The sequence below is a fragment of the Pseudomonas sp. B20(2017) genome (assembly GCF_002113125.1).
Taxonomy (GTDB): domain Bacteria; phylum Pseudomonadota; class Gammaproteobacteria; order Pseudomonadales; family Pseudomonadaceae; genus Aquipseudomonas.
In genome coordinates this window covers 57,504-112,882 of the sequence record NZ_NEJP01000017.1, presented here as the reverse complement: position 1 = coordinate 112,882, position 55,379 = coordinate 57,504, and the positions used below count along the sequence as shown (strand labels likewise).

General features: G+C 59.5%; 55 protein-coding genes and 1 tRNA gene (2 of these 56 cut by a window edge). 40 read left to right on the top strand and 16 right to left on the bottom strand.

Annotated features, from left to right (window positions below; genetic code table 11):
• On the top strand, positions 1-894 hold the 3' portion of the coding sequence (locus tag CAF63_RS23050) for a siderophore-interacting protein (RefSeq protein WP_085689239.1). 9 nt of this gene lie to the left of the window's left edge; the window shows 894 of its 903 coding nt (coding positions 10-903); the start codon falls outside the window, past its left edge; its stop codon occupies positions 892-894.
• 54 nt (positions 895-948) lie between these two features.
• Here the strand turns inward: CAF63_RS23050 and CAF63_RS23045 are convergent, their stop codons facing one another.
• From CAF63_RS23045 to CAF63_RS23035, 3 genes are all read right to left on the bottom strand, one after another.
• Positions 949-1,638: an endonuclease gene (locus tag CAF63_RS23045; RefSeq protein WP_085689236.1), complete on the bottom strand. Its 690-nt coding sequence runs from the start codon at positions 1,636-1,638 to the stop codon at positions 949-951.
• Positions 1,639-1,642: 4 nt separating this feature from the next.
• Positions 1,643-1,912 (bottom strand): DUF1654 domain-containing protein, encoded by a 270-nt coding sequence (locus CAF63_RS23040; RefSeq protein ID WP_371807423.1) that lies wholly within the window; start codon positions 1,910-1,912, stop codon positions 1,643-1,645.
• Between the two features lie 186 nt (positions 1,913-2,098).
• Positions 2,099-3,187: an asparaginase gene (locus tag CAF63_RS23035; RefSeq protein ID WP_085689230.1), complete on the bottom strand. Its 1,089-nt coding sequence runs from the start codon at positions 3,185-3,187 to the stop codon at positions 2,099-2,101.
• A 349-nt stretch (positions 3,188-3,536) separates the two neighbouring features.
• Here CAF63_RS23035 and CAF63_RS23030 point away from each other — a divergent pair, with 349 nt between their 5' ends.
• The 8 genes from CAF63_RS23030 to CAF63_RS22995 all read left to right on the top strand — a co-directional run bounded on the left by CAF63_RS23030 (position 3,537) and on the right by CAF63_RS22995 (position 11,168).
• A complete protein-coding gene (locus tag CAF63_RS23030) occupies positions 3,537-3,989 on the top strand; it encodes a hypothetical protein (protein ID WP_085689227.1) in 453 nt (150 codons plus the stop codon).
• Positions 3,990-4,191: 202 nt separating this feature from the next.
• Positions 4,192-5,148: a sugar ABC transporter substrate-binding protein gene (locus CAF63_RS23025; RefSeq protein WP_007956008.1), complete on the top strand. Its 957-nt coding sequence runs from the start codon at positions 4,192-4,194 to the stop codon at positions 5,146-5,148.
• 55 nt (positions 5,149-5,203) lie between these two features.
• The gene (locus CAF63_RS23020; RefSeq protein WP_085689224.1) at positions 5,204-6,757 is read left to right on the top strand and encodes a sugar ABC transporter ATP-binding protein; all 1,554 of its coding nucleotides are present in this window, start codon (positions 5,204-5,206) and stop codon (positions 6,755-6,757) included.
• Complete coding sequence (locus CAF63_RS23015; protein WP_007956013.1) at positions 6,754-7,731, top strand: ABC transporter permease; 978 nt, start codon at positions 6,754-6,756, stop codon at positions 7,729-7,731. Before CAF63_RS23020 ends, CAF63_RS23015 begins: the two co-directional genes overlap by 4 nt.
• Before the next feature lie 3 nt (positions 7,732-7,734).
• A complete protein-coding gene (locus tag CAF63_RS23010) occupies positions 7,735-8,754 on the top strand; it encodes a LacI family DNA-binding transcriptional regulator (RefSeq protein WP_085689221.1) in 1,020 nt (339 codons plus the stop codon).
• Positions 8,755-8,777: 23 nt separating this feature from the next.
• A complete protein-coding gene (gene rbsK, locus CAF63_RS23005) occupies positions 8,778-9,695 on the top strand; it encodes a ribokinase (protein WP_085689219.1) in 918 nt (305 codons plus the stop codon).
• On the top strand, positions 9,692-10,096 hold the full coding sequence (gene rbsD, locus CAF63_RS23000; protein ID WP_085689216.1) for a D-ribose pyranase: 405 nt from the start codon (positions 9,692-9,694) through the stop codon (positions 10,094-10,096). Before rbsK ends, rbsD begins: the two co-directional genes overlap by 4 nt.
• Positions 10,097-10,139: 43 nt before the next feature.
• Complete coding sequence (locus CAF63_RS22995; protein WP_085689214.1) at positions 10,140-11,168, top strand: nucleoside hydrolase; 1,029 nt, start codon at positions 10,140-10,142, stop codon at positions 11,166-11,168.
• Positions 11,169-11,201: 33 nt separating this feature from the next.
• On the opposite strand, the gene CAF63_RS22990 is transcribed toward CAF63_RS22995, so the two are convergent.
• Entirely contained in the window at positions 11,202-11,414 is a 213-nt protein-coding gene (locus CAF63_RS22990; protein WP_085689308.1) for a hypothetical protein, read from the bottom strand.
• Positions 11,415-11,546: 132 nt separating this feature from the next.
• Between CAF63_RS22990 and CAF63_RS22985 the strand changes: the two genes are divergently transcribed.
• Both CAF63_RS22985 and CAF63_RS22980 read left to right on the top strand, forming a co-directional pair.
• Positions 11,547-11,852 (top strand): hypothetical protein, encoded by a 306-nt coding sequence (locus tag CAF63_RS22985; RefSeq protein WP_085689211.1) that lies wholly within the window; start codon positions 11,547-11,549, stop codon positions 11,850-11,852.
• 166 nt (positions 11,853-12,018) lie between these two features.
• The gene (locus CAF63_RS22980; protein ID WP_085689208.1) at positions 12,019-12,336 is read left to right on the top strand and encodes an I78 family peptidase inhibitor; all 318 of its coding nucleotides are present in this window, start codon (positions 12,019-12,021) and stop codon (positions 12,334-12,336) included.
• Between the two features lie 71 nt (positions 12,337-12,407).
• Here CAF63_RS22980 and CAF63_RS22975 read toward each other — a convergent pair whose 3' ends face one another.
• The gene (locus CAF63_RS22975; RefSeq protein WP_007956027.1) at positions 12,408-12,620 is read right to left on the bottom strand and encodes a cold-shock protein; all 213 of its coding nucleotides are present in this window, start codon (positions 12,618-12,620) and stop codon (positions 12,408-12,410) included.
• Between the two features lie 290 nt (positions 12,621-12,910).
• Positions 12,911-13,213, bottom strand: coding sequence for a hypothetical protein (locus CAF63_RS22970; RefSeq protein WP_085689205.1), 303 nt, complete (start codon positions 13,211-13,213; stop codon positions 12,911-12,913).
• A gap of 384 nt (positions 13,214-13,597) precedes the next feature.
• On the opposite strand from CAF63_RS22970, the gene thrS reads away from it, so the two are divergent.
• The 9 genes from thrS (at position 13,598) to CAF63_RS22925 (ending at position 21,053) form a co-directional block, all read left to right on the top strand.
• Positions 13,598-15,520, top strand: a complete 1,923-nt coding sequence (gene thrS, locus CAF63_RS22965) for a threonine--tRNA ligase (protein ID WP_085689202.1) — start codon at positions 13,598-13,600, stop codon at positions 15,518-15,520.
• Complete coding sequence (gene infC, locus CAF63_RS22960) at positions 15,520-16,071, top strand: translation initiation factor IF-3 (protein ID WP_170929631.1); 552 nt, start codon at positions 15,520-15,522, stop codon at positions 16,069-16,071. Before thrS ends, infC begins: the two co-directional genes overlap by 1 nt.
• 60 nt (positions 16,072-16,131) lie before the next feature.
• Complete coding sequence (gene rpmI / locus CAF63_RS22955) at positions 16,132-16,326, top strand: 50S ribosomal protein L35 (RefSeq protein ID WP_002553160.1); 195 nt, start codon at positions 16,132-16,134, stop codon at positions 16,324-16,326.
• Between the two features lie 30 nt (positions 16,327-16,356).
• On the top strand, positions 16,357-16,713 hold the full coding sequence (rplT, locus tag CAF63_RS22950; protein ID WP_002553161.1) for a 50S ribosomal protein L20: 357 nt from the start codon (positions 16,357-16,359) through the stop codon (positions 16,711-16,713).
• Positions 16,714-16,822: 109 nt separating this feature from the next.
• The gene (gene pheS / locus CAF63_RS22945) at positions 16,823-17,839 is read left to right on the top strand and encodes a phenylalanine--tRNA ligase subunit alpha (protein ID WP_011333387.1); all 1,017 of its coding nucleotides are present in this window, start codon (positions 16,823-16,825) and stop codon (positions 17,837-17,839) included.
• Positions 17,840-17,865: 26 nt separating this feature from the next.
• Complete coding sequence (gene pheT / locus CAF63_RS22940; protein ID WP_085689199.1) at positions 17,866-20,244, top strand: phenylalanine--tRNA ligase subunit beta; 2,379 nt, start codon at positions 17,866-17,868, stop codon at positions 20,242-20,244.
• A 3-nt stretch (positions 20,245-20,247) separates the two neighbouring features.
• Entirely contained in the window at positions 20,248-20,550 is a 303-nt protein-coding gene (ihfA, locus tag CAF63_RS22935) for an integration host factor subunit alpha (RefSeq protein ID WP_002553164.1), read from the top strand.
• Positions 20,531-20,887 carry a MerR family transcriptional regulator gene (locus tag CAF63_RS22930; RefSeq protein ID WP_003179985.1) on the top strand — a complete coding sequence of 119 codons (357 nt, stop codon included), beginning with the start codon at positions 20,531-20,533 and terminating at the stop codon, positions 20,885-20,887. The genes ihfA and CAF63_RS22930 overlap by 20 nt, the downstream gene beginning before the upstream one ends.
• Before the next feature lie 89 nt (positions 20,888-20,976).
• Positions 20,977-21,053, top strand: a tRNA-Pro gene (locus CAF63_RS22925).
• 142 nt (positions 21,054-21,195) lie between these two features.
• Here the strand turns inward: CAF63_RS22925 and CAF63_RS22920 are convergent.
• The gene (locus CAF63_RS22920) at positions 21,196-22,317 is read right to left on the bottom strand and encodes a Gfo/Idh/MocA family protein (RefSeq protein ID WP_085689197.1); all 1,122 of its coding nucleotides are present in this window, start codon (positions 22,315-22,317) and stop codon (positions 21,196-21,198) included.
• 120 nt (positions 22,318-22,437) lie between these two features.
• Entirely contained in the window at positions 22,438-23,358 is a 921-nt protein-coding gene (locus CAF63_RS22915) for a MurR/RpiR family transcriptional regulator (RefSeq protein WP_085689194.1), read from the bottom strand.
• A gap of 310 nt (positions 23,359-23,668) precedes the next feature.
• Here CAF63_RS22915 and iolC point away from each other — a divergent pair, with 310 nt between their 5' ends.
• The 11 genes from iolC to CAF63_RS22860 all read left to right on the top strand — a co-directional run bounded on the left by iolC (position 23,669) and on the right by CAF63_RS22860 (position 37,752).
• Positions 23,669-25,606 (top strand): 5-dehydro-2-deoxygluconokinase, encoded by a 1,938-nt coding sequence (iolC, locus tag CAF63_RS22910; RefSeq protein ID WP_085689191.1) that lies wholly within the window; start codon positions 23,669-23,671, stop codon positions 25,604-25,606.
• 43 nt (positions 25,607-25,649) lie between these two features.
• Positions 25,650-26,543: a myo-inosose-2 dehydratase gene (gene iolE / locus CAF63_RS22905; protein ID WP_007956043.1), complete on the top strand. Its 894-nt coding sequence runs from the start codon at positions 25,650-25,652 to the stop codon at positions 26,541-26,543.
• Positions 26,540-27,349 carry a 5-deoxy-glucuronate isomerase gene (iolB, locus tag CAF63_RS22900; protein ID WP_085689188.1) on the top strand — a complete coding sequence of 270 codons (810 nt, stop codon included), beginning with the start codon at positions 26,540-26,542 and terminating at the stop codon, positions 27,347-27,349. The genes iolE and iolB overlap by 4 nt, the downstream gene beginning before the upstream one ends.
• A 30-nt stretch (positions 27,350-27,379) precedes the next feature.
• Complete coding sequence (locus CAF63_RS22895; protein WP_085689185.1) at positions 27,380-28,882, top strand: CoA-acylating methylmalonate-semialdehyde dehydrogenase; 1,503 nt, start codon at positions 27,380-27,382, stop codon at positions 28,880-28,882.
• A gap of 25 nt (positions 28,883-28,907) precedes the next feature.
• Positions 28,908-29,729 carry a TIM barrel protein gene (locus CAF63_RS22890; RefSeq protein WP_085689182.1) on the top strand — a complete coding sequence of 274 codons (822 nt, stop codon included), beginning with the start codon at positions 28,908-28,910 and terminating at the stop codon, positions 29,727-29,729.
• A gap of 45 nt (positions 29,730-29,774) precedes the next feature.
• Positions 29,775-31,706: a 3D-(3,5/4)-trihydroxycyclohexane-1,2-dione acylhydrolase (decyclizing) gene (gene iolD / locus CAF63_RS22885; protein ID WP_085689179.1), complete on the top strand. Its 1,932-nt coding sequence runs from the start codon at positions 29,775-29,777 to the stop codon at positions 31,704-31,706.
• Positions 31,707-31,741: 35 nt separating this feature from the next.
• Positions 31,742-32,767 (top strand): Gfo/Idh/MocA family protein, encoded by a 1,026-nt coding sequence (locus CAF63_RS22880; protein WP_085689176.1) that lies wholly within the window; start codon positions 31,742-31,744, stop codon positions 32,765-32,767.
• 132 nt (positions 32,768-32,899) lie between these two features.
• Entirely contained in the window at positions 32,900-33,949 is a 1,050-nt protein-coding gene (locus CAF63_RS22875) for a Gfo/Idh/MocA family protein (RefSeq protein WP_085689173.1), read from the top strand.
• A gap of 160 nt (positions 33,950-34,109) precedes the next feature.
• A complete protein-coding gene (locus tag CAF63_RS22870; protein WP_007956051.1) occupies positions 34,110-35,036 on the top strand; it encodes a sugar ABC transporter substrate-binding protein in 927 nt (308 codons plus the stop codon).
• A gap of 70 nt (positions 35,037-35,106) precedes the next feature.
• Positions 35,107-36,672: a sugar ABC transporter ATP-binding protein gene (locus CAF63_RS22865; protein WP_085689304.1), complete on the top strand. Its 1,566-nt coding sequence runs from the start codon at positions 35,107-35,109 to the stop codon at positions 36,670-36,672.
• 57 nt (positions 36,673-36,729) lie between these two features.
• Positions 36,730-37,752 (top strand): ABC transporter permease, encoded by a 1,023-nt coding sequence (locus tag CAF63_RS22860; RefSeq protein ID WP_085689169.1) that lies wholly within the window; start codon positions 36,730-36,732, stop codon positions 37,750-37,752.
• A 106-nt stretch (positions 37,753-37,858) separates the two neighbouring features.
• Here CAF63_RS22860 and CAF63_RS22855 read toward each other — a convergent pair whose 3' ends face one another.
• Both CAF63_RS22855 and rtcR read right to left on the bottom strand, forming a co-directional pair.
• On the bottom strand, positions 37,859-38,116 hold the full coding sequence (locus CAF63_RS22855; protein WP_085689167.1) for a hypothetical protein: 258 nt from the start codon (positions 38,114-38,116) through the stop codon (positions 37,859-37,861).
• A gap of 131 nt (positions 38,117-38,247) precedes the next feature.
• Complete coding sequence (gene rtcR, locus CAF63_RS22850) at positions 38,248-39,849, bottom strand: RNA repair transcriptional activator RtcR (protein WP_085689163.1); 1,602 nt, start codon at positions 39,847-39,849, stop codon at positions 38,248-38,250.
• A gap of 205 nt (positions 39,850-40,054) precedes the next feature.
• Here rtcR and CAF63_RS22845 point away from each other — a divergent pair, with 205 nt between their 5' ends.
• The 5 genes from CAF63_RS22845 (at position 40,055) to CAF63_RS22825 (ending at position 45,405) form a co-directional block, all read left to right on the top strand.
• Complete coding sequence (locus CAF63_RS22845) at positions 40,055-41,668, top strand: TROVE domain-containing protein (protein ID WP_085689160.1); 1,614 nt, start codon at positions 40,055-40,057, stop codon at positions 41,666-41,668.
• A 238-nt stretch (positions 41,669-41,906) separates the two neighbouring features.
• Positions 41,907-43,133: an RtcB family protein gene (locus tag CAF63_RS22840; RefSeq protein WP_085689301.1), complete on the top strand. Its 1,227-nt coding sequence runs from the start codon at positions 41,907-41,909 to the stop codon at positions 43,131-43,133.
• Between the two features lie 39 nt (positions 43,134-43,172).
• A complete protein-coding gene (locus tag CAF63_RS22835; RefSeq protein ID WP_085689157.1) occupies positions 43,173-43,961 on the top strand; it encodes a nucleotidyltransferase domain-containing protein in 789 nt (262 codons plus the stop codon).
• Between the two features lie 8 nt (positions 43,962-43,969).
• Entirely contained in the window at positions 43,970-45,001 is a 1,032-nt protein-coding gene (gene rtcA / locus CAF63_RS22830; protein WP_085689154.1) for an RNA 3'-terminal phosphate cyclase, read from the top strand.
• A 74-nt stretch (positions 45,002-45,075) separates the two neighbouring features.
• On the top strand, positions 45,076-45,405 hold the full coding sequence (locus CAF63_RS22825; RefSeq protein WP_039771542.1) for a hypothetical protein: 330 nt from the start codon (positions 45,076-45,078) through the stop codon (positions 45,403-45,405).
• A gap of 57 nt (positions 45,406-45,462) precedes the next feature.
• Here CAF63_RS22825 and CAF63_RS22820 read toward each other — a convergent pair whose 3' ends face one another.
• The 4 genes from CAF63_RS22820 to CAF63_RS22805 all read right to left on the bottom strand — a co-directional run bounded on the left by CAF63_RS22820 (position 45,463) and on the right by CAF63_RS22805 (position 49,374).
• The gene (locus CAF63_RS22820; RefSeq protein ID WP_074687707.1) at positions 45,463-45,876 is read right to left on the bottom strand and encodes a VOC family protein; all 414 of its coding nucleotides are present in this window, start codon (positions 45,874-45,876) and stop codon (positions 45,463-45,465) included.
• A gap of 158 nt (positions 45,877-46,034) precedes the next feature.
• Entirely contained in the window at positions 46,035-46,979 is a 945-nt protein-coding gene (locus CAF63_RS22815) for an alpha/beta hydrolase (protein WP_085689151.1), read from the bottom strand.
• A 112-nt stretch (positions 46,980-47,091) separates the two neighbouring features.
• A complete protein-coding gene (locus CAF63_RS22810) occupies positions 47,092-48,090 on the bottom strand; it encodes an NAD(P)H-quinone oxidoreductase (RefSeq protein WP_085689148.1) in 999 nt (332 codons plus the stop codon).
• A 63-nt stretch (positions 48,091-48,153) separates the two neighbouring features.
• On the bottom strand, positions 48,154-49,374 hold the full coding sequence (locus CAF63_RS22805; RefSeq protein ID WP_085689145.1) for a YbfB/YjiJ family MFS transporter: 1,221 nt from the start codon (positions 49,372-49,374) through the stop codon (positions 48,154-48,156).
• Positions 49,375-49,486: 112 nt separating this feature from the next.
• Between CAF63_RS22805 and CAF63_RS22800 the strand changes: the two genes are divergently transcribed.
• Complete coding sequence (locus CAF63_RS22800; protein WP_085689141.1) at positions 49,487-50,362, top strand: LysR family transcriptional regulator; 876 nt, start codon at positions 49,487-49,489, stop codon at positions 50,360-50,362.
• A gap of 327 nt (positions 50,363-50,689) precedes the next feature.
• On the top strand, positions 50,690-51,352 hold the full coding sequence (locus CAF63_RS22795) for a hypothetical protein (protein WP_143492488.1): 663 nt from the start codon (positions 50,690-50,692) through the stop codon (positions 51,350-51,352).
• A 50-nt stretch (positions 51,353-51,402) separates the two neighbouring features.
• On the opposite strand, the gene CAF63_RS22790 is transcribed toward CAF63_RS22795, so the two are convergent.
• Entirely contained in the window at positions 51,403-52,125 is a 723-nt protein-coding gene (locus CAF63_RS22790) for a pirin family protein (RefSeq protein ID WP_085689135.1), read from the bottom strand.
• A 211-nt stretch (positions 52,126-52,336) separates the two neighbouring features.
• Between CAF63_RS22790 and CAF63_RS22785 the strand changes: the two genes are divergently transcribed.
• Positions 52,337-53,287 carry a GlxA family transcriptional regulator gene (locus CAF63_RS22785; RefSeq protein WP_085689132.1) on the top strand — a complete coding sequence of 317 codons (951 nt, stop codon included), beginning with the start codon at positions 52,337-52,339 and terminating at the stop codon, positions 53,285-53,287.
• Positions 53,288-53,377: 90 nt separating this feature from the next.
• Positions 53,378-54,850 carry a winged helix-turn-helix domain-containing protein gene (locus tag CAF63_RS22780; protein ID WP_085689129.1) on the top strand — a complete coding sequence of 491 codons (1,473 nt, stop codon included), beginning with the start codon at positions 53,378-53,380 and terminating at the stop codon, positions 54,848-54,850.
• On the opposite strand, the gene CAF63_RS22775 is transcribed toward CAF63_RS22780, so the two are convergent.
• A protein-coding gene (locus CAF63_RS22775) for a winged helix-turn-helix domain-containing protein (protein ID WP_085689126.1) crosses the window boundary here: on the bottom strand, positions 54,812-55,379 show its final stretch. 2,219 nt of this gene lie beyond the right edge of the window; only the last 568 of its 2,787 coding nucleotides appear in the window; the start codon falls outside the window, past its right edge; its stop codon occupies positions 54,812-54,814. The genes CAF63_RS22780 and CAF63_RS22775 overlap by 39 nt on opposite strands.

Genomic DNA, 55,379 nt, shown 5'->3' with positions numbered 1-55,379 from the left:
GCCAATCCTTACAAATTGTTCAACGTCGTTTTGCGTCACAAGCACCAGTTGAGCCCGCATCTCATGCGAGTCACGCTCGCAAGCCCCGCGGTCACTGATATGGCAACGTGGGCGCCGGATCAGCGAGTGAAGCTGTTTTTCCCGGCAGCCGACGGTTCACCCGCCCGGCTTTCTCAGGGCGAGGGGTGGTACACCCGTTTCCGCTCGATGCTGATCGATCGTCGCCCGGCGATGCGCACCTACACCATCCGTCATTTGCGAGCTGAGTCAGGTGAAGTCGATATCGATTTCGTCCTGCACGGCGAGACCGGTCCAGCCTCCCGTTGGGCGTTGCGAGCGCAGCCCGGCGAGTCGATGCAGATTCTGGCCCCCGACAGCCAATTCTCGGCACAAGAGGCGGGGGGATTTGAATGGAAGCCTCCGCAAACGCTCAAGCAACTTCTCCTGGTCGCCGACGCGACAGCATTGCCGGCCGCCATGGGAATTCTGGAAGAGCTGGCGACTCTGGCTGAACCGCCGCAGACTCAGGCGTTTTTTGAAGTCGAAAGTCGTGAAGACATGTTGGCAGTTCCTGACTGGCCCGGGCTTTCGGTGCAATGGCTGATTCGCGATCGCGCGGCTGCGGGTACGTTGATGGTGGAGGCTGTGCGGCAGGCGACATTGCCTGTTGACGCATCGCCGGTTGGGCAAGCGGTCGAACTGGCGGATGTCGACATCGAAGAAGAGATTCTTTGGGAGATCGCCGATACGGCCAGCGAGGGGTTCTATGGCTGGATCGCCGGAGAATCCGCCGCGGTCGTGAGCCTGCGCAAATACCTGATCAAGGAGCGTGGCATCCCTCGTGAATCACTCAATCTGATGGGCTACTGGCGTTACAACAAGTCCGGCGGTTGAGCACAAAAAAGGCCTTGAGTTTATCGCTCAAGGCCTTTTCTTTTGATCAGGCAATCAACCGCAGGCTTTCAGGTTCACCGGGCCGACAAATTCGTTGCCGCGTCCCATCACGCACGCCACGCTCTGATTGCGCTGGCGCTCCCAGTCCTGCACCGGATAAGTCTTGTCCCAGGCTTCGTACAGTTGCCGGTCCTGCTTAGACAAGCGCAAGCCGTATTGTTTGCTCATGTAAAAGTAGGTGCGGGCGATCATGCCGCGAATTGAAGGGCGGGGCATGACCTTCTTCGCCTTGAAATCGACTTGAGTCAGGCACGAGCCGTACTGACCTTTTTCGACCGGCAGCCAGCCGTAGCTGAAATTGCTACGGTCGCCATTCACCTCGCCGATGCTCGGCACCAGGTTGTGCAGGTCGGCTTCGGCTTTCTGATAACTCGGGTCGTAGCGGGTGCAATTCTTGCGACCGCCTTCCTGCCAGCATTGACGCTGATGACCGAATTGCCAGGCCGGAACGATGTGCTCCCATTCAATGCGGGACGCTCGTTTGGCGTTTTTCCGTGGGACATAGCCGCAGGCGGCCAGATCAACCTTGTTGCCGGTGTATTTGCACCCGCAATAGAACTCGGTGGATTGTGGGGCGTACAGCTTCCAGGCGACCTTCTTGGCCTCGGTGAAAGTACGCGGCGCGCCAGCTTGCGCACCCACGGAAATGAACAGCAACAGCACAGCAGCAAAACGCAGAATCATTGAATCAATCTTCCTTCGGCACAACCCAGAAAATCTGCACGCCGCCATCGTCGCGGTAGGCGAGGGTGACGTTGTCGTTTTCGTCGATCTCTTCCAGCAAGCGCTCCCACTCATCCACCGGCTCGTCCGGAAGGCGGAAGATCAGTGCGGCTTTGGCTTTTTGTGCGGTGGGGGAGTTGATGATTTTTTGAACGCGCATGCCCATGCGTTCGTAAGCGTCAGGAGCATCAGGGGAAGTGGCCACGAGGTTATCCTTATTAAGCTGTACGTGCATACAGTATTTAACTGTAGGCATTTTCGCAACTGCTTAAAATTCAAGAAAATCCTCTGACAGCGGTTTTCCGGTTTTGATGTCACGCAGATGAAATTTTTCTTTGAGCGAGGCGGGAGCTTCACCCTCCGTCAGGTTGACGAAGGGTGAAGCCAGTGGCCGATCAGGAAAGGATCGGACGAACGCAAATCAGTATTCCCAGAACATCCGTTGCAGCTCTTTGCTGTCGTTGGTCTTGGTCAGTGCGACCATGGCCAGGATGCGGGCTTTCTGTGGGTTCAGGTCGTGAGCCACCACCCAGTCGTATTTGTCATCAGGCTGTTCGGCGTTACGCAGGACGAAACCGCCGGCATTGACGTGTGACGAGCGAATGATCTGCACGCCGTCCTTGCGCAGCGCTTGCAGGGTCGGAACCACGCGGGAGGAAACCGAACCGTTGCCGGTACCGGCATGGATAATTGCCTTGGCGCCGGACTGGGCGAGGGCCTTGTAGGCTGTATCGCTGACGTTGCCGTAGGAATAGGCGATTTCTACATCAGGAAGGCTCTTGATGTTTTTGATATCGAATTCCGAATCCATGGTGTGGCGCTTGGCCGGCAGGCGGAACCAGTAGGATTTGCCCTCAACAACCATGCCGAGCGGGCCCCAGGCGCTTTTGAAGGCTTCGGTCTTGATGTTGATCATCTTGCTGACATCACGACCCGACTGGATTTCATCGTTCAGGGTCACCAGTACGCCTTTGCCGCGAGCTTCTTTGCTGCTGGCGACGGCCACGGCGTTGTACAGATTCAGCATGCCGTCCGCTGACATGGCGGTGCCCGGGCGCATGGAGCCGACGACAATGATCGGCTTGTCGGTTTTTTCCACCAGGTTCAGGAAGTACGCGGTCTCTTCCAGGGTGTCGGTGCCGTGGGTGATGACGATGCCGTCGACGTCTTTGCTGTCGGCCAGCTCGGAAACGCGACGACCCAGTTGCAGGAGGTTTTCGTTGGTGATGCTTTCCGAGGCGATTTGCATGACTTGTTCGCCACGCACATTGGCCAGCGTACTCAGTTCGGGAATGCCGGCGATCAATTGTTCGATGCCCACTTTCGCAGCCTGATAGGTCGCGCTGTTGGCTGCGCTGGCGCCGGCGCCTGCGATAGTGCCGCCGGTAGCCAGCACCACCACGTTGGCCAGTTCGGTCTGGGTTACAGCTTCTTTTGCCTGGAGGGCGGTGGGCAGGAGCAGGAGAAGGGCCAAAGCGCCCGGAACGAAACTCTTCAAAGCAGATGTCATTATTTTTCTCTCTAGTAGTGAGACGGTGCTGATGCAGGTTCATCTAGATGCGCCCCGGGCCGATCTGAATGCCAGGGGTGCAGGGAGGGAGCAGGATCCGTACCAGTCGTACTTTGCTTCAAAGAAATGTTTAACCTTATGATTTAAATCAAGATTTATTCGAAGGGCGGCTGTGGGCTTCCGTCACTCATCCGGGTTTCCGAACGCGGGAGGTTTTCTCGTTCGGCACACCGAAAAGGACTACGAGCCTCGTCCACAAACTGAACTGGCTGCTTTCCAGATCTCTGCTAAAGAAAACGGCGCGCTGGCCGATGCGCCTTGATAGGGATCCAATTTTTCAGGAGTTCAAATGTCATTGACTATCGGTTTGCCAAATCCCGGCGCGGTCACTATCGGCGGCAAAACGGCCGCTACGATCAATGCAATGAGTGAAGCTGAAGCCGATGCGTCAGCCGAGGCACTGGGTACCGAGAAGGTAGAAACCAATCAGGTCAGAACCGGTGGTCCTGCCCAGGAAGCAAGCGCGCGCGAGGCTGAAGGCGGTGACAATCTGAGCGTCACTATTAAGACGCTGTTGAAACGCATGCAGGAATTGCAAAAGCAGCTTCAGGAGCAGCAACAGCAACTGGCCGCCGCGCAGGCTGCGAGTTATCCAACGCCCGAAGCCAAGTCGCAAGCGGTGATGTCCATCCAGGGGCAGATCGCTCAAACCAGCGGTGCGTTGCTGGAAGTCTCGGCTGCACTGGTCAAGGAAATGTCGAAGGGTTCTTCTGCCGGTAACGTGGTCAACACCACGGCTTGAGCATTCAAAGGGCGAATCGATGGATTCGCCCTGCAACGCAATACCGATTTCTGATTGTTGACAAATGTCGGCGTGATTCGCATAGTTCGGTCTACGCAAACGTTTGCGCGGCCTTCACGATGGATTGAATTGTCGTGGGGGTGCAGCGAGCTTACGCCAGCGCAAGCGTTGCTCACAATAATCATAAGATCGGAGTGAACCCATGAAGCTGCCATTCGCTGGACGTCTTCTTGCTGTCGCCATGCTGGCTGCCGCATCCGCCGCACTGCCTGTCTCTTCGGCTTTCGCCGAATCCCCTGAAAAACCCAAAGTCGCTCTGGTCATGAAATCCCTGGCCAACGAATTCTTCCTGACCATGGAAGACGGCGCCAAGGCCTACCAGAAAGAACATTCCGCCGATTTCGACCTGATCTCCAACGGCATCAAGGACGAAACCGATACTGCGGGGCAGACGCGCATCGTCGAGCAGATGATTCTGGCGAAGGTCAACGCTCTGGTCATCGCACCGTCTGATTCGAAGGCGATGGTGCCGGTGATCAAAAAGGCCGTCGATGCCGGTATCACCGTGATCAACATCGACAACCAGCTCGATCCGGCCGTGATCAAAAGCAAAAACATCAGCGTTCCGTTCGTAGGTCCGGACAACCGCAAGGGCGCGCGTCTGGTGGGCGAATACCTGGCCAAGCAACTGAAGGCCGGTGACGAAGTCGGCATCATTGAAGGCGTCTCCACCACGACCAACGCCCAGCAGCGTACTGCTGGCTTCAAGGATGCGATGGAAGCTGCGCAGATCAAGGTTGTTTCCCTGCAGTCCGGCGATTGGGAAATCGACAAAGGCAACAAGGTGGCCGCTTCGATTCTCAGCGAATACCCGGACGTCAAGGCGCTGCTGGCCGGTAACGACAGCATGGCCGTGGGTGCCGTTTCTGCCGTGCGTGCTGCCGGCAAAGCCGGTCAGGTGCAGGTTGTCGGTTACGACAACATCAATGCCATCAAGCCCATGTTGAAGGACGGCCGCGTTCTGGCGACTGCCGACCAGTACGCCGCGAAGCAAGCAGTGTTTGGTATTGAGACCGCGCTGAAAATCATCAAGGGCGAGAAAGTCGACAGTGGCGCAAATGGCGTGATCGAAACGCCGGTCGAGCTGGTCACCAAATAAGTCCTTTGGCGACACAACGGCGCTCGTCCGTCCGGGCGAGCGCATGGAGATTTTTATGTCAGTTTCCGCTCCGAACGCTGTCCTCTCGGTCAGCGGTATCGGCAAGACCTATGCGCAACCGGTTCTGACCGGCATCGACCTGACGTTGATGCGCGGTGAAGTGCTGGCGCTGACCGGTGAGAACGGTGCCGGCAAAAGCACTCTGTCGAAGATAATCGGCGGGCTGGTCACCCCCACCACCGGCCAGATGCAGTTCCATGGCAAGGAATATCGCCCCGGCAGTCGCACGCAGGCTGAAGAGCTGGGTGTGCGCATGGTCATGCAAGAGCTCAATCTGCTGCCGACGCTTTCGGTGGCGGAGAATCTGTTCCTCGACAACCTGCCGAGCAATGGTGGCTGGATCAGTCGCAAGCAATTGCGCAAGGCCGCCATCGAAGCCATGGCTCAAGTCGGCCTCGATGCCATCGACCCGGACACACTGGTCGGCGAGCTGGGTATCGGTCACCAGCAAATGGTCGAAATCGCCCGTAACCTGATCGGCGATTGTCATGTGCTGATTCTCGACGAGCCGACCGCGATGCTGACCGCCCGCGAAGTCGAGATGTTGTTCGAGCAAATCACCCGGTTGCAGGCGCGCGGCGTCTCGATCATCTACATCTCTCACCGTCTCGAAGAACTGGCCCGGGTCGCACAGCGCATTGCCGTGTTGCGCGACGGTAACCTGGTTTGCGTCGAGCCGATGGCCAATTACAACAGCGAGCAACTGGTCACCCTGATGGTTGGCCGCGAGCTGGGCGAGCATATCGATCTGGGGACTCGCCATATCGGCGCGCCGGCCTTGACGGTCAAAGGCCTGACCCGCTCCGACAAGGTTCGCGACGTGTCCTTTGAAGTGCGCGCCGGTGAGATTTTTGGCATCTCGGGGCTGATTGGGGCAGGGCGCACCGAGCTTTTGCGGCTGATCTTCGGCGCCGACGTCGCGGACAGCGGCACGGTGGCGCTCGGTTCGCCGGCCAAAACGGTGAGCATTCGTTCGCCCGTCGATGCTGTGCGCAACGGCATCGCTTTGATCACCGAAGATCGCAAGGGCGAAGGCCTGCTGCTGAGCCAATCGATCAGCGCCAACATTGCGCTGGGCAACATGCCGGAAATTTCCAGCGGCGGGTTCGTCAACAACGGCGAGGAAACGAAGCTCGCGCAGCGGCAGATCGACGCCATGCGCATCCGCAGTTCCAGCCCGACCCAACTGGTGTCCGAGCTGTCCGGCGGCAATCAGCAAAAGGTGGTGATCGGTCGCTGGCTGGAGCGCGACTGTTCGGTGCTGCTGTTCGACGAGCCGACTCGCGGTATCGATGTCGGCGCCAAATTCGATATTTATGCCTTGCTCGGCGAATTGACCCGTCAGGGCAAAGCGCTGGTCGTGGTGTCCAGCGATTTGCGCGAGCTGATGCTGATCTGCGACCGCATCGGTGTGTTGTCGGCGGGGCGCCTGATCGACACGTTCGAGCGCGACAGCTGGACCCAGGATGACTTGCTTGCCGCCGCGTTCGCCGGCTACCAGAAACGTGATGCGTTGCTCAACGAAGCAGCGCCTAGGGATCTCCCATGAAAACTGCATCTTCCGCCGGCAAATCCAGTGGCAATTTCTACGGCCTCGGCACTTATCTGGGCCTGGCCGGCGCCTTGCTGGCAATGATTGCGCTGTTCTCGGTCATGAGCAGCCATTTCCTGTCGTACAACACCTTCAGCACCCTGGCCAACCAGATTCCCGACCTGATGGTTCTGGCGGTGGGCATGACGTTCGTCCTGATCATCGGCGGGATCGACCTGTCGGTAGGCTCGGTACTGGCACTCGCGGCATCCACTGTCAGCGTGGCGATTCTTGGCTGGGGCTGGAGCGTATTACCGGCTGCCTTGCTGGGTATGGCCGTTGCGGCGTTAGCCGGCACGGTTACCGGCTCGATTACCGTGGCGTGGCGAATTCCATCATTCATCGTGTCGCTCGGTGTGCTGGAGATGGCCCGTGGTCTGGCCTATCAGATGACCGGTTCGCGTACGGCCTACATCGGTGACTCCTTCGCCTGGCTGTCGAATCCGATCGCCTTCGGTATTTCGCCGTCGTTCATCATTGCCTTGCTTGTCATCTTCATTGCCCAGGCCGTTCTGACCCGTACCGTGTTCGGTCGCTACCTGATCGGCATCGGCACCAACGAAGAAGCGGTGCGTCTGGCCGGGATCAATCCAAAGCCCTATAAAATTCTGGTGTTCAGCCTGATGGGCCTGCTTGCCGGCATTGCGGCGCTGTTCCAGATTTCGCGGCTGGAAGCAGCTGACCCGAACGCCGGTTCCGGTCTTGAACTGCAAGTGATCGCTGCTGTGGTGATCGGCGGTACCAGCCTGATGGGCGGACGTGGTTCGGTGATCAGTACTTTTTTCGGCGTGTTGATCATCTCCGTGCTGGCGGCCGGTCTGGCGCAGATTGGCGCGACCGAGCCGACCAAGCGCATCATCACCGGTGCGGTGATCGTGATCGCCGTGGTGCTCGACACCTATCGCAGTCAACGCGCAAGCCGACGGGGCTGATAAATGGCAACGATCAAGGATGTGGCGGCACTTGCAGGAATTTCCTACACGACCGTGTCCCACGTAGTAAACAAGACCCGACCGGTGAGCGAAGAGGTGCGGCTCAAGGTCGAGGCGGCGATCAAGAGTCTCGACTATGTGCCGAGCGCGGTGGCCCGTTCGCTGAAAGCGAAAACCACCGCCACCATCGGCTTGCTGGTGCCCAACAGCCTCAACCCGTACTTCGCCGAACTGGCTCGCGGGATCGAGGATTACTGCGAGCGTAACGGCTACTGCGTGATCCTCTGCAACTCCGACGACAACCCGGACAAGCAGCGCAGCTACCTGCGGGTCCTGCTGGAAAAGCGCATCGACGGCTTGATCGTCGCCTCGGCGGGTGGCGACAGCGGCCTCGCGCAAGGACTGGCGGGCGTGAAGACACCGATGGTGATCGTCGACCGTGGGCTCGAGGGCGTGGACGCCGACCTGGTGCGCATCGATCACGAATATGGCGCGTACCTCGCGACGCGGCATTTGCTTGAACTCGGTCATCGCGATATCGCCACGATCGGTGGTCCGGCCAGCACCAGCGTCGCGCAAATGCGTCAGGCCGGCTTTGCTCGAGCGCTGAAAGAGGCCGGTGTTGACGTGTCCCCGTTGCGCATGCTGGAAAGCGATTTCACCAGCACCGGCGGTTACAACGCGGCTTCGGTCCTGCTTGAGCGCAACCCGCCGAGCGCGATTTTTGCCGGTAACGACATGATCGGGATTGGCGTGTTGCGAGCTGCGGCCGAACGCAACGTGCGCGTGCCTGCGGAGCTGTCGGTGATCGGCTTCGACGATATCCAGATGAGTCGTTACGTGTATCCCGCGCTGACGACCGTGGGGCAGTCGATCCTGCAACTCGGCGAGATGGCCGCGGAAGTGTTGTTGCGAAGAATTGCTACGCCGGGTCTGGCGACGGATCAGCGGATCGTGACCCCGAGTATTGTCCTGCGCGAATCGACTGCACCGCTGTCCGGCGTGTTCACCGAATACCGCTGAAACGAATTGAAGAGTAGTGATGTATGTCCGCAAATGTAGTGGTAATAGGCAGCCTGAACATGGACCTGGTCACGCGGGCGCCGCGCTTGCCTCGGGGCGGTGAGACGTTGATCGGTCATTCCTTCGCCACCGTGTCCGGGGGCAAGGGCGCCAATCAGGCGGTGGCTGCTGCGCGCCTGGGTGCGCAGGTGTCGATGGTCGGCTGTGTCGGCAACGATGCTTATGGCGTTCAGTTGCGCGACGCGTTGCTGGCCGAGCAGATCGATTGTCAGGCGGTCAGCGTGGTGGAGGATTCCAGTGGCGTGGCGCTGATCGTGGTCGATGACAACAGTCAGAACGCTATTGTCATCGTGGCCGGTGCCAATGGTTCGATGACCCCGGCGGTCATCGACCGTTTCGACGCTGTGCTGCAAGCGGCGGACGTGATCATCTGCCAGCTGGAAATACCTGATGCCACGGTCGGCCATGCGCTCAAGCGCGGGCGTGAACTGGGCAAGACAGTCATCCTCAATCCGGCGCCGGCCAGTCGTCCGCTACCGCCGGACTGGTTTGCCGCCATCGATTACCTGATTCCCAACGAGAGTGAGGCCGCCGCCCTCAGCGGTTTGCCGGTGGGCTCGCTGGAAACCGCTGAAAAAGCCGCGGCGCACCTGATTTCACTGGGCGCCGGCAAGGTCATCATCACGCTGGGTGCTCAAGGCTCATTGTTCGCCAACGGCACGGGTTACCAGCATTTTCCTGCGCCCAAAGTGAAGGCTGTCGATACCACCGCCGCCGGGGATACTTTTGTCGGCGGATTTGCGGCTGCACTGGCGGCCGGCAAAACCGAGGACGAGGCCATTCGTTTCGGGCAAGTCGCTGCAGCCCTGTCGGTTACCCGGGCAGGTGCCCAGCCGTCCATTCCCACCACCTCCGACGTACAGGCATTCAAACCCGCATGAAAAAGACTCCTTTGCTCAATGTCGCCCTGTCGCGGCTGATTGCTTCCCTAGGCCATGGCGACATGGTCGTGATCGGCGATGCCGGCCTGCCGGTGCCGCCGGGTGTCGAGTTGATCGACCTGGCGTTGACGCACGGCGTGCCGGATTTCGTCAGCACCCTGAAAGTCGTGCTCAACGAGATGCAGGTGGAAAGCCACGCACTGGCCAAGGAAATCTTCGACAAACAACCGACTGCGCTGTCCACGCTGGACGAGCTGAATGACGAAGGCTCGCTGGGGCGGCGTGACCTGCTCAGTCACGAGCAATTCAAAGTACTCAGCCGACAGGCACGAGCGATTGTTCGTACGGGCGAATGTCAGCCGTACTGCAACATCGTGCTGGTGTCTGGAGTTACGTTCTAACAGGATTCAACCCTTTCGATTTCATCTGCACAAGGAATGCGCCATGCACCGCTATGCTCAAAAAATGCATCAATTGATTCGGAGTCTGCTGCTTTTGTCCGTGATAACCGCGACCGGCGCCCAGGCGGCGGAAAAGATTGACCTGATCATCGACACCGATCCGGGCGCCGACGACGTGGTCGCCCTGTTGTTTGCCCTGTCCTCCCCGGAGGAGCTGAACATTCGCGCGTTGACCACCGTGGCCGGCAACGTGCGCCTGGACAAGACTTCGCGCAATGCGCGTTTGGCCCGTGAGTGGGCAGGGCGGGAAGAGATTCCGGTGTACGCCGGCGCGCCGAAACCGCTGATGCGTACGCCGATCTACGCCGAAAACATCCATGGCAAGGAAGGCCTGTCGGGTGTCACCGTGCACGAGCCGAAAAAAGGCCTGGCCGAAGGCAATGCGGTCAACTACCTGATCGACACCCTGAAAAAAGCCAAGCCGCACAGCATCACCATCGCGATGCTCGGGCCGCAGACCAACCTGGCTCTGGCGCTGATTCAGGAGCCGGATATTGTTCAGGGGATCAAGGAAGTGGTGATCATGGGTGGCGCACACTTCAATGGCGGCAACATCACGCCAGTGGCCGAATTCAACCTGTACGCCGACCCGCAAGCAGCGGAAGTGGTGCTCAAAAGCGGCGTGAAACTGACTTACCTGCCGCTGGACGTGACCCACAAGATCCTGACCAGTGATGCGCGCCTGAAGCAGATCGCGGCGCTGAACAACAATGCGAGCAAGATAGTCGGCGACATCCTCAACGAGTACATCAAAGGGGATATGGAGCACTACGGCATTCCGGGTGGCCCTGTGCATGACGCCACCGTCGTGGCTTATCTGCTCAAGCCTGAGCTGTTCACCGGGCGATCGGTGAATGTGGTGGTCGACAGCCGTGAAGGCCCGACCTTCGGCCAGACCATTGTCGACTGGTATGACGGCCTTAAGGCACCGAAGAACGCCTTCTGGGTGGAGAACGGTGACGCCCAGGGCTTCTTCGATCTGCTGACCGAGCGTCTGAAGCGCCTGAAGTAAGCCATACGCCCGCAGGTGCCAGCTTGCGGGCTTTTACTCCCTCTCGGTGTCCGGTGTCCCTTTGAAGTCATCGGGATACTTCTCGAACAACTGGGCGATGAACGACTGCGCGCCCCGTGTTCCCAGCGTCTTCACCAGCAAGTCGATGCTGATCAATGCCAACTCCTCCGGACTGCCCGGGCTGTAAGAGCTGTGCCCTTGTGGCCAGGTGGCTTTGATGTCGGCGGTAATGCTCACGGTGGTCATGATGGGGCTCGGACGGTCACGGAATTGAAGTCTTGAGTTAACCACTTTGTCGGGCGCTTGGCACTGCGACTTAGGCATGAGCGCAGGGCTATGCGACACTTGGTCGTTTCCGCAAAAAACAAGGATTGCGCTGTGCAGATCGATTTGAATAGCCCCGACGGCCTGACCCTTGATGCTGTCCGCCGGATGCTGGCGTCGGCCAGTGATGACGAACACACCCAGTTGCGCGTGACCAAGGGCGGGATCGCCTATATCTCTTCGGGTGTCACTGGCGGCCAGGACATTGATGGCCTGTTGTTTCGCCTGGAGACCTGGGCGAAAGGTTCGGGGTATGTGGGAAATATCGCGGCCAGCGACGAAGTCTGGGTCACGCAGATCTTCAATGCGCTCAAGGACAACTGGCCGAATCCGCCCTTCGACTACATTGATGTCTACTGAGCGTCATTAATATTCAGTGACGTTTTAGGGGTGAAGCTTCTGGCGTTGCTCAGGCACACTCGGCGTTTTTCCGATCGTGGGGCAGGGTGATGGCGCTCGCCGTGAAACCAAACGCTGTATTGGCGGTCGCACGATCTCTGCTCAAAATTGAAATAAGGAGGCTTCAATGCCTTGGAAGTTCGCGTCACTGGGTGCACTGATGGCCGTTGCTCTGTTGGCTGGTTGCTCTACGAGCTCCAGCGAGTCGCAGACGGATCCCGTGGCGACTGAGGCCGGACATGGTCGTTGTGAGGCATCAGCTGCGGAGTTCGCTCTCGGCAAGAAAGCTTCGCCGGAGCTGTTGGAGCAGGCCCGCAAGAAAGCCGGTGCGCAGAACGCCCGATTCCTCAAGCCTAATGACATGATTACTCTGGAGTACCGCTCCGACCGCCTCAACCTGAATACCGATCAGAACCTGATGGTCACCCGCGTCAACTGCGGCTGAGCCTTCGGGCTTTTGTTTCACCCATAAAAAACCCCGTCACATGGACGGGGTTTTTTTAGTGCGCCGGGAAATTACTCTGGGCGAACCTGTGCAGCTTGCATACCCTTTTGGCCTTTCTCAGCCACGAAGGAAACGGTCTGGCCTTCTTTCAGGCTTTTGAAACCGTCAGTTTCGATAGCTTTGAAGTGTACGAACAGGTCGTCACCGCCACCTTGAGGAGTGATGAAGCCGAAGCCTTTTTCATCGTTGAACCATTTAACGGTGCCGGTTTGGCGATTAGACATGGTGTATCTCCAAGAAACATATATTTTCAGTAGTACTGTGCTGCTCAGGCCAACTGGGCACACCGGGGTATCATAGTCGAAATGTTCGCTTTGGTAGCCCCCCGGACGTGCTGTTTGCCAATCAGTCGTCTTTTCTTTACTGCCTTTTTCAGCTGGAGGCCCCGGTTTAAAAGGCTTCAAGCGAAAAATAAAGACAATAAAAAAACCTGTAAAACCTGCATAAATCGTTCGAAAAGGCCTGAATCGGCTGCTTTTTCGCAACGCCAAGGGCTATAAAAGGGCCCGTTTAATCACTTTTTCGCAGGGGTATTTGCCTTGCATTTGGCAATTTGACCCAAGGCTTTCTGTTGCAGATCCTGACTTGCCTTGTTGTCCATCAGGGCCTGAATGTCGCTGGCCGGGTAAGACTTGATGGCATCCGCGCCGCACGCGCAGTGGGATTTCGCGGCAGAGGCACCGATTTGCGGAGTGGCCGCCTGGGTGCACTGAGCCATGTATTTTTCACGTTCGCCTTTCGGCCAGTCGGCGTGGGCGCTCAGTGGAAGCAGCAGAACAATGGGGGCGACTGCTGCGAGCAGGGTGTTAAGACGCATGCGAAGATGCTCCTTGTGGTCAATGTCTTGTTATCTGAGGGGCGAAAGGCCGATCAAGTTCAGCACTCTGGCACAAATCGGACGATTTGCCTCTTGCGAAAAACAGGCAGGTAAAAGCGGAGTGCATCGGCGACCGTTCATCTGTGCTAGCATGCCTCGCTTGAACGTTCGCAGGCTCCGGAAGACCTTCAGTCCCGGCAGCGGCAGCGTTCGAACATTCTGATTTGAATCCCAGTCACTCTGGTTCGGTTTTCCGGTTGGCCGCAAGGCTCCTGCCGCTGTAAGGCAGGCGTTCGTCATTGAATGGCCTGGACCGGATCTTGTACTGGCTCATCCCAACCCACGTGACCTTTGGTAGGGGTCACCACTAGGAGAGGAGGCGCCATGCCAACTATTACTCTTCCCGACGGCAGTCAACGTTCATTCGATCACCCGGTTTCCGTAGCCGAGGTCGCCGCATCCATTGGTGCAGGCCTGGCCAAGGCCACCCTGGCCGGCAAAGTGAACGGAAAGCTGGTCGACGCCAGCGACATCATCGACAGCGACGCAACGCTGCAAATCATCACGCCAAAGGATGAAGAGGGGCTGGAGATCATTCGCCACTCTTGCGCCCACCTGGTTGGCCACGCGGTCAAGCAGTTGTACCCGACGGCCAAAATGGTCATCGGTCCGGTCATTGACGAAGGCTTCTATTACGACATCGCCTTCGAGCGTCCTTTTACTCCGGACGACATGACTGCCATCGAACAGCGCATGCAACAGCTGATCGATACCGAATACGACGTCATCAAGAAAGTCACTCCGCGCGCCGAAGTGATCGAAGTGTTCAAGGCTCGCGGCGAAGACTACAAGCTGCGCCTGGTCGAGGACATGCCGAACGAACAGGCCATGGGTCTGTACTATCACGAAGAATATGTCGACATGTGCCGTGGTCCGCACGTGCCGAACACTCGCTTCCTGAAATCCTTCAAGTTGACCAAGCTGTCCGGCGCCTACTGGCGCGGTGATGCCAAGAACGAGCAATTGCAGCGCGTTTACGGCACTGCATGGGCTGACAAGAAGCAGTTGGCTGCTTACATCCAGCGAATCGAAGAAGCTGAAAAGCGCGATCACCGCAAGATCGGCAAGCGCCTGGGCCTGTTCCACACCCAGGAAGAAGCGCCGGGCATGGTGTTCTGGCACCCGAATGGCTGGACTCTGTACCAGGTACTTGAGCAGTACATGCGCAAGGTGCAGCGTGACAACGGCTATCTCGAAATCAAGACGCCGCAAGTCGTTGACCGTAGCCTGTGGGAAAAGTCCGGGCACTGGGCCAACTACGCCGACAACATGTTCACCACAGAGTCGGAAAGCCGCGATTACGCGATCAAACCGATGAACTGCCCTTGCCACGTGCAAGTGTTCAATCAGGGTCTGAAGAGCTACCGCGAGTTGCCGATGCGTCTGGCCGAGTTCGGTGCCTGCCACCGTAACGAGCCGTCGGGTGCGCTGCACGGCATCATGCGTGTGCGTGCGTTCACTCAGGACGACGCCCACATCTTCTGCACTGAAGAGCAGATGCAGGCTGAATCCGCTGCGTTCATCAAGCTGACCATGGATGTTTATCGCGACTTCGGCTTTACCGATGTCGAAATGAAACTGTCCACTCGTCCGGAAAAACGCGTCGGTTCCGACGAGTTGTGGGATCGCGCCGAAGCTGCACTGGCCGCAGCCCTTGATAGCGCGGGCCTTCCGTACGATCTGCAGCCGGGGGAGGGCGCTTTCTATGGTCCGAAGATTGAGTTCTCGCTGAAAGATTGCCTCGGTCGCGTGTGGCAATGTGGTACTTTGCAGCTCGATTTCAACCTGCCAGTGCGTCTCGGTGCCGAATATGTCTCCGAAGACAACAGCCGCAAGCATCCGGTCATGTTGCACCGTGCGATCCTCGGTTCGTTCGAGCGTTTCGTCGGGATTCTGATCGAGCATTATGAAGGTGCATTCCCTGCGTGGCTGGCGCCAACCCAGGCAGTGATCATGAATATCACTGATAAACAGGCAGATTTCGTCGCTCAGGTCGAAAAAACTCTCAACGAAAGCGGGTTTCGTGCCAAGTCTGACTTGAGAAATGAAAAGATCGGCTTTAAAATCCGCGAGCATACTTTGCTCAAGGTTCCATATCTCTTGGTTATTGGAGATAAGGAAGTCGAGATGCAGACTGTCGCTGTGCGTACTCGTGAAGGTGCTGACCTGGGCTCGATGCCCGTCGCCCAGTTCGCTGAGTTTCTCGCGCAAGCGGTTTCCCGGCGTGGTCGCCCAGATTCGGAGTAATTATTATTAAGCGTGAAATGAGACAAGATAAACGAACTGCACCGAAAGCCCCGATCAACGAGAATATCTCGGCACGCGAGGTTCGGTTAATTGGCGCTGATGGCGAGCAGATTGGCATCGTCTCGATTGATGAAGCGCTTCGTATTGCTGAAGAAGCAAAGCTTGATCTGGTAGAAATCTCTGCTGACGCAGTCCCGCCGGTTTGCCGGGTGATGGACTACGGCAAATCGATCTTCGAAAAGAAGAAGCAGATTGCAGCAGCGAAGAAAAACCAGAAGCAGATTCAGGTAAAAGAAATCAAGTTTCGTCCAGGGACGGAGGAAGGGGATTACCAGGTAAAACTGCGCAACCTGGTACGTTTCCTGAGTGACGGGGACAGGGCCAAGGTATCCTTGCGATTCCGCGGCCGTGAGATGGCCCACCAGGAGCTGGGGATGGAACTCCTCAAGCGGGTTGAACAAGACCTGCTCGAGTACGGTTCGGTCGAACAGCATCCTAAGATGGAAGGACGCCAGCTGATCATGGTCATCGCCCCGAAAAAGAAGAAGTAATCAACAGGGCACGGCAGGCCTTCTGATTATGTTTATCAACTGAATGCGGAGTATCCGAACATGCCAAAGATGAAAACCAAAAGTGGTGCTGCTAAGCGGTTTCTGAAAACTGCTAACGGTATCAAGCACAAGCACGCTTTCAAGAGCCACATCCTGACCAAAATGTCGACCAAGCGTAAGCGTCAACTGCGCGGTAGCAGCTTGCTGCATCCGTCTGACGTGGCAAAAGTCGAGCGCATGCTGCGCCTTCGTTAATTTTTGGATCAAGAATAGAGGAAGTAACTCATGGCTCGTGTAAAGCGTGGCGTCATTGCCCGTAAACGTCACAAAAAAATTCTGAAACTTGCTAAAGGCTACTACGGCGCTCGCTCGCGCGTATTCCGTGTTGCCAAGCAAGCGGTAATCAAGGCAGGGCAATACGCCTACCGTGACCGTCGTCAGAAAAAACGTCAGTTCCGCGCTCTGTGGATCGCTCGTATCAACGCTGGTGCTCGTGTTAACGGTCTGTCCTACAGCCGTTTCATCGCTGGCCTGAAAAAAGCGTCCATCGAGATCGACCGTAAGGTTCTGGCTGATCTGGCAGTGAACGAAAAAGCGGCGTTTGCTGCGATTGTCGAGAAAGCTAAAGCCACCTTGGCTTAAGTACCCCCGACAGTCACCCGGCCTCACCTCTGTGGGGTCAGGTGTTAAACGTCATAAATAGGGGAAGAGCCTTCAAGCTCTTCCCCTATTTTGTATCTGGAGTCTGTACATGGAAAACCTGGATGCGCTGGTCTCTCAAGCACTAGAGGCTGTGCAAAGCGCTGAAGATATCAATGCCCTGGAGCAAATCCGGGTTCAATACCTTGGCAAAAAGGGTGAATTGACTCAGGTGATGAAGACCCTGGGGAATTTGCCGGCAGAAGAGCGTCCGCAAGTCGGCGCCCTGATCAACGTTGCCAAGGAACGTGTAACAGGCGTTCTCAATGCGCGTATGGCTCTGTTTGAGGAAGCCGAACTGGCTGCCAAGCTGTCTGCCGAATCCATTGACGTGACGCTGCCGGGCCGCGGTCAGACCTCCGGTGGTCTGCATCCGGTAACCCGGACTCTGGAACGTATCGAACAGTTCTTCACCCATATCGGCTACGGCATTGCCGAAGGCCCTGAGGTCGAAGACGACTATCACAACTTCGAGGCGCTCAACATCCCAGGCCACCACCCGGCCCGGTCGATGCATGACACCTTCTATTTCAATGCCAACATGTTGCTGCGCACCCACACCTCGCCGGTTCAGGTCCGCACCATGGAATCGAAAAAGCCGCCGATCCGCATCGTCTGCCCAGGCCGTGTTTATCGCAGCGACTCCGATATCACCCACTCGCCGATGTTCCATCAGGTCGAAGGCCTGCTGGTTGATCGCGATATCAACTTCGCCGACCTCAAGGGCACGATCGAAGAGTTCCTGCGGGTGTTCTTCGAAAAAGAACTGGCCGTGCGTTTCCGTCCTTCGTACTTCCCGTTCACCGAGCCTTCCGCTGAAGTCGACATGGAATGCGTGATGTGCAGCGGTAAAGGCTGCCGCGTCTGCAAACAGACTGGCTGGCTGGAAGTGATGGGCTGCGGCATGGTTCACCCGAATGTGCTGCGCATGTCCGGGATTGATCCGGAAGAGTTCTCGGGCTTCGCCTTCGGCATGGGCGTCGAGCGTCTGGCCATGCTGCGTTACGGCGTGAACGACTTGCGTCTGTTCTTCGACAACGACTTGCGGTTCCTCGCGCAATTTCGCTAGTCGTAACGAATTCTTAGGAGAGCAGGATGAAATTCAGTGAACAATGGCTGCGTGGCTGGGTCAGCCCGCAGGTAGATCGAGACGCGCTGGTTGCCCGTCTGTCGATGGCCGGTCTTGAGGTCGATAGCGTTACGCCGGCCGCCGGTGTTTTCAGTGGCGTGGTGGTGGGCGAGGTGTTGAGCACCGAGCAGCATCCCGACGCCGACAAATTGCGTGTGTGCCAGGTCAGCAACGGCGCGGAAACTTTCCAGGTCGTGTGCGGTGCGCCAAACGTGCGTCCGGGCCTGAAGATTCCGTTCGCGATGATTGGTGCCGAGCTGCCGGGCGACTTCAAGATCAAGAAGGCCAAGCTGCGTGGCGTCGAGTCCAACGGCATGCTGTGCTCGCAATCCGAGCTGCAGGTCGGTGAAGGCAATGACGGTCTGATGGAGCTGCCGGCCGATGCGCCGGTGGGCGAAGATTTCCGTGTGTATCTGGACCTGGAAGACGCCAGCATCGAAGTCGATCTGACTCCGAACCGCGGCGACTGCCTGTCCCTGGCCGGTCTGGCCCGTGAAGTTGGCGCGCTGTACGACGCTCCGGTCACTCGCCCGGTGGTGATGACCGTTCCAGCAGTTCACGACGAAGTGCGCCCGGTAGAAGTCCTGGCGCCAGCTGCCTGCCCGCGTTATCTGGGCCGTGTCATCCGTAACGTTGACCTGTCCAAGCCGACGCCACTGTGGATGGTTGAGCGCCTGCGTCGCGCCGAAGTCCGCAGCATCGACGCTGCCGTCGACATCACCAACTACGTGATGCTCGAGCTGGGTCAGCCGCTGCACGCTTTCGATCTCGCCGAAATCAATGGCGGCATCCGTGTGCGCATGGCGGAAGAGGGCGAGAAGCTCGTGCTGCTCGACGGTCAGGAAGTCAGCCTGCGTAGCGATACGCTGGTGATCGCCGACCACACCCGCGCTCTGGCGATTGCCGGCGTGATGGGGGGCGAGCACAGCGGCGTGTCCGCGACCACTCGCGACGTATTCCTTGAAAGTGCGTTCTTCGACCAGATCGCGGTGGCGGGCAAGGCTCGTTCCTACGGTCTGCATACCGACGCTTCGCACCGCTACGAGCGTGGCGTGGACTGGCAACTGGCCCGTGAAGCCATGGAGCGCGCCACTGGCCTGCTGCTGGAAATCACCGGTGGCGAAGCCGGCCCGATCATCGAAACCGTCAGCGAGCAGCATCTACCGTCGATCGCGCCGATCACCCTGCGTGCGCAGCGCATCACCCAGATGCTGGGCATGGAAATGGATTCGGCCGAAGTCGAGCGTCTGCTCAACGCTTTGGGCCTGAAAGTTTCCGCCGATGGAGCAGGGCAGTGGCGCGTAGAAGTGCCGAGCCATCGCTTCGATATCAGCCTGGAAGTCGATCTGATCGAAGAGCTGGCACGTCTGTACGGTTACAACCGCTTGCCAGTTCGTTACCCGCAAGCTCGTCTGGCGCCACAGGCCAAAGCTGAAGCGCGCAGTGATCTGCCGGAACTGCGTCGTCTGCTGGTGGCTCGTGGTTATCAGGAAGCGATCACTTACAGCTTCATCGATCCGAAGCAGTTCGAACTGTTCAACCCTGGCGTCGAGCCGCTGCTGTTGGCGAACCCGATCTCCAATGACATGGCTGCCATGCGTTCGTCGCTGTGGCCGGGTCTGGTCAAGGCGTTGCAGCACAACCTCAACCGTCAGCAGGATCGTGTTCGTCTGTTCGAGAGCGGTCTGCGCTTTGTCGGTCAGCTGGAAGGTCTGAAGCAAGAGCCGATGATCGCCGGTGTGGTATGCGGCAGCCGTCTGCCGGAGGGCTGGGCGCAAGGTCGCGATACCGTCGACTTCTTCGACGTCAAGGCTGACGTAGAAGCGGTGCTGGGCTTTGCCGGTGCGCTGGATCAGTTCACTTTTGCACCGGGCAAGCACCCTGCGCTGCACCCGGGCCAGACCGCGCGCATCGAGCGGGAAGGGCGTGAAGTCGGGTTTATCGGCGCGATTCACCCTGAGCTGTCGAAATCCCTGGGTCTCGACCGTCCGGTCTTCGTCTTCGAGCTGGTTCTGGCTGAAGTCGCTCTGGGTAAAATGCCTAAATTCCACGAGTTGTCGCGCTTTCCTGAAGTGCGTCGTGACCTGGCACTGATTGCACACAAAGACATTGCAGCCTCGGCTGTACTGGACGTAATCCGTGAAAATGCAGGCGAATGGCTGACAGACCTCAGGCTATTTGACGTGTATCAGGGTAAAGGCATTGATCCTGATAGAAAAAGCCTTGCAGTCGGCTTGACCTGGCAGCATCCATCGCGCACTCTTAATGACGATGAGGTGAATTCGACGACGCAAAATATCCTCACCTCGCTCGAACAAAGGTTGAACGCCACGTTAAGGAAGTGACGTATGGGGGCTTTGACGAAAGCTGAGATGGCGGAACGTCTGTATGAAGAGCTGGGCCTGAACAAGCGGGAAGCCAAGGAATTGGTTGAACTGTTTTTTGAGGAGATCAGGCACGCTCTTGAAGACAACGAGCAGGTCAAATTGTCGGGTTTCGGCAATTTCGACCTTCGGGACAAACGCCAGCGGCCTGGCCGCAACCCGAAAACGGGGGAAGAAATCCCGATCACGGCTCGCCGTGTGGTCACCTTTCGTCCAGGGCAGAAGTTGAAGGCCCGAGTTGAGGCTTATGCTGGAACCAAGTCATAACGACGAACTACCCGTCATCCCGGGCAAACGCTACTTCACCATCGGTGAAGTCAGCGAGCTGTGTGCGGTAAAGCCGCACGTGCTGCGCTACTGGGAGCAGGAGTTTCCTCAGCTCAACCCCGTCAAACGCCGCGGAAACCGCCGGTATTATCAGCGCCAGGACGTGCTGATGATCCGGCAGATCCGCGCGCTCCTTTACGATCAGGGGTTTACCATCGGCGGCGCGCGCCTGCGTCTGTCCGGCGATGAAGCCAAAGACGACACCACCCAATACAAGCAAATGATCCGCCAGATGATCGCCGAACTCGAAGATGTTCTGGTGGTTCTCAAGAAATAATTTCCTGCTTTTAAATACTTCCAGTTTTCAAAAGCTTGCGATATATTCTTGAGCGTTCTTCGAGATGGAGAACAAGTTTCAAACTTAGTCGGGGCGTAGCGCAGTCCGGTAGCGCACTAGCATGGGGTGCTAGGGGTCGAGTGTTCGAATCACTCCGTCCCGACCATATAATTCAATGACTTAGCCCAACTTTAGCGAGTTGGGCTTTTTCATGCGCAGTGACTTTTACAGGGGATCCAGTTGCCTCTTCATCAAGGTCAGACACTAAAGCCGATCATCCCGATCGGCTTTTTTGTGCCCTCACAAAACTAGCCAGTGATTTCACTGACAGACACCCAACGCCGCTCCTCAGCCGCGACCCGAATCGCCGTCGCCAGCCTCTCCACTTCAAACGCCTCCTCGAAATCAGTCCCGGTCTGCCCATTCCCGGCCAGCGCCATGATCAGCTCATGCACTTCCAGCGTTTTCAGCTCGTTGTAACCCAACTGATGCCCCGCCGCCGGGCTGAATGCGGCGTAACCGGGCAAGTCCGGTCCGGCCAGTAAACGCTGGAAGCCGCCTTGGCCGGCTCGACACAGGCGTAGTTCGTTCAAGCGCTCCTGATCAAACGCCAGGGTGCCTCGGGTGCCGCTGATTTCGAAACTCAGATGATTCTTGTAGCCCTGCTTTAGCCAGCTGCTGCTGAAGGTACCGCGTGCGCCGCTGGCAAAGCGCAGCAGCGCATGGGCCTGATCGTCGACCGCAATGCGGCGTTGTTCCTGGCTGCCGGTTGTGGCCGGGCGCTGGCCATGGACGGTCTGGGAATCGGCGCACACCGCTTCGACATCGCCCACCAGGTAGCGCGCCATGGCGAGCAGGTGGCTGCCCAGATCCGCCAGTGCTCCACCGGCATGTTCCGGTTCGCAGCGCCACGACCAAGGGGAGGCTGGATCGGCCATGAAATCTTCGCTGAATTCACCTTGAAAGCTGATGATCTCGCCGAGTTCGCCACTCAGGATCAGCTCGCGTGTCAGGCCGATGATCGGGTTGTGCTGGTAGTTGTAGCCGACCCGGGTGACGACGCCTGCATGCTTCGCCGCCACGTGCATGGCATGAGCTTGTTCAAGATTCACTGCCAATGGCTTTTCGCAGTACACCGGCTTGCCGGCAGCAAGTGCTGCCATCGCCATCGGGTAATGCAAGTGGTTGGGAGTAGTGATGGCGATCAAATTGACCTTGGGGTCATTGATCAATCGCTGCCAGTCGCCATGGGCCTGCTCAAAGCCCCAGGCGGTGGCGCAGGCTTGCGCCCGTGCGGGATCGGCGTCAGCCAGGGCGGCCAGGCGAAGGGTGAAGGGTAGTTCGAACGCCCCGCTGACGTTGCGAAAGGCCAGGGCGTGGGCGCGCCCCATGAAGCCCGTGCCGATAAGGCCGATTCCGAGTTCACGCATGACAGGATCCTTTGAGTTCTTGTTTTCAGAGATCCTGTTTATAGAATAAATATTCCTTTCATTCAAATAATGGAATAAATATTTTGATTTGCCCCGTTCGTTGGAATGGCGGTGCCCCGATCAGTCCTCGAACCCGACCTGCTCGTGAATCTCGTCCACCTTCAACTCCAGTCGATAGGCCACAGCGATAAACAGCGCCTGGCACAGGCACAGGGTCGCACTCAGGGAGCGGAACGCAAACGAACTGCCTTCGTTGACCAGCAGCAGGGTGTTGGCGCGTTTGGCCAGGGGCGAGAGATTGCTGTCAGTGATGATCAGGGTTTTCGCCTGATGGTGCTGGGCGATGCGCAGGCAGTGCTGAGTTTCCTTGCCATACGGCGTGAAACTGATGGCGATCACCAGGTCATTGGCGCGAACGCTGCGCATCTGTTCGCGATAGCTGCCGCCGAGGCCCGAGACCAGGTGGATGCGCTTGTTGGTGTGTTGCAGGTTGTAGACCAGATAGTCGGCCACCGCGAACGAGCGGCGAACGCCGACCACGTAGATATTATCGGCATTGACCACCAGATCCACGGCCTTTTCGAAGGCCTGGTCATCCAGTTCCTGCCCCAGGCGTTCGATGCCCGACAGGGTGGCGTCGATGCACTCGCGGGCCAGGTCGCCGCCGCTGGCTTTCTGCGACTTGTTGGCGATCATGCTGCGAATGCGTTGCTGGTAGTTCTGCACCGGCGTGGCTTTGTGGGTATACGCCTCGCGGAACAGTGCCTGCATTTCACTGAAACCGCTGAAACCGAAACGCTGAGAAAACCGCACGATGGCCGACGGGTGCACTTCGCACTCGCGGGCGATGTCGCTGATGCGGTCGACCATGATCCGGTCACTCTGCTGGCTCATGTAACTGGCGATGCGCTTGAGCTGGCGCGGAAGGCTTTCGTATTCAGTGGTGATGAGCTGCAGCAGACGCTCGGCATTGATCGGGGGGCTGGCAAGATCGCTCTCGGGCGCGCTCTCGGCGGTAGCCGGCTGATCGGTTCTGGACATAAATAATCCTTCTGGCTTGTTCTTATAGGGACGGTTGTAGGTCTCGTCCCCTGACAATAGGTTGGCTGTGCGCAGTCTACAGGCTCGGCCAGGACAAAATCTTGGGCTTGCACCAGCGGGATGCCTGCTGAAACGATGCACGGCGTCTGGCGCGCCTGCATTGAAGTTTATTGGAAAAAATATTCCACGTGAAAAATAATTGGAATATTTATTGATTGTTCGATCCGGCTCGTTTTAGTCTGCATCCACCAAGAGTGTCCGGCGCGGTCACCGCGTTGGGCACAGGCTGATAAAAATAACAGGAGCCAGCATGGGCCAGACTCGTTTTGCCAGTGGACGTCAATTGGATCTGATTTGCCTCGGGCGCCTCGGCGTCGACCTCTATGCGCAGCAAGTCGGGGCACGGCTGGAGGATGTGAGCAGCTTCGCCAAATACCTCGGCGGCTCGTCCGCCAACATCGCGTTCGGCACTGCCCGGCTGGGGCTCAGGTCGGCGATGCTGAGCCGGACCGGTGACGATCACATGGGGCGTTTCCTGATCGAATCCCTGGCCCGTGAAGGCTGCGATGTCAGCGGCATCGAGGTCGATCCGGAGCGACTGACCGCCATGGTGCTGCTCGGTCTCAAGGATCGGGAGACCTTTCCCCTGGTCTTCTACCGTGAGAATTGCGCTGACATGGCGCTGCGGGCCGAAGACATCAGCGAAGCCTTTATCGCCTCCAGCAAAGCCTTGCTGATCACCGGCACCCACTTCTCCACCGATGGCGTCTACAAGGCGAGCATCCAGGCGCTCGACTACGCCGAAAAGCACCACGTCAAACGGGTGCTGGACATCGACTACCGCCCGGTCCTGTGGGGGCTTGCCGGCAAGGCGGACGGCGAAACCCGCTTCGTTGCCGATCAGAACGTCACTCAGCATGTGCAGAATATCCTCCCGCGCTTCGATCTTGTGGTCGGGACGGAGGAAGAGTTTCTGATGGCCGGCGGTTCAGAAGATTTGCTCACCGCGCTGCGCAATGTTCGGCGGCTGAGCGCGGCGACCCTGGTGGTCAAGCTCGGCCCGCAAGGTTGCACGGTGATCCACGGGGATATTCCACAACGTCTGGAAGACGGCGCGATTTATCCCGGCGTGCGAGTCGAAGTGCTGAACGTGCTGGGCGCCGGCGATGCGTTCATGTCGGGCTTCCTCAGCGGTTGGCTGGAGGGTGCTAGCGACGAGCGTTGCTGCCAGTTGGCCAATGCCTGCGGTGGTCTGGTGGTGTCGCGTCATGCCTGCGCGCCGGCGATGCCGACCCGTGCCGAACTCGATTACCTGTTCAGCAGCCCGGTGCCGATTACCCGGCCGGATCAGGACGTCACCCTGCAACGCCTGCATCAGGTCAGTGTGCCGCGCAAACAGTGGAAGCAACTGTTCATCTTTGCCTTCGACCATCGCGGACAACTGGTGGAACTGGCCCAGAAGGGCGGACGCGACCTCAGCGCCATCGGCGAACTCAAGCAACTGTTCATCAAGGCTGTGGAACGGGTCGAAAGCGATTTGCGCGAGCAGGGCATCGAAGCCGATGTCGGGCTGCTGGCGGATCAGCGTTTCGGCCAGGACTCGCTGAACGCCGCCACCGGTCGTGGCTGGTGGGTGGCGCGGCCGGTCGAGGTGCAGGGCTCGCGGCCGCTGGCCTTCGAACACGGGCGCTCGATCGGCAGCAACCTGATTGCCTGGCCGCAAGAACAAATCATCAAATGCCTGGTGCAATTTCACCCGGACGACGAACCCATGCTGCGGCTGGAACAGGAAGCGCAAATCAAGGCGCTGTATCAGGCATCGCAAGTCAGCGGTCATGAACTGCTGCTGGAAATCATCCCGCCCAAGGATCACCCCTCACCGCATCCCGAGGTGTTGTATCGCGCGCTCAAACGCCTCTACAACCTGGGCATCTATCCGGCGTGGTGGAAGATCGAAGCCCAAAGCGCCGAGGAATGGCAACAGCTCGACGAACTGATCCAGGCGCGCGATCCCTATTGCCGAGGCGTGGTGCTGCTGGGTTTGAATGCCCCAGCGTCAGCGTTGGCCGAAGGCTTTCAACAGGCCAGCCAGAGCCAGACCTGCCGCGGGTTTGCCGTGGGCCGGACGATTTTCCAGGAGCCGAGCCGCGCCTGGCTGTCGGGGGAAATCGACGACGAGACGCTGATCCGCCAGGTACAGGGCACCTTCGTCGAACTGATCGATGCCTGGCGTACGGCCCGGGCCTGAGACGCGGTTGAACATTCTAGAAATAACAATAAAAGGTGCAGCCATGCCCGCTATCCGAATTGGCATCAACCCGATTTCCTGGAGCAACGACGACCTGCCGTCCCTCGGCGGTGAAACGCCGCTGAGCACCGCCCTCAGCGAAGGCAAGGCCATCGGTTATGAAGGCTTCGAACTCAACGGCAAGTTTCCCAAGGACGCCAAAGGCGTTGGCGACGTGCTGCGCCCGTACGACCTGGCGTTGGTGTCCGGCTGGTATTCCAGTCGCCTCGCTCGTCGTTCGGTGGCCGAGGAAATCGACGCGATTGCCAGCCATGTCGAGTTGTTGGCGAAGAATGGCGCGAACGTGCTGGTTTACGGTGAAGTCGCCGATTCCATTCAGGGCCAGCGAATTCCGTTGGTTGAGCGCCCGCGTTTTCACACCGAACAGGCGTGGCAGCAATACGCAGACAAACTGACCGAACTGGCACGCTTCACCCTGTCCCAGGGCGTGCGTCTGGCGTATCACCACCATATGGGCGCCTACGTCGAATCGCCGTCGGACATCGACACTCTGATGGCGCTGACCGGCAATGAAGTCGGGCTGCTGTTCGATTCAGGCCATTGCTACATGGGCGGCGGTGAGCCCTTGCAGGTGCTGCGCAAACACCTGTCGCGCATCTGCCACGTGCATTTCAAGGACGTGCGCAAACCGGTGGTGCAACTGGCGCGCAACAACCTGTGGAGCTTCCCCGACTGCATCATCAACGGCACTTTTACCGTTCCAGGGGACGGTGACATCGACTTCGCTGAGCTGCTGGACGTGCTGCTGGCGGCCGATTACCACGGCTGGCTGGTGGTCGAGGCCGAGCAGGATCCGGCAGTGGCGCCAAGTTATGTCTACGCGAAGAAAGGCTTCGACACCTTACGTGCGTTGCTCGACGAGAGGACTGCACGATGAGCCTGCTGGTCAAAAGCAAGGCCCGTGGCCGGACCATGGTCGAGCTGGCTGAAGGTGAGCTGCAATACGTCGGTTTCGCTGCCTACCGGTTGAGTCTGGGTGAAACCTTGCCTGTCGCAGCGGGTGATAAAGAGCTGTGTTTGGTGCTGCTCAGTGGTCGGATCGGCATCCACGGCGAAGCGCCGGGGCAGGGGGCCTTCAACTGGGACAATCTCGGTGATCGCCAGTCGGTGTTCGAAGACAAATCACCGTTCGCCGCGTACCTGCCACCCGGCAGTCAGGCGCAGGTGGTGGCATTGAGTGATGCGCAAGTGGCGGTTTGCGCCGCGCCCGGTTCGACCACCACGGACCTCGGCCCGCGCCTGATCAGGCCTGAAACCATGAAGCGCAGCGTGCGCGGCAAGGGCGCCAACACCCGCTATGTCTGCGACATCCTCCCGGACAGCGAGCCGGCTCATTCGCTGCTGGTGGTGGAAGTGCGCACGCCGTCGGGGCACTCGTCGAGCTACCCGCCGCACAAGCACGACACCGACGACCTGCCGCACCAGAGCTTTCTCGAAGAAACCTACTACCACCAGATCAACCCGCCCCAGGGCTTCGTGTTCCAGCGGGTCTACACCGACGACCGCAGCATCGATCAAGCCATGGCCGTAGAAAACAGCGACCTCGTCGTCGTGCCCAAGGGCTATCACCCGGTCAGCGTGCCGTATGGCTACGAGTCTTATTACCTGAACGTGATGGCCGGGCCGAAACGCGTCTGGCAGTTCCATAACGACCCGCAGCACAGCTGGCTGCTGGATCTCTGAATTCCAACTTTCGCACGGAGAACAAGAACAATGAGCGACGCCCCGGTCATAGGCCATTACCTCGACGGTCAGGTGCAGGACAGCGGTAGCGAACGATTCAGCGATGTCTTCAATCCGGCCACCGGCTCTGTTCAGGCGCGGGTCGGGTTGGCCAGCCAGAAGACCGTGGACGCTGCCGTCGCTTCGGCGCTGAAGGCATTCCCGGCCTGGTCCGAGCAATCGTCCCTGCGCCGTTCGCGGGTGATGTTCAAGTTCAAGGAGTTGCTCGATCGTCATCACGACGAACTGGCGGAAATCATCAGCCGTGAACACGGCAAGGTGTTTTCCGACGCCAAGGGCGAAGTCACCCGAGGCATTGAAATCGTCGAGTACGCCTGCGGTGCACCGAACCTGTTGAAGACCGAGTTCAGCGACAACATCGGCGGCGGCATCGACAACTGGAACCTGCGTCAGCCGCTCGGCGTCTGCGCCGGGGTCACGCCGTTCAATTTCCCGGTGATGGTGCCGCTGTGGATGATTCCGCTGGCGCTGGTCACCGGCAACTGCTTCATCCTCAAGCCCTCCGAGCGCGATCCGTCCGCCAGTTTGCTGATGGCTCGCCTGTTGACCGAAGCCGGTTTGCCGGATGGCGTGTTCAACGTGGTTCAGGGCGACAAAGCGGCGGTCGACGCCTTGCTGCAGCACCCGGACGTCGAGGCGATTTCGTTTGTCGGTTCGACGCCGATTGCCGAGTACATCCACCAGCAGGCCACCGCGCGCGGCAAGCGAGTGCAGGCTCTGGGAGGCGCGAAGAATCACATGATCGTCATGCCCGACGCGGATCTGGATCAGGCGGCGGATGCCTTGATCGGCGCCGCTTACGGATCGGCCGGTGAGCGCTGCATGGCGATTTCGATTGCGGTCGCGGTGGGTGAAGTCGGCGATCAACTGATCGCCAAGCTGCTGCCGCGCATCGATCAGTTGAAAGTCGGCAACGGTCTGCAAGGCGACAGCGACATGGGCCCGCTGGTCACCGCCGAACACAAGGCCAGGGTGGAAGGTTTTATCGATCAGGGCGTGGCCCAGGGCGCGCAGCTGATTGTCGATGGCCGACACTTCAAGGTGCCGGGGGCCGAGGCCGGTTTTTTCGTCGGCGCGACGCTGTTCGATCACGTCACCACCGACATGAGCATCTATCAGCAGGAAATCTTCGGCCCGGTGCTGGGCATCGTGCGCGTGCCGGATTTCGCCAGTGCGGTGGCGTTGATCAACGCCCATGAGTTCGGCAACGGCGTGTCGTGTTTTACCAGCGATGGCGGGATCGCCCGCGCCTTCGCCCGCAGCATCAAGGTCGGCATGGTCGGCATCAACGTACCGATTCCGGTGCCCATGGCCTGGCATTCGTTCGGTGGCTGGAAGCGCTCGCTGTTCGGTGATCACCACGCCTACGGGGAAGAAGGCATTCGTTTCTACAGTCGCTACAAAAGCGTGATGCAGCGCTGGCCCGACAGCATTGCCAAGGGCCCTGAATTCAGCATGCCGACGGCCAAATAAATCATCTGCGCGGAGAACAACAAGAATGAGTACTCCACTGCGTTTTGCCCTGAACCGAATGGTCGCTCCACGTTTGTCCCTGCCGGCGTTCATCGAGTTGGCGGTGACCCTCAAGGCCGACGCCATCGAGATCCGCAACGATCTCAAAGGCATCGAGATCGAGGACGGCACCGCACCCGAATATGTGCGTGAGTTGTGCGCGACCCACGGCATCAGCGTGCTGTCGATCAACGCGCTGTATCCGTTTGACGTGTGGAATGACGAGCGCCGCGCGCAGGCCTTGAAGCTGGCTGCCTATGCCCGCGATTGTGGTGCGCGGGGGCTGGTGATGTGCCCGTTGAACGACCGCGCCGATCCGCGCAGCGTCGCCGAACGTGCGTCGGGCCTGCGCACCGCGCTGAGCGAGCTGGCGCCGATCCTGCGTGATCACGGCCTGCTGGGTTTCATCGAGCCGCTGGGTTTCAAAGCCTGCTCGCTGCGCCGCAAACGCACGGCGGTGGAGGCAATCAAGGCAGTCGGCGGGCTGGATGTGTTCCGTCTGGTGCACGACACCTTTCACCATCACCTGGCCGGTGAACAAGAGTTTTTCCCCGAGCTGACCGGGCTGGCGCACATCTCCGGTGTCGAGGAAACCGAGGCGCCGCTGGCGAACCTTTGCGATGGTCACCGGGTGCTGGTGGGCGCGGACGACATTCTCGGCAACGCGACACAAATCAACAGCCTGCTCGCTGGCGGCTACAGCGGCTACCTGTCGTATGAGCCGTTCGCCGACAGCGTCCATGGCCTGGCGGATATCCAGACGGCGATCGGCGCGAGCATGGAACACCTGAGCAAATCCCTGAGTTGACAGTGCCCCTTGCAGGGATCGGATCTGAATTTGAAAGGTGCGGTTATGACCACAACAAGACTGACCATGGCCCAGGCCCTGGTGAAATTCCTCGACAACCAGTACATCGAGGTCGATGGCGTTCAGAGCAAGTTCGTCGCCGGGATCTTTACCATTTTCGGCCACGGCAACGTGCTGGGTCTGGGGCAGGCGCTGGAGCAGGACAGCGGTGACCTGATTGTCCATCAGGGCCGCAACGAACAAGGCATGGCCCATGCGGCGATCGGTTTCGCCAAGCAGCATCTGCGACGCAAGATCTACGCCTGCACCTCGTCCGTGGGGCCGGGCGCGGCGAACATGCTGACCGCTGCCGCCACCGCGACCGCCAACCGGATTCCCTTGCTGCTGTTGCCGGGTGACGTCTATGCCTGCCGTCAACCGGATCCGGTGTTGCAACAGATCGAGCAGTTCCACGACCTGAGTATCAGCACCAACGATGCGTTCAAGGCCGTGAGCAAATACTGGGATCGCATTAACCGTCCCGAGCAATTGATGACTGCGGCGATCCACGCGATGCGCGTGCTCACTGACCCCGCCGAAACCGGCGCCGTGACCCTGGCCTTGCCGCAGGACGTGCAGGCCGAGGCTTACGACTATCCCGATTATTTCCTGCAAAAACGCGTGCACCGCATCGAGCGTCGCCCGGCCACTGAAGCAATGCTCGGCGATGCCGTGGCGCTGTTCAAAGGCAAGCGCAAACCGCTGATCATCTGTGGTGGCGGCGTCAAATACTCGGGCGCCAACGCGGCGTTGCAGGCGTTTGCCGAGCGCTTCGATATTCCCTTCGCCGAAACCCAGGCCGGCAAGAGCGCGCTGGTGTCGAGCCATCCGCTGAACGTCGGTGGCATCGGCGAAACCGGTTGTCTGGCGGCAAACCTGCTGGCCAGGGAAGCGGATCTGATCATCGGGGTCGGCACTCGCTACAGCGATTTCACCACGGCGTCGAAATCCTTGTTCCAGCACCCTGACGTGCAATTTCTCAATCTCAATATCAGCCCCTGCGATGCCCTGAAACTCGACGGTGTGCAACTGCTGGCGGATGCCCGGACAGGCATGTCGGCGCTGGCTGAAGCGCTGGGCGACTACCGTTCCGGCTGGGGCGATCAACCCCGTCAGGCCCGGGCGCAACTGGATGAGGAAGTGGATCGCCTGTATCAGATTGACTATCAGGCGCGGGATTTCGTCCCGGAAATCAACGACCACCTCGATCCGGCAGTGTTGCGTGAATTCAACGAGCTGACCGGTTCCTGCCTGACCCAGAGTCGCGTGCTCGGCGTGCTCAATGAAACTCTTGCCGATGACGCGGTGATCGTCGCCGCTGCCGGCAGTCTGCCTGGCGATTTGCAGCGCAGCTGGCGCAGCAAGGGGGTGAACACCTATCACGTCGAATACGGATATTCGTGCATGGGCTATGAGGTGAACGCCGCGCTGGGCGTGAAGCTCGCCGAACCCGCGCGCGAGGTCTATGCGCTGGTGGGCGACGGCTCCTACATGATGCTGCACTCGGAGCTCGCCACCTCGATCCAGGAGCGGCGCAAGATCAACGTGGTGCTGTTCGACAACATGACCTTCGGTTGCATCAACAACCTGCAGATGGGCAACGGCATGGACAGCTTTGCCACCGAGTTCCGTTTCCGTAACCCGCAGAGCGGCAAGCTCGACGGCGCTTTCGTGCCGGTGGATTTCGCCATGAGCGCGGCGGCTTACGGCTGTAAGACCTACAAGGTGAACACCGTTGAAGAGCTGCAGGTGGCGCTGGCTGATGCGCGCTTGCAGACGGTCTCGACCCTGATCGATATCAAGGTTCTGCCCAAGACCATGATTCACGGTTACCTGTCGTGGTGGCGGGTCGGCGTGGCGCAAGTCTCCACCAGCGCCCGCACTGACGCGGTGGCCAAAACCCTGAACGAACGACTGGCCAAGGCCCGTCAGTACTGATTGCCCTGAATCGAACAACCACAAGGAATCCTTTCATGTCATTGCTTTCCCAAGCGTTGCGGCTAGGCGTCATCGGTACCGGGGCCATCGGCCAGGACCACATCCGTCGTTGCAGCCAGACCTTGCTCAACAGCCAGGTCGTGGCGGTTACCGACATCAATTTGCAGCAGGCGGCCAAGGTCGTCGCTGACCTGAAACTGACCGCCGAGGTTTATCCCGACGGCCACGCGCTGATTAAGGCGCCGGACGTCGAGGCGATCCTCGTCACCTCCTGGGGCCCGAGCCACGAGGAGTTCGTGCTGGCCGCGATTGCGGCGGGCAAACCGGTGTTCTGCGAAAAGCCGCTGGCCGTCACCGCCGAAGGCTGCCGCAAGATTGTCGAGGCCGAAGTGGCCCACGGCAAACGGCTGGTGCAGGTCGGATTCATGCGTCCGTACGATGAAGGTTATCGCGCGTTGAAGTCGGTGATCGACAGCGGCCAGATCGGCGAGCCGTTGATGCTGCATTGCGCGCACCGCAACCCGAGCGTGGGTGAAAACTACAAGACCGACATGGCAATCACCGACACGCTGATCCATGAACTTGACGTGCTGCGCTGGTTGCTCGACGACGATTACGTCTCGGTGCAGGTGGTGTTCCCGCGCAAGAGCAGCAAGGCCCTCGCGCATTTGAAAGATCCGCAGATCGTGCTGCTGGAAACCGCCAAGGGCACGCGCATCGACGTGGAAGTCTTCGTCAATTGCCAGTATGGCTACGACATCCAGTGCGAAGTGGTGGGGGAGACCGGCATCGCCAAGCTGCCGGAGCCGTCCCAAGTTCAATTGCGCAGCGGGGCCAAGCTGTCCAACGCGATTCTGATGGACTGGAAGGATCGCTTCATCGCGGCCTATGACGTCGAGTTGCAGGCGTTCATCGATGGCGTGCGGGCAGGGCAGGTGGGTGGGCCGTCGGCGTGGGATGGCTTCGCCGCCGCTGTTGCTGCCGATGCGTGCATCGAAGCGCAGAACAGCGGCGCGATCGTCAACGTCGCACTGCCTGATCGCCCTCATTTCTACAGCTGACGCAAATCCCTGTGGGAGCGAGCTTGCTCGCGATAGCGGTGTATCAGGCGACATCAATGTTGAATGTTCCGCCGTCATCGCGGGCAAGCCCACTCCCACAGGGGGCGCGCGTTCTATAAGGAGAACACTTTCATGCGCATCGGACTTGTCGGTTACGGCCATGGCGGCCGGTTTTTTCATGCTCCGCTGATCAGCAGTCTGCCGGCGGCGACGTTCGTCGGCGTGGTCACCCGTTCAGCGGAGCGCCGACAGTTGCTGGCGGCGGAGCATCCGGGTGTGCCGGCCTTCGACAGCATCGGCCAGTTGGTGGAAGCCGGAATCGATGTGCTGGTGGTATCGACGCCGCTCAAGGGCCGACCGGCACTGGTGCTCGACGGCATCGAACACGGCGTGGCGGTGGTCAGCGACAAGCCGTTCGCCGCCGACTGGCAGCAGGCGCAAACCCTGATCACCATGGCCGAGCGCCAGAATGTACCGCTCAGCGTCTATCAGAACCGGCGCTGGGACTCGGACTTTTTAACCGTGCGCAAACTCATCGAATCCGGCGCGCTGGGCCAGGTCAGCCGGTTCGAGTCGCGGATCGAGCGTTACTCGCCTTCGTCGGTTCACAACGACAGCGGCGGTGGTTTCCTGCGCGATCTGGGCAGTCATCTGGTCGATCAGGCGTTATTGCTGTTCGGCCCGGTGACACGGGTTTACGCCGAACTGGACTACCTGGAGAAAGACCAGACGTTCGACCACGGCTTCTTCATGTCCCTGACCCACGCCAGCGGCGTGACCTCGCACTTGGGCGGCAGTTGCCTGCAAAACAGTCCCGGCCCGCGCTTTCGGGTGAGCGGTACGCTGGGTTGTTACAGCGTCGAGGGGCTGGACGGGCAGGAGGCCCAGGCGCTGGCCGGGCTCTCGCCGAAAACCGAAGGCGAGCGCTGGGGCGTCGAGGAGCATCGCCGCTGGGGCTGGTTCGAGCACGGAGACGAGCGCGAGCGGGTTCCGTCTGAGCGCGGCTGCTGGAGTCAGTTCTATTTGCAGCTACAAATCGCGTTGCAAAACGGTGGCCCACTGCCCGTGGACGCCCGTGATGCACTGGCGACAACCCGCGTGCTAGACGCTGCGCGCCTGAGTTTCAAACGTCATCAGGTAGTAGAACTGAGAGAGTTTGCAAGCCATGGAATAAAATCATAATAAAATTCTAATACGGGTTGATATGGAAAATATTTTCCAATAAAGTCGATTCCAGATTCACTGTCTCGGGATACGTTCCAACGCTTCGACTGCTTGTCCGCTTACTGAAATCGTCATGCCTCATCCATAAAACCAACAAGAATGTGGAGAAAGACTTTTCATGAAGACCAAGACCCGTTTTGCCTCACTGGCCTTGTCCCTGATGTTCGCCAGCGGCGCTGCGCTGGCCGATATGAAGATCGGTGTCAGCATGTCCCAGTTCGATGACACCTGGCTGACCTACCTGCGTGAATCCATGGACAAGAAAGCCAAGTCCTATCCCGACGGCGTCAAGCTGCAGTTCGAAGACGCCCGCAGCGACGTGGTCAAGCAACTGAGCCAGGTCGAAAGCTTCATCAGCCAGAAGGTCGACGCCATCGTGGTCAATCCGGTGGATACCGCTGCCACCAAAAAGATTACTGAAGCGGCAGTGAAGGCCGGCATTCCGCTGGTCTACGTCAACCGCCGCCCCGATGACTTGAACCTGCCCAAAGGCGTGGTGACCGTCGCCTCCAATGACCTGGAGGCCGGCGAGATGCAGATGCAGTACCTGGCCGACAAGATGGGCGGCAAGGGCGACATCGTGATCCTGCTGGGTGACCTGGCGAACAACTCCACCACCAACCGCACCAAGGGCGTCAAAGAGGTGCTGGCCAAATACCCGGACATCAAGGTCGAGCAGGAACAGAGCGGCGTCTGGCTGCGGGACAAGGGCATGACCCTGGTCAACGACTGGCTGACCCAGGGCCGCAAGTTCGACGCGGTCGTGTCCAACAACGACGAAATGGCCATCGGTGCCGCCATGGCCCTGCAACAGGCCGGCGTCGCCAAAGGCAGCGTGTTGATCGCGGGTGTCGACGGCACGCCGGACGGCTTGAACGCCGTGAAGAAAGGCTCGCTAGCCGCTTCCGTGTTCCAGGACGCCAAGGGTCAGGCTGACGGCTCCATCGATACCGCGGTGAGAATGGCGAAGAACGAACCAGTCGAGCCGGCGGTCTGGGTGCCGTTTCGCCTGATCACGCCGCAAAACGTTGACCAGTTCAAATAGTCCGTCCGTTCAATAACAACAATAAGCCCGCAAGGTGGCGATCGCGACCTTGCTGATGGAGTACCTGATCATGTTCGCTTCAGCGACTGCTTCGAGCACCCCTCTGAAGGGGAGCCCGCCCACTGCAATACCTGTCGAAGAGCCGTACCTGCTGGAGATCCTCAACGTCAGCAAGGGTTTCCCCGGTGTGGTGGCGTTGTCCGATGTGCAACTGCGGGTACGCCCCGGTTCCGTGCTGGCGCTCATGGGCGAGAATGGCGCGGGCAAATCGACCTTGATGAAAATCATCGCCGGCATTTACCAGCCAGACGCCGGCGAGCTGCGCCTGCGGGGCAAACCGGTGGTGTTCGAAACGCCGCTGGCAGCGCTTCAGGCCGGGATCGCGATGATCCACCAGGAACTCAACCTGATGCCGCACATGAGCATCGCCGAAAACATCTGGATCGGCCGCGAGCAGCTCAACGGCTTGCACATGATCGACCATCGGGAAATGCACCGCTGCACGGCGAAACTGCTGGATCGCCTGCGGATCAACCTCGACCCCGAAGAACTGGTCGGCAACCTGAGTATCGCCGAGCGGCAGATGGTCGAGATCGCCAAAGCCGTGTCCTACGACTCCGATATCCTGATCATGGATGAACCGACGTCGGCCATCACCGACAAGGAAGTCGCCCACCTGTTCTCGATCATTGCCGACCTGAAAAGCCAGGGCAAAGGCATCATCTACATCACCCACAAAATGAACGAAGTGTTCGCGATCGCCGATGAAGTGGCGGTGTTTCGCGACGGCGCCTACATCGGCCTGCAGCGGGCCGATTCCATGGACAGTGACAGCCTGATTTCGATGATGGTCGGTCGCGAGTTGAGCCAGTTGTTTCCGGTGCGGGAAAAGCCGATCGGCGATCTGTTGCTGTCGGTGCGCGACCTCAAGCTCGATGGCATCTTCAAGGGGGTTTCCTTCGACTTGCATGCCGGGGAAATCCTCGGCATCGCCGGTTTGATGGGCTCCGGCCGGACCAACGTGGCCGAAGCGATCTTCGGCATCACGCCCAGCGACGGTGGCGAGATCCGCCTCGATGGCGAGGTGGTGCGCATCAGCGATCCGCACATGGCGATCGACAAGGGCTTCGCGCTGTTGACCGAGGATCGCAAGCTCAGTGGTCTGTTCCCGTGCCTTTCGGTGCTGGAGAACATGGAAATGGCCGTCCTGCCGCACTATGCCGGCCACGGGTTCATCCAGCAAAAAGCCTTGCGCGCCTTGTGCGAAGACATGTGCAAAAAGTTGCGGGTGAAAACCCCGTCGCTGGAGCAGTGCATCGACACCCTGTCGGGTGGCAATCAGCAGAAAGCCTTGCTGGCCCGCTGGCTGATGACCAACCCGCGAATCCTGATACTCGACGAGCCGACCCGTGGCATCGACGTCGGCGCCAAGGCCGAGATTTACCGGCTCATCGCCTACCTCGCCAGCGAAGGCATGGCGGTAATCATGATTTCTTCGGAACTGCCGGAAGTGCTCGGCATGAGCGACCGGGTGATGGTCATGCACGAGGGCGACCTGATGGGCACCCTCGACCGCAGCGAGGCGACTCAGGAACGGGTGATGCAGCTGGCTTCGGGCCTGTCCTCGGTTCATTAATGGATACCGCTGGTGGCCGAGGCCGCCGTCGATGATGCGATAGAAAGGTGAGTGGTTATGAACGCGATACTGGAAAACAAACCGGCCACGGCACCGGTCAAGAGTCGCCGGCGCTTTCCGACGGAACTGAGCATTTTCCTGGTGCTGATCGGCATTGGCCTGGTGTTCGAACTGTTCGGCTGGATCGTGCGCGACCAGAGCTTCCTGATGAACTCCCAGCGGCTGGTGTTGATGATTCTGCAAGTGTCGATCATCGGCCTGCTGGCGATTGGCGTGACCCAGGTGATCATCACCACCGGTATCGACCTGTCGTCGGGCTCGGTGCTCGCGCTGTCGGCGATGATTGCGGCCAGTCTGGCGCAGACCTCGGATTTCGCCCGGGCGGTGTTCCCGTCACTGACCGATTTGCCGGTCTGGATTCCTGTGATTGCCGGGCTCGGTGTCGGTCTGCTGGCGGGGGCGATCAACGGCAGCATCATCGCCATCACCGGGATTCCGCCGTTCATTGCCACGCTGGGCATGATGGTGTCGGCCCGTGGTCTGGCGCGTTACTACACCGAAGGCCAGCCGGTAAGCATGCTCTCGGATTCCTACACGGCCATCGGCCACGGCGCGATGCCGGTGATCATTTTTCTGGTGGTGGCGGTGATCTTCCACGTTGCGCTGCGCTACACCAAGTACGGCAAATACACCTACGCCATCGGCGGCAACATGCAGGCGGCGCGCACGTCCGGTATCAACGTCAAACGCCATCTGGTCATTGTCTACAGCATCGCTGGATTGCTGGCGGGGCTGGCAGGTGTGGTGGCTTCGGCCCGCGCCGCCACCGGGCAGGCCGGGATGGGCATGTCTTACGAACTGGATGCGATTGCCGCTGCGGTCATCGGTGGTACCAGTCTGGCGGGCGGGGTAGGGCGCATCACCGGCACGGTAATTGGCGCTTTGATCCTTGGGGTGATGGCCAGCGGGTTCACGTTTGTCGGGGTCGACGCCTACATCCAGGACATCATCAAGGGGCTGATCATTGTGGTCGCGGTGGTGATCGACCAGTACCGCAACAAGCGCAAGCTCAAGCGCTGAAATCATCGTCCTGGCCTGCCACGGCGGGATAAGCGTCATATAAAAAAGCCGATCGGAGAGATCGGCTTTTTTATGCCTGCGAAAACTGCTGAGGCGGCCAAGTCGCTCAGGGTTTCTTTTCTTCCATCCCATCCTTCGAGCCGCTGGATGTTTGCGCATCCTTCTCTGTCTCATGGGACTCCGCACCGGAGTTCGACCCCGAGGCTTCTTCACCCTTTTTGTCGGCCTTGTCTTCCTTGGATTCGGTGCCTCCCTGATTGACCCCAGGAATACCGGTAGGTGGGACGTTGCTTCCCGCCATCGCAAGCGGTGCGGTGGCGGATAAAAGACTTCCAAGCATGAGGGCTGCAATAGTTCTGTTCATCGTCGGGCTTCCGCGTCGGGTGAATAGAGTTTGGAAGTTCTGACGCGGTGTAAAGTGCCGGTCAACTGACGGGCGGGAACTTGTGAGTCACCGGCACGCACCCCGATCGTATCCGTTCGTTCACGGACGCTTCACTGCTCGCGCAGCTGGCTCCAGTCAATACCGAACCGTCCGAGGTACTTCCTCAATCGGTCCGCATCATTGGGCTGCGCCTTCGCCTGTCGCGACACGCCGAACAGTCGTCTGCCGGCATCCGACAAGCTGTCTGCCTGTCTGCAAACCTCCAGCACCGCTTTCAATTGCAATCGATCGAACAGATCCAGCGTCTCGGCATCGCCCGGCAGCTCATTTATTGTCCCGGCCGGTTGCGCCAGCCCCCACGCATACCGCAGCCGATCAATTTCCTCCTCGACTTGCGCTTCGTCGATTCGCCCGCTGTCGGCCAGTGTCGCCATGCGCGTGATCGAGGCCGAGAGTTCGCGAAAGTTGCCCAGCCACGCAGCTTCCCGTGAGCTGGCGAAACCCAGGTAGCGCCGTCGGGCTTCAAGATTGAAGCGCACCAGTTGGCCGTGTTCGCGCGCGTGGCGTTCAAGCTCAAAATCGATGTTGGGTTCGATGTCTTCGCGGCGGCCGGCCAGGCCTGGCAGGTCGAACGTCCAGAGGTTGATCCGAGCGTAGAGATCTTCCCGGAACAGGCCTTCGGCGACGCGACTGCGCAGGTCGCGGTGGGTGCCGGCGATAATCAGGAAGTCGCTGTCGACCTCCTTGTCCGAGCCCAGCGGGAAGAAGCGCTTTTCTTCGATGGCCTTGAGCAGCATGGCTTGTTCGTCCGCCCCCAGCTCGCCGATCTCGTCGAGAAACAACATGCCGCCGTCAGCCGCTCGCAGCAGGCCGTCGCGGGCATTTTGCGCGCCGGTGAAGGCGCCTTTGACATGGCCGAACAGCGCGGACATTGCACCGTCGCCACGCAGGGTGGCGCAGTTGACTTCAACGAAGCGTCCCTGCATTTGATGGCGACTGCGTTTGAGCTCGTAGATGCGTCGGGCGAGAAAGGACTTGCCGGCGCCGGTCGGGCCGATCAACAGCATGGGTGCTTTTGAGCGCACGGCCACGCGTTCGATCTGCTCGATGGAGCGGTTGAACGCGGTGTTGCGGGTGGCGATGCCGGACTTGAGAAATTCCAGGCCTTCCAGGCGTTTGTGGGTGAAGCGTGAGGCAATCCGGTCGTAGCGCGACAGATCCAGGTCGATCAGTGCGTGGGTGCCGGTGGCCGGCTCTTCTTCGCTCTTGCGGCGGGCGGGAGAGGTCTGGATCAGGCGCGCGGGCAGGTAGCGCGCCTCGGTCAGCAAGAACCAGCAGATCTGCGCGACGTGGGTTCCCGTGGTGATGTGCACCAGATAGTCCTCACGCTCGGTATCGAAGGTGTATTCGGAGGTGAAGTCGTGGAGGGCGCCGTAGACCTCTTCGAAATCCCAGGGGTTGCGCAGCGCCATCGGGTGCAGGCGCACTTCTGTGCCCGGCGACACCTGATGGATGTCCTCGCGAATACGTTCGGCCAGGCTCGCGTCCCGGGCATCCGTGCCGTGTATCAGTTCCAGTCGATGGATCAAGACGTCCGGTTGCTGACACAGGCCCACGCTAGGTCGCCAATGGTTCCAGCGGTTGGCGCCTTTGCCTACACGATCAAGGGTGGCTCCGATGAAACCGATGGCGACGGTGCGCTTGCTGGACATTGATTATCCTGAAAGATAAATGACGATATCCAATGATAGTGTTCGAGGGCGTTATTTGTCGTGACGAAAATTCAGGAGTACTCGCTATCGAAATAAAACCTTTAAAAATCAAATAGATAAGAATAAGTCACGAGTGTTTTCAAAAACTGGCACAGCGGCTGCAATACCTGTCGCAACGAACAGGACAACACAGCGAGACGCCACGATGGCCAACTTCAACCTCTTCAACACGCAATCGAAAAGCCTGCCGGCCTGCGACACCTTGAATGCTTCCGGAGCTGCGGCTTATGTCTACACGCCCAAGCATCAACTGGCCCAACTGGCCGTCACCGGTTGCCTGAATTCGACCTTCTACGCAACGGCTCAAAGTCAGTTGGATCAGGTGTTGAAGCTGGTGGCAGAACTGGACAGCCGCTTCGTGGCGAATGCCGCTCTTTACGCCCGTCAAAAGGGTCATATGAAAGACATGCCGGCGTTGTTGCTGGCGGCGCTGACGGCCCAGCGATCGGCTTTGGTGCCGGAGGTGTTCGGGCAGGTCGTGGACAGCGGCAAGATGCTGCGCAACTTCGTGCAGATCCTGCGCAGTGGCGCCACCGGTCGCCGCTCCCTGGGTTCTCAACCCAAGCGTCTGGTGCAGAACTGGCTGAACAGCGCGACCGAACGTCAGCTCTTGCAGGCATCGATCGGCAATCAGCCTTCGCTGGCGGATGTGGTGAGGATGGTTCACCCAAAACCGTCCGAGGCCTGGCGCGAAGCGTTTTTTGCCTGGGTGATCGGCAAACCGGTGGATGCACAGGCATTGCCCGCACTGACTCGCGATTTGTTGGCTTTTCGCAGCGGAGCGAGTGCTCAAGTGCCTGAAGTGCCTTTTCAATTGCTCGGTAACGAAACACTGAGCAAGGAGCAATGGGCAGCGCAGGCGCGAAATATGGGATGGCAGGGCCTGCGCATCAACCTCAATACGCTGGCGCGCCACGGTGCTTTTGAAGTACCGGGTTGCACCGAATACGTGGCCGCGCGGTTGGCGGATCCCGAAGCCGTTGCGAAGGCGCGGGTGTATCCGTACCAGTTGCTGGCAGCGTACCGGATGGTCGGCGATGACGTGCCGGCGCCGATTCGCGAGGCTTTGCAGGATGCGCTGGAGCTGTCGTTGACCAATGTGCCGAAGCTTCAGGGCGCGGTGGTGGTTTGTCCGGATGTTTCCGGCTCGATGGGCAGCCCGCTGACCGGGTATCGTCAGGGCGCGGTGGTGGTTTGTCCGGATGTTTCCGGCTCGATGGGCAGCCCGCTGACCGGGTATCGTCAGGGCGCGACCACGGCGGTGCGCTGCATCGATGTGGCGGCGCTGATTACGGCGGCGGTGTTGCGCAAACAACCGACGGCGCGGGTGATGCCGTTCGAATGGAAGGTGGTGGATATCACCCTCAACCCGCGCGACAGTGTGATCAGCAATGCCGAAAAGCTTGCGGGCATTTTCGGCGGCGGAACCTGCTGCTCGGCGCCGTTGAAGAAGCTGGCGGACAGCAAGGCCAGGGTCGATACGCTGATCATGGTGTCGGACAACGAATCCTGGATCGATGCGCGACGCCAGGGCGCCAGCGAGACAATGCTGCAATGGGAACGGATAAAGCGGATCAACCCCCAGGCACGCCTGATCTGCATTGACCTGCAACCGGGTTGGGCGACACCGGCAGCGGATCGTGAAGACATCTTGAATGTCGGCGGTTTCAGTGACGCGGTGTTCGATGTGATCGAGCAGTTCACCGCCGGCCGGTACGGACCGCAGCACTGGGTCGAAGCGATTGAAAGCATGGGATGACGCGATGAGCGACCCAATGAATTGATTTGTCACGGGCACTGAATGCCGGTGGGACTACATCCAAGACGTCTCACCAAACCCTTGTCAGTGTGCGTGACGGCACGAATGCCGATGGCTGTACATCTGAGGCCGGCTAACCCCGGTGCGCGGCAACGCGCAACAGTCATCAACCTTTGTCGTGCCACCTTTTTTGAATCTGCCGGCGAATGCCGGTGGAACTACCTGAAGAATCGAGATGATGAAAGAACACACTTACCAACTGCTGGAAGTCGCCAACGGCAAACCGATCAAGCTCTGGACCGAAGGCGTCCCGGTGGAAAACGAAGCGCGCGAGCAGTTGATGAACACGGCGAAGATGCCCTTCATCTTCAAGCATCTGGCGGTCATGCCGGACGTCCATCTGGGCAAGGGCTCGACCATCGGCAGCGTGATTCCCACGGTCGGCGCGGTCATCCCGGCAGCGGTCGGGGTGGACATCGGTTGCGGCATGATTGCCGCGCGAACCTCGCTGACGGCGGCCGATCTGCCGGACAATCTGCATGGCCTGCGCAGTGCCATCGAGCAAGCGGTGCCTCATGGCCGCAGTTCGACCCGCTCGCGCCGTGACAAAGGCGCCTGGGACGAGATTCCGCAACAGGCCGATCAGGCCTGGGCGGCGTTGAATCCACGCTTTAAGGCGATCACCGACAAGTACCCTAAACTGGCCGACACCAACAACCGCGGGCATCTCGGAACACTGGGCAGCGGTAACCACTTCATCGAAGTGTGCCTGGATGAGGCTAACCGGGTCTGGTTCATGTTGCACAGCGGCTCGCGCGGTGTCGGCAATGCCATCGGTAACCTGTTCATCCAGATGGCCCAGGCGGATATGCGTCAGCACATCGCCAACCTGCCGGATCGTGATCTGGCGTACTTCGAAGAAGGCAGCCGGCATTTTGATGACTACGTGGAGGCGGTGGGCTGGGCTCAGGATTTCGCCAAACAGAACCGTGCGCTGATGATGCAAGCGGTGATTCAGGCCACGCGGCAAATCATCCGCAAGCCATTCGACGTAGCGCTGGAGGCGGTGAACTGCCACCACAACTACGTGCAGAAAGAGCGGCATTTCGGCGAGGACATTCTGGTCACCCGCAAAGGCGCGGTGTCAGCGAAGAAGGGCGAGCTGGGGATCATCCCCGGTTCGATGGGCGCCAAGAGTTTCATCGTGCGCGGTCTGGGCAACGAAGAATCGTTTTGCTCCTGCAGCCACGGTGCCGGTCGCACAATGAGCCGTACCAAGGCCAAAAACACCTTCACCGTCGAAGATCAGATCCGCGCCACCGCGCACGTTGAATGCCGCAAGGACGTTGCGGTGATCGATGAAATTCCGATGGCCTACAAGGACATCGACAAAGTCATGCACGCCCAGCGTGAGCTGGTTGAAGTGCTGCACACCCTGCGTCAGGTGGTGTGCGTCAAGGGATAACGCGTGTCGCAAGGCACGCTGGAACAAGGATTGAAGGACATGAAATTCGAAGAACGTCACCCGCTGTGCAACACCATGCGCGCCCGGGTGCTGGAAGAACTGGCGCGCATAGAGCGCGAACGCAATGTCACGGTGCTGTATGCCTGCGAGTCGGGCAGCCGGGCCTGGGGCTTTGCCTCGCCGGACAGCGATTACGATGTGCGCTTCGTTTATGTGCAGAAACCGGAGTGGTTCGTCCAGGTCGATGCGCCAAGTGATGTGATCGAGCGGCCGCTGGATGACGAGCTGGATGTCAGTGGCTGGGAGCTGCGCAAGACCCTCGGGCTGCTGCGCAAATCCAACCCGACCTTGCTCGAATGGCTCGATTCACCGCTGGTTTATCGCAGCGAGACCGCAGCGGTTTCGCAACTGCGGGCACTGGCCGAGGCGTTCTACAGCCCGCCGGCCGCGCGGAATCATTATCTGTCGATGGCGAAGAAGAACTTCCGTGGTTATCTGCAAGGCGACAGCGTGCGGTTCAAGAAGTACTTCTATGTACTGCGGCCCCTGCTGGCGGTGCGCTGGATCGATCAGGGACGGGGTCGGCCGCCGATGACGTTCATCGATCTGCTGAGCACCGTCGATGACCGGGCCTTGCTCGATGAAGTCGACGAACTGCTTGCGCTCAAGCGCAATGCCGACGAGAGCGCCTACGGTCCTCGTCGTCCGGCGCTGCATGCGTTCATCGAAGCGGAACTCGAGCGAGCGGTACCGGCATTGCCCCGAACCCGGGAGGATTCGCGCCAGCTCGATCAATACCTGCGGGAAACCGTTGGTTTGTACGCATAAGGAAAAAAATGAAACAGGACGTTATTGAACTGGACGGCGCCATCGGCGGTGGCCAGGTGTTGCGCAGTGCGCTGAGTCTGTCGATGGTGACGGGCCAGGCGTTTCGAATAGAGCGGATTCGGGCCAGACGCAGTCGTCCGGGTCTGTTGCGCCAGCACCTGACCGCCGTGATGGCGGCAGCGCAGGTCTGCGGTGCGAAGGTCCAGGGGGCTGAACTGGGCTCGCAGACATTGAACTTCGAGCCGGGGCCGATTCGTGGCGGCGATTATCGCTTCGCCATTGGCACCGCCGGCAGTTGCACCCTGGTGTTGCAGACCTTGCTGCCCGCCTTGTTGCTGGCGCCGCAAGCCAGCCGCGTGCGGATCAGCGGCGGCACGCATAATCCGCTGGCACCACCGACCGATTTTCTCAGCCGCAGCTGGTTGCCGTTGCTGCGACGCATGGGCGCGGAGGTTGAACTGACGTTGCTGCGCCACGGGTTCGTGCCGGCAGGGGGCGGTGAAATCGACGTCAGGGTGCAACCATCGAAATTGTCAGCACTGCACTTGTGTGAGCGCGGCTTGCCGCTTTCGCAACAGGCGTTTGCGCTGACGGCGGGACTGGCGCCGAGTGTCGGTGTCCGTGAGCTCGAAAGGGTGGCCCAGCGATTGAACATGGCATCAGCGGAGTTGAACGCGGTCATCGTTGATCCGGCCTGTGGACCGGGCAACGTGTTGCTGCTGGAATATGCGTTTGAACACGTCACCGAGGTTTTCAGCGCTTTCGGTCAAGCCTCACTGCGTTCGGAGAAGGTGGCGGACGCCGCGATCGATCAAGCGACCGATTGGTTGCACAGCGGTGCGGCGGTAGCGGAGCATCTGGCTGATCAACTGCTGTTGCCGATGGTGCTGGCCGGAGGTGGATCGTTTACCACGCCCAGGATGACCGAGCATTTGCACAGCAACATTTCGGTGATCAAGCGTTTTGTACCGATCCACATCCAGTGCCAGGAAGAAGGCGCAGACCGGTTAAAGGTTGAAGTTCGCGCTCGGGAGCAATAGGCGGCAAATTGCTGGCCCCCGAAAGCTTTCAGTCCCGGCAAACTCGCCTTTTTTCAAAAGGTTAGGTGGGCTATATGCGGACGATTGTCATCACCGTAGCAACGCTTTCCCTCGCTCTGTTCGCGTTGGAGGCCCAGGCGAGGGAACTGAGCAAGAGCCATCGTTTTGCGTGTGCCTGGGGCTCGGACATCGCGGCCGGCGCGCAACAATCGAAGTTGTCAGGGATTTCCCTGTATGGCGCGCGCAAGCGCCTGCAGGCGCGCAAATTTCAGCAACCGTGGATGCGCATGACCGCCATGGGCATTACCGAGCAGACCTATGACAGCGCGTCGCGACTCAAGCCGGCGGCCGTCAAGCAGACCTACTACGAACAGTGTGTTCGCCACGAACTGGCACAGCGTTGAACGAAAAAGCCCGACCTGAAGAGGTCGGGCTTTTTCATGTCCGGAGCTGTGGCAGCGTCATTTGTCACTTTCGCAATTGACCATCCACGACACACCAAAACGATCCACCAGCATGCCGAAGCGGGCAGCCCAGAAGGTGGCTTCCAGCGGCATGTCGACGCGACCGTCCCTGGCCAGGGCGTTAAACACCCGTTCGGCTTCGGCGATGCTGTCGACATTCAGGGAAATCGAGCAACCGCTCATGCCTTGGGTCGGGCGGTCGGGCGTGGTATCCGAAGCCATGAGCATCTGATCGCCGACTTTCAGGCAGGTGTGGATGATCAGGTTGTGGTGCTCTTTGGGGACATGTTCGGCGGCTGGGGTTTCGCCGAAGGTCATCATCGCTTCGAGCTTGCCTTGCAGGCATTGCTCGTAAAACGTGAAGGCTGCGCGGCAGTCGCCGTTGAAGATCAGGTACGGGTTGATTTTCATGGGGGTGCTCCCGAATAGGCAGTGGAACGCCGCGCGGCCGGGTGTGCCGAAGCAGCGTCATGGATTGACTCCATCCAGCAAAGCGTTGGATCGCCGGATTGCCAGCCGATGCTGCAAGAATTTCCTTTCGGGGTGACCGATGGTCTACGGGGAGGGCGTCAGGAATCGCGCGGATTCCTCTGCACCGCAGCTCCCGCCACCCGGGCGGCAGGTCGTGTCTGCATCAGCGCATCGATCGCCTTGCGATAGTTTTGTCCGCCCAGCGCCATGCTGTTGTTGTGCGTTGCGCCGGGCACCAGCAACAGGCGTTTCGGCTGCCGGGCTGCGGCGAACAGTTGCTCGCTGAAGCGTGACGGCACGAATGCGTCGGCCAGGCCGTGTACCACCAGCAAGGGCATGTGGATCTCGGCGATCTTGTCGATGGAGTCGAATTTCTGCGACAGCAGCCAACGGACTGGAAGGGAGGTGTTGGCCACGGCTGCCGCCACATCCGCCAAGGAGGTGAATGTGGACTCGATAACCAGTCCGCGCACCGGCAATGGGGTGTGATGGTTGGCGGCATCGCGACCGAGTTCGGCAGCCAGATCGATGGCGACCGCGCCACCTAATGAATGCCCGTAGATCAGACGTTTGTTCGGGTCGGGTTGCAACAGCTGGAAGCGTTCCCAGGCCACCCGCGCATCCTCGTACACCGTGCTTTCCGACGGCAGATCGCCGTGGCTCTGGCCGAAACCGCGATAGTCGATGGCCAGTACCGAATAACCTGCCGCGCGCAATTGCTCGATACGGAACAGTTGCCCGGTGAGGTTCCAGCGCACGCCATGCAGATAAAGGATGGCCGGAGCATCCGCGCGCTCCGCCGGCCACCACCAGGCGTGAATGTTTTGCCCGGCCTTGAAGCTTTTCGGTTGCAGATCGAGTTCCTGCACGCTGCCGGGCAATCCGTGATACCAGCCGGCCGTGCCCGGTTCGATGCGAAACAGCAGTTTGCGCTCGGTGTGTTCCAGCACGGCACAACTCGCCGGCACGCCGATAATCAGGGCGGCCATGCAGGCGAACGCCAGACGGCGGCGTCGAAGTCGGGTCATGAAGGCAAGGAACATTAAACGTTTCACCAGGGCGTGGACAAAGAACGCTTTTTACCAGATGCCTCGACCCGCGCGTGACATTTTCGACCACCGCACGCCTGCAACGATTACAAAATGCTGCAACGACTCAGTCGATCTTCAGCACGATCTTGCCGATGTGGTCGCCCGCTTCCATGTGCGCATGGGCCTTGGCTGCGTCGGCGAGCGGATAGACCTTGTCGATGATCGGCAGGCAGCGCCCGGCGGCCAGCACCGGCCAGACGTGTTCGCGCAATTGATCGGCGATGGCGGCTTTTTCCGTCGAGGTACGGGCGCGGAGGAGGGAACCGGTGACCACCGCACGTTTGCCGAGGATCGCCAGCAGATCGATGTCATTGGCCCGTGCGCCGCCGAGGAAACCGAGCATCACCAACCGCCCATCCATTCCCAAGGCACTGATGTTCCCGTTGAGGTACGAGCCGCCCATGATGTCGAGGATCACATTGACACCCTGGCCGGCGGTTTTCTCGGCGATGACTTCCGCGAAATCCTGATCCCGGTAGTTGATCGCTTCGCCGCCCAGATTGCGGATCGCTGCACATTTGTCGGCGCTGCCGGCGGTGGCGAAGGCTTCGATGCCAAACTCGCGGCACAGCATCAACGCGGTGGTGCCGATGCCGCTGGTGCCGCCGTGGATCAAGGCGCGCTGGCCACGGCTGGCGCCGCCGAGGCCGAACAGGTTGGCCCATACCGTGAAAAAGGTTTCCGGAATTGCAGCTGCCTGAATCCACTCCAGCCCATCGGGAATCGGCAGGGCCTGGCCGGCCGGGACTGTGCAGTACTCGGCGTAACCTCCGCCATTGCTCAGCGCGCAGACCCGGTCACCGACCGCGAATGTGCTGACGCCATTGCCGACCGCCACGACTTCACCCGCAACTTCAAGGCCCGGGATCGGGTTCATGCCGGGTTTCATCGGGTACTTGCCGGCGCGTTGCAGGGCGTCCGGGCGATTGACGCCGGCGGCGTGCACGCGGATCAGCACTTCGCCTTCTGCGGCGACCGGCAGCGTCACGCGTCGGGATTTCAGAACCTCGGGCCCACCCGGTTCGGTGATTTCGATTCGGGTCATTTCAGTGGGCAACGTCATTTTCGATTCCTCTTGAAAAAGTGGTCAGTAGATGGGAACGCAGTCAGGGCGCAATGACTCCCGTCATTCGGCGCAGCAGCGTTGTTCGACGGAGGAGGGCAGCAATTTCATGGCGTGCTCAAGTATCAGCGCGATCACGATGGCACCGCCGGCAATCACAAAGAGCAGCACATGCTGTCCGCCCGTGGCGTTGAACAGCGCCGAATAGGCGAATCCGGCCAGCGCCTGAAACGTGGCGAACGACACCGTGGCGCGGCTCCACGCCACCTGTTGGCGATGATGATCCGGCACCAGCTCATGCACCCGGGCCAATGCCAGCGGGACAATGCCCGGTGGAAACGAACCGAGGATCACCGCCAGCAGCGCCAAGGCGAGGAACGAATGCGAAATGGCCAACAAGCCAAGGGTGATCGCCTGCACCACCAGCACCAGACGAATGCCGGTCCGCGCGCCGAGATGATCGGCGAGGAAGCCATAACTCACCGGGCCGACGATGGCGCCCAGTCCGTACATGATCCAGATCAGCGCACCGACGTGCGACCCGGCGCCCAGTCCACGGGCGACGTAATCCACCAGAAAGACCATGGCCGGCACCAGCCCGGCAGCCATGAACGCGTACTGGGCAAACAGCAGATAAACAGCAGGCGGCGTTGGTTCTGCCGGATCTACCTGAGCCGTTGCGGTGGTTGCATGGGGCTGCTCCGAAGGCCAGCCGAACCAGCTCAATGCCGTCAGTGCCAGTGACAAAACGCCCAATCCCAGCCAGGTCGCTTGCAAGCCCAGACTTAACAGCAGCGGAACAATCGTGCCCGAGCCGGCGATGCCCAGACCGATACCGAGGAAAATCGCCCCGCTGGCCAGGCCTTTGCGCTCGGCGGGTACATGGGGCAGCACGGTCGCGGCCACCAGCACCATGATCGCGCCGCCCGCGATGCCGGACAGCAGGCGCCAGCCGAAATACCAGCTCACCGACACCGGGTACGCACAGGCGAAAAACGCCACGGTCACCGCCAGCATCATCAGGCGCAAGGCGTTTCTCTGGGTAAGCCGGCGTGCCAGCGGGCGACCGAGGAGGGCGCCGATCAGGTAACCGACCAGGTTGGCCGCGCCGAGATAGACCACATCATGGGCGGAAAACCACTGTGCCTGAATCAGCGAAGGGATCAGCGGCGTGTAGGCGAAACGCGCCAGACCGATGCTGACCAGGCTGGCGCAGAGTCCGGCGAAGATCGCCAGCCAGACACTCGTTTCCGGACGCTCGGGGGAAGCAGTTGAAATGCGCATGACGGCAATCCTGTGGAAAGGTTTATGGCGCCCAGCATATCGGCTATCGTTGCTGCGTTAATGCAGCGAGTTTGCGTTGTTGTGATGCGTTTATGCATCAATAGAGGACGATATGAACTGGGATGATGCACGTGTGTTTCTTGCGGTCTGCCGCGAGTCGACATTACGCGGCGCCGCGCGTGTGCTGGGCGTGGATCAGGCGACAGTAGGGCGACGCATCACGGCGCTGGAAAAGTCGTTGGGCGCGACCTTGTTCCTGCGCACCTCCGAGGGCTATGCACTGACGGCTGTCGGCGAAGCGGCGCTCAAGTCGGTGGAAAAAATGGAGCATTCGGCGCTGGAGCTGGAACGGCGTATCCAGGGTCTGGACGATCGCCTGACTGGTAGCGTACGCGTCAGCACCACCGATTCGCTGGCCATCGATTTCCTGATCCCGGCCATCGCGCAGTTGCACGAACAGCATCCGGACGTGCGCGTGCAGCTGGACGCCTCTACGCAGATCCTCAGCCTGGCCAAACGTGAAGCAGACATCGCCGTGCGCAACACCCGTCCCGATAACCCTGACCTGATCGCCCGGCGCATCGCGCGTTGGCCGGTGGGGTTATTCGCTTCGCAGGCCTATGTTGACAGCCATGGCGTGCCGACGCCGGGCAGTGCGTTCGAGGGCCATGATCTGGTGGTGTACCAACCGTATCTGCAGGGCAACAAGGACCTGACCCTGGTGACCGAACCCGTGAATCGCGGGCGAATCGTCGCCGGTCTGAGCTCCAGCCTGCTGGTAAGACGCTCGATTGCCGCCGGGCTGGGTGTAGGAGAAATCCCGGTCTACATGGGCGAGCGCGATGGACTGGTCAGGCTGTGGCCGGAGCGTACGCGGCCATTGCCTTATGAAGTGTGGCTGGTGACCCACGCGGATTTGCGCCATACCGCGCGGGTCAGGGCGGTGATCGAACAGATTGTCGAAGCGTTTGCGCTGGAGAATGAGTAGTCCTTGATCCCGTGTAGGACGGCTACATCAGCTGACGATCTTGCCTACAACAGGACCAGAATCCGCTGGCTTGTGAGTTTTTGGACCGGGCCCTATCGTTTCTTACACCCGGAGTGATCAGGTGAAACGCTCCGAGGTGATCAATCCAGGGAAGTGTTGATAAACGTCAGAGGTGCGGAATTGATTGCAAGGGAATTCAGCCAATTTCAAGCAAGCGACATGGCCGGGCAAACGGATAGTACTGAGTCTATGAACTACATAACGCGAGACGAATTCAGCGCCAGGATCGAGGTCATCGAGACAAGAATCGACGCACGGATCGAATCCATGTCCGCCAAGATCGATGGCTTTCTGACCCAGCAGGCCGAGCGAGACAAGGTGAGGCTGGAGCAGGAGCAATCGCAGGAAGCTGCTCGACTGGAGTTGGAGGCAACTCGGCTGGAGCGAGAGCGCTCTCAGGAAGAGGCTCGACTGGAGCGAGAGCGGTCTCAGGAAAAGGTTCGACTGGAACAGGAGCAGGCTCGGAAAGAGGCTCGGCTGGAGCGAGAGAGGGCTCAGGAAGAAGTCCGCCTGACTCGGGAGCGGTATCTGGAGGACCTTCGCCAGGAGCAAGAAGGGATTCGGCTGGCAAGGGAAAAGGCCAATGAAAAAGCCTGGCTGGAGCGAGAGAAGACTGAGCAAAGAATTCGTCTGGCGCAGGAAAAGGTTCATCAGGAGCGCGACAAACGTTATGCATTGATGACGGCTCGTATGGATCGATCCCTGGAGCGTATAGACGAGGCCATGAGAATGGTCTCGACGAACAAGGCGAACTACTGGGCCGCGACCACCGTACATTTTCTGGGGATGGTTGCCATTCTCGTCGGCTCCTACTACGCGAATCAGGCAAATGTGCTCGTCACGATGCAGACAACCCTGGCAATGGTCCAGTCGGTGAAAGAGGCCGGAAATCCCGCGCCGGCAGTGCTGATGACCTTGCCTGCAGAATGAAAAACGGCCTTCAACGAAGGCCGTTTTTTCGAGCAATGAAAACCACCGACTCATGGCATTTCCGGCAGTTCCTGCGGACGCAGGTCAAACACCAGGACTTCGGCATCCTGGCCATTGCTCAGGGTCAGTGCCTGTTCTTCACGAACCCGCACGCCGTCGCCTTCCTTCAACTGCACGCCGTTCAGTTCAACGCTGCCGCGAGCAACGTGCACGTAGGCATAGCGGTTGGCAGGCAGCTTGAGGGTGGCGCTTTCCTCACCATCGAACAGTCCGGCATACACTCGTGCATCCTGGCGCACTTTCAGCGAGCCGTGGCTGCCTTCGGGCGAAATGATCAGTTGCAGGCGACCGCGTTTTTTCTGTTCGCTGAAGTGCTCTTGCTGGTAACGCGGTTTCGCGCCGCTGACGTCCGGTACGATCCAGATCTGCAGGAAGTGCACAGGCTTGGTCGCCGAATGGTTGAACTCACTGTGGGCCACGCCGCTGCCGGCGCTCATCAGTTGCACATCGCCGGGGCGGATCACCGAACCGGTGCCGAGGGTGTCCTTGTGTTCCAGCGCACCTTCGAGCACATAGGAAAAAATCTCCATGTCACGGTGAGGGTGCTGGCCGAAGCCTTTGCCGGCGGCGACGCGGTCATCGTTGATCACCAGCAGGTCGGAAAAACCCTGTTCACGCGGGTCACGGTAGCTGGCGAAGGAAAAGGTGTGGAACGACTTCAACCAGCCATGATTGGCCAGACCACGGTCGGAAGCTTTGCGAAGGGTCAGCATGATGAAATCTCCTTTCAGGACGTTGATTCGTCCGAGTGAGGAGAAGGTTACTGTCTATCTATTCGTGCAATAAGTAGATGGAAATTGAAATACTGTCTCGTTTAAGTTGACAGATTCTCGATCGCTCGACGTTTTTTTCACCGCGTTCGCGTGTTACTTCGTGATAATGCCTCTATCTATATCTGTTCATTGATTTCAGTGATGTTTCCCTATGAAAACTGTAGCGATGGTGTTATTTCCCGATTTTCTCCTGCTCGACATGGCCGGGCCGCTGGAAGTGTTTTCGGTTGCAAACCGCTACTTGAAAGCACCTGACCACTATCGGGTCATGACCCTCGGCACCGAGCACGGGCCGGTGCGTGCCTCGAACGGTGTGGTGGTGCAGGCCGACCGGCATATCGATGAGGCTCAGGAAAGGTTTGATCTGTTGCTGGTGCCCGGTGGCCCGGGAGCCTACAACGAAAAGCACCCTTCGCTGCTGGCCTGGCTACCGGGAGCGGTCCGACGCAGTGAGCGCTATGGTTCGATCTGCACCGGTGCATTCGTGCTTGGCCATGCTGGCCTGCTCAAAGGCTTTCGCGCGACCACCCACTGGAATTACACCGAGCGTCTGATCAAGAGTTTTCCCGATACGTCGGTCGCAACCGATCAGATCTACGTTGAAGATCGTAATCTCATTACCTCCGGCGGTGTCACGGCCGGTATCGATATGGCACTGGCGGTGGTGGCTCGTGATCACGGTAAAAAAGTCGCGCAGGATGTGGCGAAAGTGCTGTTGGTGGTGATGAAACGTCAGGGCGGCCAGGCGCAGTTCAGCCCGTTGATGGCTGCGGTGGCCCCCCAGGAAACGCCAATCACCCGGGTTCAGAACCATGTGCTGGAGCACCTCGAAGAAGCGTTCACCGTTGAGCGTATGGCGGGTCTGGCGAACATGAGTGCGCGGCATTTTGCCCGGGTATTCGCTCGTGAAGTCGGTATGACGCCGATGGAATTCCTGCAGAGTGCACGCATTGATTGCGCCCGCAATTTGTTGGAGACCAGCGATTTGCCACTGAAGACGGTGGCCTACAAAAGCGGTTTCGGCAGTGTGCGGCACATGCGTTTTCTGTTCGGCGAAAAACTCGGTCTGACGCCGGCGCAGTACCGCGAACAGTTCAGCTAGAGCGTTTCTGTCCGTCGAGCGCACCCGGATGTCCGTGCTGCGCCCTGCAAGGTGGTTGTACCGTCATCGAGGCCTGCCAAGATAATGGTCATGAACAACCTTAACGAGTTGCACGCGGCGTCGGTCTTGCGCTTCGGCCCCTATGCGTTTCATTTGCGCCAACGCCTGATCCTCGAAGGGGATCGACAATTGCGCATGGGCGGTCGTGCGCTGGACATTTTGCAAGTACTGGTCGAACGCGCCGGCCAGGTAGTCGACAAGGAACAATTGATTGCGTTGGTCTGGCCGACATCGGTGGTCGAGGAGATCAACCTTCGGGTGCACATCGCTGCCCTGCGCCGGGCGCTTGGCGATGGCGATAATGGTCAGCGCTACATCATCAACGTGCCGCAGCGTGGATACAGTTTCGTTGCCCCTGTGCATGGCGACAGCGACGCGCAAGTGGTGTTTGAAAGTCTGCAGGCGCCTCAGCACAACCTGCCCGCCAGGTTGACGCCTGTCACCGGTCGTGATTCGCTGATTGGCGGTCTGGTGCGGCAACTGCCATTGTCCCGGCTGATGACGATAACGGGGCCTGCCGGTGTCGGCAAAAGCACAGTGGCACTGCGCGCAGCGGAATTGTTACTGCAGCATTTTCGTGACGGTGCATGGCAGGCAGATCTTTCGCTGATCGACGAAAAGACCTCGCTTGTCGACCACTTGTTGCAAGTACTCGAAACCGACTTCGCCTCACTGACTGCGCGCCATGCCTTGCTGGTGCTGGACAATTGCGACCGCGTGCGAGAAACCTGCGCAGATCTGGTCGAGACTTTGCTCGCCGCCGCGCCACGCCTGTCGATTCTCGTCACCAGCCGCGAGGCCCTGAATCTTGGTATTGAAACCGTACAGCAGCTGCCGCCCCTCGTGATTCCGAAAAGTTCGGCGATAACCAGCGTTGACGACGCCATGGGTTATTCGGCTGTTCAACTGTTCGTCAGCCGCGCCCGTGCGCGACAACACGGCTTCAGTTTGCGTGAACAGGATCTCGGGGCCGTACGCGATATCTGTCGGCGTCTCGATGGTCTGCCGTTGGCGATCGAATTGGCGGCGGCCCAGATCGACGCGCTGGCAATGGTCGGATTACAGGCACAATTGGACAATTGTCTGCAAGTCTTGAGTCTCGGCAGACGCACGGCCGTACCACGTCATCAGTCGATGAAAGCGGCACTCGACTGGAGCTATCAACGCTTGAACGATCAGGAGCAACGCGTTCTGCAACGCTTGTCAGTGTTCAAGATGGCCTTCACCCTGGATGTCGCCATTGGCGTGATCAGTTGCGTGCAATTGCCGCCTTCGACGCTGGCGGCAATTGTTGAACGGCTGGCGGCCAAGTCGTTGCTGACGACGGAGCGAGCCAATGGCGCGGTGCGTTACCGAATGCTCAATACCATTCGCCGCTTTGCCCGCAAACAGCTTGAACAGGGTGGCGAGCGCAGTGAATTCGAACACCTGCATGCACGTTACATGGGGCGGACGCGTCTGACCTCAGGCGCCGGACTGAATGCGCAACCGGTCGATCAGTGAGCGCACTTTGCGCAAGTCAGGTGTGGCGTAGCCTTCGGTGAAGCGTTGGTAAACGGGCGTCAACAGATCCAGCGCTTCGCGGTAACGTGATTGCTGCTGCCACAACTGTGCCAGTGACGTTGCACTGCGCAGTTCCCAGGCCAGAGCGCCCTGGCTGCGGGCAACGTCCAGCGCTTGCTGCAGGATGCCTTCGACCGAGTGGGCGCAAGGCGATTCACCCGCCAGCATCGTCTCGGCCCTGGCCCGCAGAACTTCCGCCGTACTCCATCCCGCCGCCCCGTTACGCGCACGTTCCAACAGCGCATCGTCAACGAAACCACTGTCCAGCGTCACCATGATTTCCCTGACCAGACCACTATCAGACGCAGGAACAGACGGTGCCGCGTCGGCATCAATGACCAGCGCGTAGTGTCGGGCCCAGGTGTAGAACAACAGCACTGAATGCTTCTGGGCTTGCTCCAGCAAGAGTTGCAGCAAGGCTCGAGCGTTCTGGTGGTCGCCGTTGTATTGGGCGATGAGACAGGAAGCC

What these genes read in the sequence shown, in the direction of transcription:
- CAF63_RS23045 (WP_085689236.1), bottom strand. Translation starts at nt 1,638, where the DNA reads ATGATTCTGCGTTTTGCTGCTGTGCTGTTGCTGTTCATTTCCGTGGGT.
- CAF63_RS23040 (WP_371807423.1), bottom strand. Translation starts at nt 1,912, where the DNA reads ATGCACGTACAGCTTAATAAGGATAACCTCGTGGCCACTTCCCCTGAT.
- CAF63_RS23035 (WP_085689230.1), bottom strand. Translation starts at nt 3,187, where the DNA reads ATGACATCTGCTTTGAAGAGTTTCGTTCCGGGCGCTTTGGCCCTTCTC.
- CAF63_RS23030 (WP_085689227.1), top strand. Translation starts at nt 3,537, where the DNA reads ATGTCATTGACTATCGGTTTGCCAAATCCCGGCGCGGTCACTATCGGC.
- CAF63_RS23025 (WP_007956008.1), top strand. Translation starts at nt 4,192, where the DNA reads ATGAAGCTGCCATTCGCTGGACGTCTTCTTGCTGTCGCCATGCTGGCT.
- CAF63_RS23020 (WP_085689224.1), top strand. Translation starts at nt 5,204, where the DNA reads ATGTCAGTTTCCGCTCCGAACGCTGTCCTCTCGGTCAGCGGTATCGGC.
- CAF63_RS23015 (WP_007956013.1), top strand. Translation starts at nt 6,754, where the DNA reads ATGAAAACTGCATCTTCCGCCGGCAAATCCAGTGGCAATTTCTACGGC.
- CAF63_RS23010 (WP_085689221.1), top strand. Translation starts at nt 7,735, where the DNA reads ATGGCAACGATCAAGGATGTGGCGGCACTTGCAGGAATTTCCTACACG.
- rbsK (WP_085689219.1), top strand. Translation starts at nt 8,778, where the DNA reads ATGTCCGCAAATGTAGTGGTAATAGGCAGCCTGAACATGGACCTGGTC.
- rbsD (WP_085689216.1), top strand. Translation starts at nt 9,692, where the DNA reads ATGAAAAAGACTCCTTTGCTCAATGTCGCCCTGTCGCGGCTGATTGCT.
- CAF63_RS22995 (WP_085689214.1), top strand. Translation starts at nt 10,140, where the DNA reads ATGCACCGCTATGCTCAAAAAATGCATCAATTGATTCGGAGTCTGCTG.
- CAF63_RS22990 (WP_085689308.1), bottom strand. Translation starts at nt 11,414, where the DNA reads ATGACCACCGTGAGCATTACCGCCGACATCAAAGCCACCTGGCCACAA.
- CAF63_RS22980 (WP_085689208.1), top strand. Translation starts at nt 12,019, where the DNA reads ATGCCTTGGAAGTTCGCGTCACTGGGTGCACTGATGGCCGTTGCTCTG.
- CAF63_RS22975 (WP_007956027.1), bottom strand. Translation starts at nt 12,620, where the DNA reads ATGTCTAATCGCCAAACCGGCACCGTTAAATGGTTCAACGATGAAAAA.
- CAF63_RS22970 (WP_085689205.1), bottom strand. Translation starts at nt 13,213, where the DNA reads ATGCGTCTTAACACCCTGCTCGCAGCAGTCGCCCCCATTGTTCTGCTG.
- thrS (WP_085689202.1), top strand. Translation starts at nt 13,598, where the DNA reads ATGCCAACTATTACTCTTCCCGACGGCAGTCAACGTTCATTCGATCAC.
- rpmI (WP_002553160.1), top strand. Translation starts at nt 16,132, where the DNA reads ATGCCAAAGATGAAAACCAAAAGTGGTGCTGCTAAGCGGTTTCTGAAA.
- rplT (WP_002553161.1), top strand. Translation starts at nt 16,357, where the DNA reads ATGGCTCGTGTAAAGCGTGGCGTCATTGCCCGTAAACGTCACAAAAAA.
- pheS (WP_011333387.1), top strand. Translation starts at nt 16,823, where the DNA reads ATGGAAAACCTGGATGCGCTGGTCTCTCAAGCACTAGAGGCTGTGCAA.
- pheT (WP_085689199.1), top strand. Translation starts at nt 17,866, where the DNA reads ATGAAATTCAGTGAACAATGGCTGCGTGGCTGGGTCAGCCCGCAGGTA.
- ihfA (WP_002553164.1), top strand. Translation starts at nt 20,248, where the DNA reads ATGGGGGCTTTGACGAAAGCTGAGATGGCGGAACGTCTGTATGAAGAG.
- CAF63_RS22930 (WP_003179985.1), top strand. Translation starts at nt 20,531, where the DNA reads ATGCTGGAACCAAGTCATAACGACGAACTACCCGTCATCCCGGGCAAA.
- CAF63_RS22920 (WP_085689197.1), bottom strand. Translation starts at nt 22,317, where the DNA reads ATGCGTGAACTCGGAATCGGCCTTATCGGCACGGGCTTCATGGGGCGC.
- CAF63_RS22915 (WP_085689194.1), bottom strand. Translation starts at nt 23,358, where the DNA reads ATGTCCAGAACCGATCAGCCGGCTACCGCCGAGAGCGCGCCCGAGAGC.
- iolC (WP_085689191.1), top strand. Translation starts at nt 23,669, where the DNA reads ATGGGCCAGACTCGTTTTGCCAGTGGACGTCAATTGGATCTGATTTGC.
- iolE (WP_007956043.1), top strand. Translation starts at nt 25,650, where the DNA reads ATGCCCGCTATCCGAATTGGCATCAACCCGATTTCCTGGAGCAACGAC.
- iolB (WP_085689188.1), top strand. Translation starts at nt 26,540, where the DNA reads ATGAGCCTGCTGGTCAAAAGCAAGGCCCGTGGCCGGACCATGGTCGAG.
- CAF63_RS22895 (WP_085689185.1), top strand. Translation starts at nt 27,380, where the DNA reads ATGAGCGACGCCCCGGTCATAGGCCATTACCTCGACGGTCAGGTGCAG.
- CAF63_RS22890 (WP_085689182.1), top strand. Translation starts at nt 28,908, where the DNA reads ATGAGTACTCCACTGCGTTTTGCCCTGAACCGAATGGTCGCTCCACGT.
- iolD (WP_085689179.1), top strand. Translation starts at nt 29,775, where the DNA reads ATGACCACAACAAGACTGACCATGGCCCAGGCCCTGGTGAAATTCCTC.
- CAF63_RS22880 (WP_085689176.1), top strand. Translation starts at nt 31,742, where the DNA reads ATGTCATTGCTTTCCCAAGCGTTGCGGCTAGGCGTCATCGGTACCGGG.
- CAF63_RS22875 (WP_085689173.1), top strand. Translation starts at nt 32,900, where the DNA reads ATGCGCATCGGACTTGTCGGTTACGGCCATGGCGGCCGGTTTTTTCAT.
- CAF63_RS22870 (WP_007956051.1), top strand. Translation starts at nt 34,110, where the DNA reads ATGAAGACCAAGACCCGTTTTGCCTCACTGGCCTTGTCCCTGATGTTC.
- CAF63_RS22865 (WP_085689304.1), top strand. Translation starts at nt 35,107, where the DNA reads ATGTTCGCTTCAGCGACTGCTTCGAGCACCCCTCTGAAGGGGAGCCCG.
- CAF63_RS22860 (WP_085689169.1), top strand. Translation starts at nt 36,730, where the DNA reads ATGAACGCGATACTGGAAAACAAACCGGCCACGGCACCGGTCAAGAGT.
- CAF63_RS22855 (WP_085689167.1), bottom strand. Translation starts at nt 38,116, where the DNA reads ATGAACAGAACTATTGCAGCCCTCATGCTTGGAAGTCTTTTATCCGCC.
- rtcR (WP_085689163.1), bottom strand. Translation starts at nt 39,849, where the DNA reads ATGTCCAGCAAGCGCACCGTCGCCATCGGTTTCATCGGAGCCACCCTT.
- CAF63_RS22845 (WP_085689160.1), top strand. Translation starts at nt 40,055, where the DNA reads ATGGCCAACTTCAACCTCTTCAACACGCAATCGAAAAGCCTGCCGGCC.
- CAF63_RS22840 (WP_085689301.1), top strand. Translation starts at nt 41,907, where the DNA reads ATGAAAGAACACACTTACCAACTGCTGGAAGTCGCCAACGGCAAACCG.
- CAF63_RS22835 (WP_085689157.1), top strand. Translation starts at nt 43,173, where the DNA reads ATGAAATTCGAAGAACGTCACCCGCTGTGCAACACCATGCGCGCCCGG.
- rtcA (WP_085689154.1), top strand. Translation starts at nt 43,970, where the DNA reads ATGAAACAGGACGTTATTGAACTGGACGGCGCCATCGGCGGTGGCCAG.
- CAF63_RS22825 (WP_039771542.1), top strand. Translation starts at nt 45,076, where the DNA reads ATGCGGACGATTGTCATCACCGTAGCAACGCTTTCCCTCGCTCTGTTC.
- CAF63_RS22820 (WP_074687707.1), bottom strand. Translation starts at nt 45,876, where the DNA reads ATGAAAATCAACCCGTACCTGATCTTCAACGGCGACTGCCGCGCAGCC.
- CAF63_RS22815 (WP_085689151.1), bottom strand. Translation starts at nt 46,979, where the DNA reads ATGTTCCTTGCCTTCATGACCCGACTTCGACGCCGCCGTCTGGCGTTC.
- CAF63_RS22810 (WP_085689148.1), bottom strand. Translation starts at nt 48,090, where the DNA reads ATGACGTTGCCCACTGAAATGACCCGAATCGAAATCACCGAACCGGGT.
- CAF63_RS22805 (WP_085689145.1), bottom strand. Translation starts at nt 49,374, where the DNA reads ATGCGCATTTCAACTGCTTCCCCCGAGCGTCCGGAAACGAGTGTCTGG.
- CAF63_RS22800 (WP_085689141.1), top strand. Translation starts at nt 49,487, where the DNA reads ATGAACTGGGATGATGCACGTGTGTTTCTTGCGGTCTGCCGCGAGTCG.
- CAF63_RS22795 (WP_143492488.1), top strand. Translation starts at nt 50,690, where the DNA reads ATGTCCGCCAAGATCGATGGCTTTCTGACCCAGCAGGCCGAGCGAGAC.
- CAF63_RS22790 (WP_085689135.1), bottom strand. Translation starts at nt 52,125, where the DNA reads ATGCTGACCCTTCGCAAAGCTTCCGACCGTGGTCTGGCCAATCATGGC.
- CAF63_RS22785 (WP_085689132.1), top strand. Translation starts at nt 52,337, where the DNA reads ATGAAAACTGTAGCGATGGTGTTATTTCCCGATTTTCTCCTGCTCGAC.
- CAF63_RS22780 (WP_085689129.1), top strand. Translation starts at nt 53,378, where the DNA reads ATGAACAACCTTAACGAGTTGCACGCGGCGTCGGTCTTGCGCTTCGGC.